58 protein-coding genes and 7 pseudogenes (1 of these 65 only partly in view) are annotated in these 53976 nt (G+C 64.5%); 35 read left to right on the top strand and 30 right to left on the bottom strand.

Annotated elements, in window-relative coordinates; translation table 11 throughout:
* Window positions 1-296: 296 nt before the first annotated feature.
* The 3 genes from ACZYX4_RS15870 (at window position 297) to ACZYX4_RS15880 (ending at window position 2693) form a co-directional block, all read left to right on the top strand.
* Complete coding sequence (locus ACZYX4_RS15870) at window positions 297-653, top strand: DUF6221 family protein (protein WP_463877631.1); 357 nt, start codon at window positions 297-299, stop codon at window positions 651-653.
* Between the two features lie 1185 nt (window positions 654-1838).
* A complete protein-coding gene (locus ACZYX4_RS15875; protein ID WP_463877633.1) occupies window positions 1839-2027 on the top strand; it encodes a hypothetical protein in 189 nt (62 codons plus the stop codon).
* A 177-nt stretch (window positions 2028-2204) separates the two neighbouring features.
* Window positions 2205-2693 (top strand): hypothetical protein, encoded by a 489-nt coding sequence (locus ACZYX4_RS15880; RefSeq protein ID WP_463877635.1) that lies wholly within the window; start codon window positions 2205-2207, stop codon window positions 2691-2693.
* Between the two features lie 198 nt (window positions 2694-2891).
* On the opposite strand, the gene phnE is transcribed toward ACZYX4_RS15880, so the two are convergent.
* The 4 genes from phnE to ACZYX4_RS15900 all read right to left on the bottom strand — a co-directional run bounded on the left by phnE (window position 2892) and on the right by ACZYX4_RS15900 (window position 6619).
* Entirely contained in the window at window positions 2892-3695 is an 804-nt protein-coding gene (gene phnE / locus ACZYX4_RS15885) for a phosphonate ABC transporter, permease protein PhnE (RefSeq protein WP_463877637.1), read from the bottom strand.
* The gene (locus tag ACZYX4_RS15890) at window positions 3692-4447 is read right to left on the bottom strand and encodes a phosphonate ABC transporter ATP-binding protein (RefSeq protein ID WP_463877639.1); all 756 of its coding nucleotides are present in this window, start codon (window positions 4445-4447) and stop codon (window positions 3692-3694) included. Before ACZYX4_RS15890 ends, phnE begins: the two co-directional genes overlap by 4 nt.
* Complete coding sequence (locus ACZYX4_RS15895; protein WP_463877640.1) at window positions 4444-5361, bottom strand: phosphate/phosphite/phosphonate ABC transporter substrate-binding protein; 918 nt, start codon at window positions 5359-5361, stop codon at window positions 4444-4446. Before ACZYX4_RS15895 ends, ACZYX4_RS15890 begins: the two co-directional genes overlap by 4 nt.
* A 64-nt stretch (window positions 5362-5425) precedes the next feature.
* Complete coding sequence (locus tag ACZYX4_RS15900; RefSeq protein WP_463877642.1) at window positions 5426-6619, bottom strand: TIGR03364 family FAD-dependent oxidoreductase; 1194 nt, start codon at window positions 6617-6619, stop codon at window positions 5426-5428.
* A 165-nt stretch (window positions 6620-6784) separates the two neighbouring features.
* Here ACZYX4_RS15900 and ACZYX4_RS15905 point away from each other — a divergent pair.
* From ACZYX4_RS15905 to ACZYX4_RS15915, 3 genes and pseudogenes are all read left to right on the top strand, one after another.
* A pseudogene (locus ACZYX4_RS15905) lies at window positions 6785-6961 on the top strand (GntR family transcriptional regulator); the annotation flags it as partial.
* A gap of 75 nt (window positions 6962-7036) precedes the next feature.
* Window positions 7037-7555: a GntR family transcriptional regulator gene (locus ACZYX4_RS15910; protein WP_463877747.1), complete on the top strand. Its 519-nt coding sequence runs from the start codon at window positions 7037-7039 to the stop codon at window positions 7553-7555.
* Window positions 7552-8256, top strand: coding sequence for a phosphonatase-like hydrolase (locus tag ACZYX4_RS15915; RefSeq protein ID WP_463877644.1), 705 nt, complete (start codon window positions 7552-7554; stop codon window positions 8254-8256). The genes ACZYX4_RS15910 and ACZYX4_RS15915 overlap by 4 nt, the downstream gene beginning before the upstream one ends.
* 213 nt (window positions 8257-8469) lie before the next feature.
* On the opposite strand, the gene ACZYX4_RS15920 is transcribed toward ACZYX4_RS15915, so the two are convergent.
* Both ACZYX4_RS15920 and ACZYX4_RS15925 read right to left on the bottom strand, forming a co-directional pair.
* Window positions 8470-9930 carry a DUF2252 domain-containing protein gene (locus tag ACZYX4_RS15920; RefSeq protein WP_463877646.1) on the bottom strand — a complete coding sequence of 487 codons (1461 nt, stop codon included), beginning with the start codon at window positions 9928-9930 and terminating at the stop codon, window positions 8470-8472.
* Window positions 9931-10247: 317 nt separating this feature from the next.
* Window positions 10248-11073 (bottom strand): IS5 family transposase gene (locus tag ACZYX4_RS15925; RefSeq protein WP_463877749.1). Its coding sequence is split into 2 segments (ribosomal slippage): window positions 10248-10785 and window positions 10784-11073, totalling 828 coding nucleotides; the frame shifts between segments, so codons are not numbered across the junction.
* 139 nt (window positions 11074-11212) lie between these two features.
* Here ACZYX4_RS15925 and ACZYX4_RS15930 point away from each other — a divergent pair.
* Complete coding sequence (locus ACZYX4_RS15930; RefSeq protein WP_463877753.1) at window positions 11213-11407, top strand: hypothetical protein; 195 nt, start codon at window positions 11213-11215, stop codon at window positions 11405-11407.
* A gap of 77 nt (window positions 11408-11484) precedes the next feature.
* Here the strand turns inward: ACZYX4_RS15930 and ACZYX4_RS15935 are convergent.
* Window positions 11485-11656: pseudogene (locus ACZYX4_RS15935) on the bottom strand (GntR family transcriptional regulator); the annotation flags it as partial.
* A 296-nt stretch (window positions 11657-11952) separates the two neighbouring features.
* Here ACZYX4_RS15935 and ACZYX4_RS15940 point away from each other — a divergent pair.
* Window positions 11953-13872 carry a glycerophosphodiester phosphodiesterase gene (locus ACZYX4_RS15940; RefSeq protein ID WP_463877648.1) on the top strand — a complete coding sequence of 640 codons (1920 nt, stop codon included), beginning with the start codon at window positions 11953-11955 and terminating at the stop codon, window positions 13870-13872.
* A gap of 152 nt (window positions 13873-14024) precedes the next feature.
* On the opposite strand, the pseudogene ACZYX4_RS15945 reads toward ACZYX4_RS15940, so the two are convergent.
* A pseudogene (locus tag ACZYX4_RS15945) lies at window positions 14025-14075 on the bottom strand (hypothetical protein); the annotation flags it as partial.
* 211 nt (window positions 14076-14286) lie between these two features.
* Here ACZYX4_RS15945 and ACZYX4_RS15950 point away from each other — a divergent pair.
* On the top strand, window positions 14287-14550 hold the full coding sequence (locus tag ACZYX4_RS15950) for a GNAT family N-acetyltransferase (RefSeq protein WP_463877650.1): 264 nt from the start codon (window positions 14287-14289) through the stop codon (window positions 14548-14550).
* Window positions 14507-14767 (top strand): GNAT family N-acetyltransferase, encoded by a 261-nt coding sequence (locus tag ACZYX4_RS15955; protein WP_463877652.1) that lies wholly within the window; start codon window positions 14507-14509, stop codon window positions 14765-14767. Before ACZYX4_RS15950 ends, ACZYX4_RS15955 begins: the two co-directional genes overlap by 44 nt.
* Window positions 14768-14816: 49 nt before the next feature.
* Here the strand turns inward: ACZYX4_RS15955 and ACZYX4_RS15960 are convergent, their stop codons facing one another.
* The 3 genes from ACZYX4_RS15960 to ACZYX4_RS15970 all read right to left on the bottom strand — a co-directional run bounded on the left by ACZYX4_RS15960 (window position 14817) and on the right by ACZYX4_RS15970 (window position 16535).
* The gene (locus tag ACZYX4_RS15960; RefSeq protein ID WP_463877653.1) at window positions 14817-15122 is read right to left on the bottom strand and encodes a transcriptional regulator; all 306 of its coding nucleotides are present in this window, start codon (window positions 15120-15122) and stop codon (window positions 14817-14819) included.
* Complete coding sequence (locus tag ACZYX4_RS15965) at window positions 15115-15585, bottom strand: hypothetical protein (protein WP_463877655.1); 471 nt, start codon at window positions 15583-15585, stop codon at window positions 15115-15117. The genes ACZYX4_RS15960 and ACZYX4_RS15965 overlap by 8 nt, the downstream gene beginning before the upstream one ends.
* Before the next feature lie 251 nt (window positions 15586-15836).
* Window positions 15837-16535 carry a helix-turn-helix transcriptional regulator gene (locus ACZYX4_RS15970; protein ID WP_463877657.1) on the bottom strand — a complete coding sequence of 233 codons (699 nt, stop codon included), beginning with the start codon at window positions 16533-16535 and terminating at the stop codon, window positions 15837-15839.
* Window positions 16536-16608: 73 nt separating this feature from the next.
* Between ACZYX4_RS15970 and ACZYX4_RS15975 the strand changes: the two genes are divergently transcribed.
* The 3 genes from ACZYX4_RS15975 to ACZYX4_RS15985 all read left to right on the top strand — a co-directional run bounded on the left by ACZYX4_RS15975 (window position 16609) and on the right by ACZYX4_RS15985 (window position 18885).
* Window positions 16609-17349, top strand: a complete 741-nt coding sequence (locus tag ACZYX4_RS15975) for an alpha/beta fold hydrolase (protein WP_463877659.1) — start codon at window positions 16609-16611, stop codon at window positions 17347-17349.
* A 99-nt stretch (window positions 17350-17448) separates the two neighbouring features.
* Window positions 17449-18282, top strand: a complete 834-nt coding sequence (locus tag ACZYX4_RS15980) for a hypothetical protein (protein ID WP_463877661.1) — start codon at window positions 17449-17451, stop codon at window positions 18280-18282.
* Between the two features lie 195 nt (window positions 18283-18477).
* Window positions 18478-18885, top strand: a complete 408-nt coding sequence (locus ACZYX4_RS15985; RefSeq protein WP_463877663.1) for a hypothetical protein — start codon at window positions 18478-18480, stop codon at window positions 18883-18885.
* Window positions 18886-19552: 667 nt separating this feature from the next.
* On the opposite strand, the gene ACZYX4_RS15990 is transcribed toward ACZYX4_RS15985, so the two are convergent.
* A complete protein-coding gene (locus ACZYX4_RS15990; protein ID WP_463877665.1) occupies window positions 19553-20311 on the bottom strand; it encodes a CNNM domain-containing protein in 759 nt (252 codons plus the stop codon).
* A 28-nt stretch (window positions 20312-20339) separates the two neighbouring features.
* Window positions 20340-21410: a hemolysin family protein gene (locus ACZYX4_RS15995; protein WP_463877667.1), complete on the bottom strand. Its 1071-nt coding sequence runs from the start codon at window positions 21408-21410 to the stop codon at window positions 20340-20342.
* Window positions 21411-21550: 140 nt separating this feature from the next.
* Here ACZYX4_RS15995 and ACZYX4_RS16000 point away from each other — a divergent pair.
* Window positions 21551-22107 (top strand): annotated as a pseudogene (locus ACZYX4_RS16000) (Mu transposase domain-containing protein); the annotation flags it as partial.
* Window positions 22108-22197: 90 nt separating this feature from the next.
* Window positions 22198-23009: pseudogene (gene istB / locus ACZYX4_RS16005) on the top strand (IS21-like element helper ATPase IstB).
* 131 nt (window positions 23010-23140) lie between these two features.
* Here the strand turns inward: istB and ACZYX4_RS16010 are convergent.
* From ACZYX4_RS16010 to ACZYX4_RS16035, 6 genes are all read right to left on the bottom strand, one after another.
* Window positions 23141-23647 carry a hypothetical protein gene (locus ACZYX4_RS16010; protein ID WP_463877669.1) on the bottom strand — a complete coding sequence of 169 codons (507 nt, stop codon included), beginning with the start codon at window positions 23645-23647 and terminating at the stop codon, window positions 23141-23143.
* A 589-nt stretch (window positions 23648-24236) separates the two neighbouring features.
* Window positions 24237-24878 carry a hypothetical protein gene (locus ACZYX4_RS16015; RefSeq protein ID WP_463877671.1) on the bottom strand — a complete coding sequence of 214 codons (642 nt, stop codon included), beginning with the start codon at window positions 24876-24878 and terminating at the stop codon, window positions 24237-24239.
* A gap of 55 nt (window positions 24879-24933) precedes the next feature.
* The gene (locus ACZYX4_RS16020) at window positions 24934-25632 is read right to left on the bottom strand and encodes a class F sortase (protein ID WP_463877673.1); all 699 of its coding nucleotides are present in this window, start codon (window positions 25630-25632) and stop codon (window positions 24934-24936) included.
* 24 nt (window positions 25633-25656) lie between these two features.
* On the bottom strand, window positions 25657-26427 hold the full coding sequence (locus ACZYX4_RS16025) for a hypothetical protein (RefSeq protein ID WP_463877675.1): 771 nt from the start codon (window positions 26425-26427) through the stop codon (window positions 25657-25659).
* A gap of 483 nt (window positions 26428-26910) precedes the next feature.
* Window positions 26911-27108 carry a helix-turn-helix domain-containing protein gene (locus ACZYX4_RS16030; RefSeq protein ID WP_463877677.1) on the bottom strand — a complete coding sequence of 66 codons (198 nt, stop codon included), beginning with the start codon at window positions 27106-27108 and terminating at the stop codon, window positions 26911-26913.
* Between the two features lie 76 nt (window positions 27109-27184).
* Complete coding sequence (locus ACZYX4_RS16035) at window positions 27185-27439, bottom strand: hypothetical protein (RefSeq protein ID WP_463877679.1); 255 nt, start codon at window positions 27437-27439, stop codon at window positions 27185-27187.
* A 352-nt stretch (window positions 27440-27791) separates the two neighbouring features.
* On the opposite strand from ACZYX4_RS16035, the pseudogene ACZYX4_RS16040 reads away from it, so the two are divergent.
* Window positions 27792-27971, top strand: a pseudogene (locus tag ACZYX4_RS16040) (IS3 family transposase); the annotation flags it as partial.
* Between the two features lie 155 nt (window positions 27972-28126).
* On the opposite strand, the gene ACZYX4_RS16045 reads toward ACZYX4_RS16040, so the two are convergent.
* Both ACZYX4_RS16045 and ACZYX4_RS16050 read right to left on the bottom strand, forming a co-directional pair.
* The gene (locus ACZYX4_RS16045) at window positions 28127-28453 is read right to left on the bottom strand and encodes a hypothetical protein (protein ID WP_463877681.1); all 327 of its coding nucleotides are present in this window, start codon (window positions 28451-28453) and stop codon (window positions 28127-28129) included.
* Window positions 28454-28547: 94 nt separating this feature from the next.
* Entirely contained in the window at window positions 28548-28781 is a 234-nt protein-coding gene (locus tag ACZYX4_RS16050; RefSeq protein ID WP_463877683.1) for a hypothetical protein, read from the bottom strand.
* Window positions 28782-28884: 103 nt separating this feature from the next.
* Between ACZYX4_RS16050 and ACZYX4_RS16055 the strand changes: the two genes are divergently transcribed.
* The 8 genes and pseudogenes from ACZYX4_RS16055 to ACZYX4_RS16090 all read left to right on the top strand — a co-directional run bounded on the left by ACZYX4_RS16055 (window position 28885) and on the right by ACZYX4_RS16090 (window position 32836).
* Window positions 28885-29088: a cold-shock protein gene (locus ACZYX4_RS16055; RefSeq protein ID WP_463877685.1), complete on the top strand. Its 204-nt coding sequence runs from the start codon at window positions 28885-28887 to the stop codon at window positions 29086-29088.
* A 297-nt stretch (window positions 29089-29385) separates the two neighbouring features.
* Window positions 29386-29700, top strand: a complete 315-nt coding sequence (locus ACZYX4_RS16060) for a tyrosine-type recombinase/integrase (protein ID WP_463877751.1) — start codon at window positions 29386-29388, stop codon at window positions 29698-29700.
* A gap of 570 nt (window positions 29701-30270) precedes the next feature.
* On the top strand, window positions 30271-31089 hold the full coding sequence (locus tag ACZYX4_RS16065) for a DUF1206 domain-containing protein (protein ID WP_463877687.1): 819 nt from the start codon (window positions 30271-30273) through the stop codon (window positions 31087-31089).
* Window positions 31090-31113: 24 nt separating this feature from the next.
* Window positions 31114-31263 (top strand): annotated as a pseudogene (locus ACZYX4_RS16070) (pentapeptide repeat-containing protein); the annotation flags it as partial.
* Window positions 31264-31413: 150 nt separating this feature from the next.
* Entirely contained in the window at window positions 31414-31689 is a 276-nt protein-coding gene (locus ACZYX4_RS16075) for a hypothetical protein (protein WP_463877689.1), read from the top strand.
* Window positions 31690-31745: 56 nt separating this feature from the next.
* Window positions 31746-32222, top strand: a complete 477-nt coding sequence (locus ACZYX4_RS16080) for a hypothetical protein (RefSeq protein WP_463877692.1) — start codon at window positions 31746-31748, stop codon at window positions 32220-32222.
* The gene (locus ACZYX4_RS16085) at window positions 32168-32479 is read left to right on the top strand and encodes a PxKF domain-containing protein (protein ID WP_463877694.1); all 312 of its coding nucleotides are present in this window, start codon (window positions 32168-32170) and stop codon (window positions 32477-32479) included. Before ACZYX4_RS16080 ends, ACZYX4_RS16085 begins: the two co-directional genes overlap by 55 nt.
* 51 nt (window positions 32480-32530) lie before the next feature.
* On the top strand, window positions 32531-32836 hold the full coding sequence (locus ACZYX4_RS16090) for a hypothetical protein (RefSeq protein WP_463877697.1): 306 nt from the start codon (window positions 32531-32533) through the stop codon (window positions 32834-32836).
* Between the two features lie 653 nt (window positions 32837-33489).
* On the opposite strand, the gene ACZYX4_RS16095 is transcribed toward ACZYX4_RS16090, so the two are convergent.
* Window positions 33490-33975: a cupin domain-containing protein gene (locus ACZYX4_RS16095; protein WP_463877699.1), complete on the bottom strand. Its 486-nt coding sequence runs from the start codon at window positions 33973-33975 to the stop codon at window positions 33490-33492.
* Window positions 33976-34631: 656 nt separating this feature from the next.
* Here ACZYX4_RS16095 and ACZYX4_RS16100 point away from each other — a divergent pair.
* From ACZYX4_RS16100 to ACZYX4_RS16125, 6 genes are all read left to right on the top strand, one after another.
* A complete protein-coding gene (locus ACZYX4_RS16100; protein WP_463877701.1) occupies window positions 34632-34778 on the top strand; it encodes a lmo0937 family membrane protein in 147 nt (48 codons plus the stop codon).
* Between the two features lie 833 nt (window positions 34779-35611).
* Window positions 35612-36316, top strand: coding sequence for a GAF domain-containing protein (locus tag ACZYX4_RS16105; RefSeq protein WP_463877704.1), 705 nt, complete (start codon window positions 35612-35614; stop codon window positions 36314-36316).
* Window positions 36317-36325: 9 nt separating this feature from the next.
* Entirely contained in the window at window positions 36326-37060 is a 735-nt protein-coding gene (locus ACZYX4_RS16110) for a GAF and ANTAR domain-containing protein (RefSeq protein WP_463877706.1), read from the top strand.
* Window positions 37061-38245: 1185 nt separating this feature from the next.
* Window positions 38246-38884, top strand: a complete 639-nt coding sequence (locus ACZYX4_RS16115) for an isochorismatase family protein (RefSeq protein WP_463877709.1) — start codon at window positions 38246-38248, stop codon at window positions 38882-38884.
* 1062 nt (window positions 38885-39946) lie between these two features.
* Window positions 39947-40573, top strand: a complete 627-nt coding sequence (locus ACZYX4_RS16120; RefSeq protein WP_463877712.1) for an SRPBCC family protein — start codon at window positions 39947-39949, stop codon at window positions 40571-40573.
* Between the two features lie 277 nt (window positions 40574-40850).
* Window positions 40851-41291, top strand: a complete 441-nt coding sequence (locus tag ACZYX4_RS16125; RefSeq protein WP_463877714.1) for an SRPBCC family protein — start codon at window positions 40851-40853, stop codon at window positions 41289-41291.
* Window positions 41292-41460: 169 nt separating this feature from the next.
* Here ACZYX4_RS16125 and ACZYX4_RS16130 read toward each other — a convergent pair whose 3' ends face one another.
* On the bottom strand, window positions 41461-41691 hold the full coding sequence (locus ACZYX4_RS16130; RefSeq protein WP_463876229.1) for a cold-shock protein: 231 nt from the start codon (window positions 41689-41691) through the stop codon (window positions 41461-41463).
* A gap of 122 nt (window positions 41692-41813) precedes the next feature.
* Here ACZYX4_RS16130 and ACZYX4_RS16135 point away from each other — a divergent pair, with 122 nt between their 5' ends.
* The gene (locus ACZYX4_RS16135) at window positions 41814-42377 is read left to right on the top strand and encodes a hypothetical protein (protein WP_463877716.1); all 564 of its coding nucleotides are present in this window, start codon (window positions 41814-41816) and stop codon (window positions 42375-42377) included.
* Window positions 42378-42557: 180 nt separating this feature from the next.
* On the opposite strand, the gene ACZYX4_RS16140 is transcribed toward ACZYX4_RS16135, so the two are convergent.
* The 5 genes from ACZYX4_RS16140 to ACZYX4_RS16160 all read right to left on the bottom strand — a co-directional run bounded on the left by ACZYX4_RS16140 (window position 42558) and on the right by ACZYX4_RS16160 (window position 46679).
* Window positions 42558-44024, bottom strand: a complete 1467-nt coding sequence (locus ACZYX4_RS16140; protein WP_463877718.1) for a multicopper oxidase family protein — start codon at window positions 44022-44024, stop codon at window positions 42558-42560.
* On the bottom strand, window positions 44024-44287 hold the full coding sequence (locus ACZYX4_RS16145) for an SHOCT domain-containing protein (protein ID WP_463877721.1): 264 nt from the start codon (window positions 44285-44287) through the stop codon (window positions 44024-44026). The genes ACZYX4_RS16140 and ACZYX4_RS16145 overlap by 1 nt, the downstream gene beginning before the upstream one ends.
* Window positions 44288-44441: 154 nt before the next feature.
* The gene (locus tag ACZYX4_RS16150; protein WP_463877724.1) at window positions 44442-45329 is read right to left on the bottom strand and encodes a F510_1955 family glycosylhydrolase; all 888 of its coding nucleotides are present in this window, start codon (window positions 45327-45329) and stop codon (window positions 44442-44444) included.
* An 80-nt stretch (window positions 45330-45409) separates the two neighbouring features.
* Window positions 45410-46069: a DUF305 domain-containing protein gene (locus ACZYX4_RS16155; RefSeq protein WP_463877725.1), complete on the bottom strand. Its 660-nt coding sequence runs from the start codon at window positions 46067-46069 to the stop codon at window positions 45410-45412.
* A gap of 133 nt (window positions 46070-46202) precedes the next feature.
* Window positions 46203-46679 carry a hypothetical protein gene (locus ACZYX4_RS16160; RefSeq protein ID WP_463877727.1) on the bottom strand — a complete coding sequence of 159 codons (477 nt, stop codon included), beginning with the start codon at window positions 46677-46679 and terminating at the stop codon, window positions 46203-46205.
* Window positions 46680-46955: 276 nt separating this feature from the next.
* Here ACZYX4_RS16160 and ACZYX4_RS16165 point away from each other — a divergent pair, with 276 nt between their 5' ends.
* Entirely contained in the window at window positions 46956-47390 is a 435-nt protein-coding gene (locus ACZYX4_RS16165) for a hypothetical protein (protein ID WP_463877729.1), read from the top strand.
* A gap of 43 nt (window positions 47391-47433) precedes the next feature.
* On the opposite strand, the gene ACZYX4_RS16170 is transcribed toward ACZYX4_RS16165, so the two are convergent.
* Window positions 47434-47778: a heavy-metal-associated domain-containing protein gene (locus ACZYX4_RS16170; RefSeq protein ID WP_463877731.1), complete on the bottom strand. Its 345-nt coding sequence runs from the start codon at window positions 47776-47778 to the stop codon at window positions 47434-47436.
* Between the two features lie 610 nt (window positions 47779-48388).
* On the opposite strand from ACZYX4_RS16170, the gene ACZYX4_RS16175 reads away from it, so the two are divergent.
* The 3 genes from ACZYX4_RS16175 (at window position 48389) to ACZYX4_RS16185 (ending at window position 53574) form a co-directional block, all read left to right on the top strand.
* Entirely contained in the window at window positions 48389-50965 is a 2577-nt protein-coding gene (locus ACZYX4_RS16175; protein WP_463877734.1) for a heavy metal translocating P-type ATPase, read from the top strand.
* 12 nt (window positions 50966-50977) lie between these two features.
* The gene (locus tag ACZYX4_RS16180) at window positions 50978-52339 is read left to right on the top strand and encodes a phenylacetate--CoA ligase family protein (RefSeq protein ID WP_463877737.1); all 1362 of its coding nucleotides are present in this window, start codon (window positions 50978-50980) and stop codon (window positions 52337-52339) included.
* An 884-nt stretch (window positions 52340-53223) separates the two neighbouring features.
* Window positions 53224-53574 carry a 3'-5' exonuclease family protein gene (locus tag ACZYX4_RS16185; protein WP_463877740.1) on the top strand — a complete coding sequence of 117 codons (351 nt, stop codon included), beginning with the start codon at window positions 53224-53226 and terminating at the stop codon, window positions 53572-53574.
* Window positions 53575-53785: 211 nt separating this feature from the next.
* Here the strand turns inward: ACZYX4_RS16185 and ACZYX4_RS16190 are convergent, their stop codons facing one another.
* Window positions 53786-53976, bottom strand: the 3' portion of a protein-coding gene (locus tag ACZYX4_RS16190; RefSeq protein ID WP_463877742.1) for a hypothetical protein. Its footprint extends 178 nt past the window's final position; 191 of the gene's 369 nt are visible here — the last part of the coding sequence; the start codon falls outside the window, past its right edge — the gene reads right to left on this strand; its stop codon occupies window positions 53786-53788.

The raw sequence follows: 53976 nt of genomic DNA on the forward strand, positions 1-53976 counted from the left end.
CTGACACGTTTTCCGGCGGGTCCGGCTTGATCTGTCAGGAGTACTTCGGGAACACCCCCCACCCCGGATGGGTCACCCCACAACCGACACCAATCCGTTACACAACCACACCAAGGGAAGCATTCAACGCCCGGGTTCTCCGTCTAGGGCAACGACTACGGAATGTCCCCTCCGCGGATAACGCTGCTGACCTGCGCAAATCACCAAAAAGGTGCACGTGGATGTCGAGCCCAACCCGCTTCTGCCCGGGATTAGGAACCCCACGGGGAATGAACGGCAGATGGAATGATGGGTCCATGGATATTGTCGATTTTCTGGAAGCACGCATCGCCGAGCAGGAATCAGCTATCCACGAGGGCTCTTTCGTCCTGCGGATCTCCGACGATCATGAAAACGGAAGCGAAGACAACTCCTCACTGGGCAAGCGAATGCTGGAAGAGTGCGCCCAGAAGAGAGCCATCATCGCCAGCTGGAAGGAAGCTGCCGACGCCGAAGGGATTAGCGACCCCAGCGAAGCAGAAGGGACAGTTGCCATTGCCCGCCGGGCCATGCTCACCATCCTCGCAGGCTCCCATCGGGAGCACCCGAACTACGAGCAGTGCTGGTCACCCAGTCTGTCAACAGACTTAGCCAGCGAATCTGCGAAAGACTGACGTACCGCCGTGTTGCAGCCGTGTAGGGCTGACGGCATAACTCCGGACGTCGGCGTCTGTAGCTACGGAGGAGGAGAGTCAGCGCCGCGGGACCGGGCGCCACGTGGCAGTGCACGGGCGAGGTCTTGTCGGGGCTTCTTGGGCTCTGCCGTACAGGCAGCACTGGCCAGGCGATCAAGGGGATGTCGTCGATGCCTGCGAGTCCGCGCTCCGTGGCGGACTCGGGTGAGATGCACGTCCACAACACGGCGGTCGCCCTCCCGCGCGGCCGTCCGGGGGTCAACGGTGCATGTCACGCTGCTGTCAGGGCCGCGGGGAACTAGGTCAGCGCGGTGACTGTGAATTCAGGAGCTTGAAAGTAGCCGGGGTAGCTTCCCCAGCATTGTTCAACCACGCCGTGCGCAGACCCGCTTGGGCGGCGCCGCGGATGTCCCAAGGACGGACGGTGACCATCACCCTAGCGGCGGCGTCAGCCCCGCAGTCGACGGCGGCATATTCGTAGGATGCCCGTGCAGGCTTCCAGGCGGCCGCGTCTTCGACAGAGAGCAGCGACTGAAACTCGTCAATCGCATGCGTGAAGGGTCACCTGCCGGCCGTGCCTTAAGCCCAGCCCTAGGTGGGCAGCGTTCGGGCCGCCCTGGTGGGCCCTGTTCAGACTGACGTTTTCAGCCCGCGCTAACGTGCGCGACGGTCCGAATACTCGCCAGCACCGCAGCCGCGCACGTCCTTTAGCTATCTTGTCGATAGCGGACTGGTCAATCCCCGAGTTGGGGTTCCCGGCGGATGTGTCCCGTAGTGGGTACCCCATGCGGACATGTAGTGCCCAGGCACCTTCAACCCATTACCCCTGCCACGAAAGAAGTGGCGGACCGGAACGATAGATCTCTAGCCGGTCAGGGTTCTGCCGAGGCCACGGATGGTTCGAATCCGGGTGGCTGTCCAGCTAGGAACCAGCTCGCGCGATGTCGTCGACGATTGGGCCCGAGGTCCGGCAAACGATCCGCAGGAGTAGGTAAGACCCCAGGCAGGGGCTGGCCGCGTCAGGGCCGGCCCTGCCTTCGTCAAATCCCGGACCGGCGGCCGCTCCGGAGAGCCCCCTTCGCGGACGGGCCACCTAGGCCAGGCGGCGATGCAAGGCCGTGCAGTGGCGGTAAACGCCGACCGGGCGCTCCGTTCGAGGCAATCTTGGTGTGGGCGGCGTGGTTCTTCCCGCTCACGGCCGTCGGAACCTTCCTGACGCTGCTCGCTTACCTGCTCGTGCTCCCCGCGCGCTCGCGCGGCCTTTGGATCACGCAGATCGTGCTGACCTCCCTCGCGGCGATGTTCGCCCTCATCACCGTCCTTCTGATTCTCCAATGGCTGCCACACCTCTAGCACTAGTCGTGCTGGATCGTGTGGTGCGTGCGGGGCTGGGAGCGTTCGACTTGCGGGAAGCCTTGAGACCTTAGGCGCGCAGCTAGCTGTACTGTCGTTTTTGTCAGCGCTGGTCGAAAGTTGAGCCGTTTCGTGGGCTTGGCGTCTAGCGGTCGTTGCAACACACGGGGCATCACCGTGAGCATGATTCCCCCGGGCCGGCTGCGGACCGCGGCGGTAACCATCCTCTGGTCCCTGACCGACTCTGCCCTGACCGACTCTGCCCTGACCGCGTTCTCCCTCTTCGGTGCGTTCATGACGATCTTGGCGGACACGACCTACCGCAGCATCCAAACACCAAACGGTGCCCACCGGCTCCTTGTCCTCGACAGCAGCTGCCTCCTGGTCGGCAGACACCCCATCTACGATCCCGCCTGCGGCCCGCTCCTCGATTTCCGCGCCGCGATCAGCACCAATAACGGCTACGACCCGTTCAAGGACGGGCAATACTCAGTGGAATGGTCCGGGAACTCGGCCACCATCAGCTACGTCGACGACTACATGGAGATGACCGGCGCCCATGAGCCCTTTGATCCGGCTTCCTGGACCTGGAGGCCGTTAATCAGGAGCTCTTTCTGGTCCTGCCCAGGCCACCTGGCCCGACCCTCCAGACCGGGTCGGGGCTGACGTAACGGCCAATATCGTCTCTCCGCGGACGTCGCAGTGATCGATGCTGCCGTCTGCTCTCTGGATCGTTCCGAGTGGTTTCCAACCAAAACCCCGCTGCGCCTCACGGAGAGACTGAACCTCCGCGTCAGAGGTCCGCTCAGACAGAGTGGACGACGACGGGAGGTCCCACCGTCGTCCACGTGTCCTTACCTTCAGTCAGGCGAGCTTGCGTCGGATCATGGCCGACGCCCGGTCAACTGCGACGATCAGGACGAGCACGACGATGATGTGAGTGAGCATTTGATCGAACTGGAATGATTTGATGGCCTGGTTGATGAGCAGGCCCACGCCGCCGGCGCCCACCAGTCCGAGCACCAGGGAGGATCGCACGTTCACGTCGAACCGGTATAGGAGCAGTCCCACGAACTGTGGGACCACCAGTGGGATGCTCGCGTGGAACGTCTGTTGCAGTTTGCTGGCACCGGCTGAGGCAAGTGCCTGGACTGGTCCTTGGTCGCTCTCTTCCATGGCTTCGGCCCAGAGTTTGCCCATCACCCCGGTGTTGTGGCAGATGAGGGCGAGTACGCCTGCGAAGGGTCCAAGACCCACTGCGGTGACGAAGATCAAGGCGAAAACTACGTCAGGAACGGCCCGGAAGAAGGACAGTATGGCGCGCGCTGCCTGGTACACCACGGGATGCGGTGAGGTGGTCTCAGAGGCCAGTGCGGCGAGCAGGAGGGCGGTCGGTATGGAGAGTGTGGTTCCCAGCAGCCCGATCCAGAGCGTCACCAGGGTGGCTTCGAGGCTGGGCTTGAGCACCTTGTCCCAGTTCAGGTCCGGTGGGAACGCCTCGGCGAGGAACCGCCCCATGCCCTGGGCGCCGTCAATCAGCAGTGCCGGTTTGAATTCGGTGCTCTCGAATGCAATCAGGTGCAGAACAACAAAGACCACGGCGGCGGCGGCGATGGTTCCCCTGCGGGTCCCTTGGCGCGGGGCGCGGGGGAGGGCAGGGGCGCTCATGCTGCAACCCTGTCCGGTGCGTACAGCGTCTCCAGGACCTCGTCCGTCAGGCCGGCCAGGCTGCCGTCGAACGCAATCTTTCCCTTGAGGAGTCCTATGGCGCGGTCCGCGTGGCGGATCGCGAGGTCCGGCTGGTGCAGCACCGCTGCTACGGCGAGGTTCTCGGTGTGGGCGAGTTCGGCCAGGAGGGCCATGACTTGTTCAGCTGCGTGGGGGTCCAGGGCGGAGACCGGTTCGTCCGCCAGCACTACCGACGCGCGCTGGCAGAGGGCCCGGGCGATCGCGACGCGCTGCTGCTGGCCGCCGGAGAGTTTTCCCGTCCTTTCCAGCGCAACACCTGCCAGTCCTACGCGGTCCAGGCAGGCCATGGCTTCCTCCTTCAGTCCTTTGGCAAAGAACGCCGGACTGGCCGAGGCAAGGCCGCGGACCCGCAGGAGTCCGCCGGAGCAGACGTTGTCCAGGGCCGTGCGCCGCGGGACCAGATGGATTTTCTGGAAGACCATGGCGGCCTCGCTGCGCGCCTGGATCCGGGCCCGACCCTGAAGCGCACCCAGGTCCTTGCCCTGGACCCGGATGGTGCCGGTGTCCGGGCGGGTCAGCCCGATGACGCACTTGAGGGTGGTGGATTTGCCCGAGCCGTTGGCGCCCAGGAACGCGAGCAGTTCACCTGCCCGGACGGTGAAATCGACGCCGTCCAGTACCTTGGTGCCGGCATAAGCCTTGGTCAGGCCCGCGACTTCGACGGCGGTCACAGGTCCTCCTCAGTGAGTCCCATGGTGGCGGCGAGATCGAACAGCGGCTGGTAGGTGTCTTTTGTGACGGCCAGCAGCGGGCCCGGGGGCGTGACGTCCAGGAAGGCGCCCACCTTTTCGATGGCTTCGGCGGGGAGGTTCACCAGTGCGTCGCGGACGGCTTCCTTGAGGGCGGGATCGGCGTTTCCACGGATGGTGATTGGATCGTTGGGGATGGCGTCCGAGGTCCAGATCTGCCGGAAATCCTCAGCCTTGAACGTGCCGGCGGCGGTTGCCGAGGCGAGGGTCTGGGAGTTGATCTGCGCGGCGTCAACTGTCCCATTGGTCAGGGCAAGGAGGGCTTCGGGGTGCCCGCCTGAGTAGCTGATGTCCAGGTCCGATTCGCTGATGCCGGCCTTCTTGAGTCCGTAGCGCGGGAGGACATCTCCGGAGGTGGAGCCGATGCTTCCGAGTGCCACATCCTTGCCCTTGAGGTCGTTGATGGACTGGATGGCGGAGTCCTTGGCCACCCACATGCCGGCCGTGTACGTGCTGAGTTTGCCGTCGGCCGTCCCGAAGGAGGCGATAGGTTCCGCTCCCGCCTTGGTGCTGGCGAAGACGTAGCCCATGGGTCCGAACTGTCCGATGTCCAGGCGGTTATTGGCCATGGCGAGCACCTCGGCGGAGTAGTCCTCCACTACCTGGACCTCCACTTCGCAGCCGAGCCGGTCCTCCAGTGCGTCCGCGAGGACGCGGTAAGCAGGCTCGAGTTTGGTGGGGTCTTCGAAGGGCTCGATGCCGAATTTAATGGGGCCATCGGCGCAATAGGCGGGCGCGTTCGCTGAAGCGGTCTGCGCTTCCGTGTTGGCACAGGAGGACAGTCCGGCAGCAGCCAAAAGGGCAGCGGGAATCAGGGCAAAGTAACGGGTGTTCATGGGGAATCCTTCAGGGGGTTTAGGCGAACGGGCAGGAAGCTTTGGGGAAAGGAGAGGACGATTTTCAGGGGAGGGCGGAGATGTTGCGCGCTGCCAGCCCAAAGGAAACGGTCATGCCGATTCCCGCGGTGACAGACACGGCAGTGACGCCGGGTGCAACGCCGGCAATCAGCAGCGGACCCACCTCGGACGAGGCGTAAATGCCCTGCCAGCGTTCCGTGATGTCGAGGCTGTCGACACCCAGGACCTCCTGGATGCGGTCCAGCAGGAGTGCTGTGGTGGGCTCCACCAGGAAGGGTTCAACCGTTTTTTGGTAGGCGTGGGAGTCGCCCAGCAACAGGGTGCCGTCAGGGCGCTGGGTGAACATCACGTTGGCTCCGATGTCCAGGAGGGCAGGGTCCTGCGCCTGGACTTCCGCGAGGAGGTCCGGCGCGGATGGCATTTCCACAAAGGCGCCATAGCGGAGCATGGAGGTGGCGGTCAGGACCGCGGGGTCCAGGTCCAATCCGTCGGGGCCCGCCGCGGCTGCCATCTGGAGTGAGCAGCGTTGGATTTTGTGTCCTTCGGCAACCTCGGGGAAGAGCAGGTCCACGTCGTGGCCCACGCACACAAACACATGGTCAGCTTCCACATCGCCCCGGCTTGTCCGGACAAGGGCTGTCCGCCCGGTCCCGGCGGCGAAGCCGAGGGCGGATGTGTTCCACCGCACTGACGCGTCCGTGCGGGAGTCCAGCCACGCGGCGAGGCTCGCCACCGTGGTCCGGGGATCGACGCGGAGGTCATCGCGAAGCCACGCGCCGCCGACGAAGGGGCTTTCCGTTGGGTCCGCAACCCCGACAGTCGGTCGGCCCAGCCGCGCGGACGTTTCCGCGGCGCTGAGCAACACGATCTGGCCGGGTTCGCGGCGTTCCGCCAGCTCCTGGAGGACGCGGAGTTCTGTTTCGGTTCGCGCAACTACTACGGCGCCGGATTCTGTAGCCCAGAAGCCGGCGCGTTCCGAGTAGGCCAGCCAGTGCTTGCGCCCGGTGACGGCCAGTTCATACAAGTCGCCGGTCTGCGCGGTAATGCAGCAGTGCCCGAAGTTCCGGATGGAGGCGCCCACTGCTCGGTGGTCGCGTTCGATGACCAGCACGGAGAGCCCGCGTTCGTTGGCAAGGGCGGCATGGGCCAGTCCCACGATGCCTGCCCCGACCACCACCACGTCCACGGAGGAAGGGACGCTGCTGGCGGCTTGGCTTTGAAGGTTTTCAGTATTCACAAGATCGATAGTGGCTGCTGGGCGCTTCTGCAATCAAGCCAAATTGGCAGTTGTATGTACAAGTTAACGGGTTGTTCATTGAAGCTCCGCGGAGTTGGGGCCTTGTTCATTCAAAGAGGCCGGGATGTCTGGGAAGCCCGCATATGCGACTTGTATGATCAAGTCATGTCCTTATCGCAGCTACAGCCTCTCCACCAGCGCCTGACCGACGAACTTCGTATGCGGATCACGTCTGGGTTATGGGCCGAGGGATCCCAGATTCCCAGCGAGGCGGAGCTTTGCCGGGAATTAGAGGCCTCCCGGGGAACCGTCCGGCAGGCCCTCTCAGCTCTGCGCACGGAGGGTCTCATTTTGGGCGGGCGCGGCAAGCAGCCTGTTGCCGGCCGTGCGGCGTTGTCCCAGCCGTTCACAACGTTCATGTCCTTTACGGAATGGGCGGGATCCATTGGCAAGACCCCCGGCCAGAAGACGCGCGAGATCGCCCGTCGCCCAGCGTCGCCCGAGGTGGCTGCCCAGCTGGGAATCAGGGCCGGCGAGCCTGTTGTGGAAGTCCTGCGGTTGCGCCTTCTCGGGGATGCGCCGGCCATGGTGGAGCGAACAAGCTTCGTCCTCGACGTCGGCCGGCTGCTTTTCGACTTCGATACGGACAGCGGCTCCATTTTCAGCTTCCTAAAAAGCCATGGCGTGGACCTGAGCCGGGGCCGGCACACGATCGACGCCGTGGCAGCTCAGGGGCTGGATGCGGAATTACTCGGCGTCGAACCCGGGGCACCCTTGCTCCGCGAACGGCGCCTGACGTCATCCGCGGCCGGGGAGCCCATTGAATACTCCGATGACAGGTACATCCCCGGCTTGACCAACTTCACCATCGAAAACACAAGCGAGCACCGCGCCAACCTGGTCCGAGTGCCGACATCCCAAGGAGCACCGCAATGATTGAACTTGTCGCCCTCGACATGGCCGGAACCACCATCGACGAACACGGGGATGTCTACCGCGCACTTGAGGAATCCGTCCGGGAGGCGGGCGCGGACGTGACCCCCTCGAACCTCCAGACGTGGATGGGAGCGGACAAGACCGAGGCTATCGCCGCGCTGCTGGAACTTGGCGGCGGTGCCGCCGAGCCCGGGCTCGTTGCGCGGACCTTCGTCCGCTTCCGGGAGATCCTGGCGGCCCTCTACGCTGCGAACGCACCCGTGCCCCTGGACGGCGTGGAGGACGCGCTGCGGACCCTGAAATCCATGGGCGTCAAGGTGGCGCTGACTACGGGCTTCTCTCGGGATGTGGCTGATCCGCTGCTGGCCACCCTGGGCTGGCGCGTGGGGGATGGCGAACTGCTGGACGCCGTCGTCACCTCCGACGAGGTGCCCCGCGGCCGGCCGGCGCCCCACATGATCCACCGCGCCATGGAGCGCACCGGCGTCCTAAACGTTGCCGCCGTGCTGGCCGCCGGCGATACCGTCAATGACCTACAGGCAGCCGCAAACGCTGGCGTTGCCGGCGTCGGTGTCCTCACCGGAAAACTCGGCGCGGAGGAGCTGGGCAGGCACCCGCACCTGCGCATCCTCGCCGGGGTAAAAGACCTCCCCGAACTGGTGGGCTCAATTGCCGCCGGAAGTGCCGCCATCGCCCGCTGAAAGGCATGGCGCCCGGGGAGTGGTCTCAAACGGCACCCAGTGCAGAGGGAACTGGGGCGTCAGGTCGTACTGCTCTCTTTGCCGGGAAGAGGCGGACGTTGCGGTCGGCTGCTGCGCCGTTGGTGGTGCGTGTTCACTTTCTGGAGGGCCGGCCTGTCGGTTGGTCATGTAGGTTGCTGTTCTCTTCTCCATGAGATGTTCGGCACCTGACGGTCAGTGCGCAGCGCGGAGGGCCTCATAGTCGAGCAGCGATTGCCGGGCGTAGCTGAACGACCAGTCGACAACAGCTTCGGTGGCGGCCTCGGATGTGCCCAGGTAGCCGAGGATCTGGCCTGCCGCGGGGCTTTGCGCGTGGGCGCGTGCGAGCAGGAGTGCGCACGTGCGGACGTAGTCGAAGAACGGGACAAAGTCGAGTCCCGCCAGGTCGATCGATCCTTTCATGTCATGGAACTGGCGCACGTAGTAGTCGCGTTCGTCGGTCTGCAGATGCCCTAGGAACGGATCCGACACTGCCTGCAGCACCCGTTGGAACTGGACCACGCGGGACCCCTGACCATGCGCTGCCACATCCTGCGCGCTGGTGCTCGGCTGCGGGATGCCGCCGTAACGTTGCAACACTGACTGCCCGGCCTCCTTCACCTGGAGCAGCAGCGCATCCCCATCGGGGGACTGCAGCAACTGCAGGAAGCAACGGGTCCCGACGCTCCCGACGCCGACCACACGGCGGGCCAGATCGGTGGGGGTGTACTGGGCCAGAACGGTGCGGACGTCGAGACTGACCGTGCGGCGGTATTCGGCGAACAGGCGCGGTACCACGTCGGTGTTCTGCACAGGCGCAGTCGTCATTGCCGGAGGCCGTTCAACGAAACGCAACCGACCGTCGTGGCCTAACTGCGTGGTGCGACGCACGGCCCGCTGGTTGGTGCGCTTACTGGCCGTCCTGATCGCGTGGTGCAGCACCTTCTGGGCGTCCGCGCTCAGGAGGCTGCGGGCGAATTTGATGTTGCTATGCATGTAGTAGCGCTCGTACGGGTTTCGTTCCAGCATCGTCGTCAGTGCGCTGCGGTACGCCCTTACGGTCCCTTGTGCTGCCTTGCGCACCTCGCGTTCCGTGTACTCAGCGTGCATTCCACCGACCACCACGCTCGTGACGAGCCGTTTGAGGTCCCAGTCCCACGGGGCTGCGCCGGCCTCGTCGAAGTCGTTGAGGTCGAAGACGAGTTTGCGTTCCGGGGAGGCATAGAAGCCGAAGTTGCTGATGTGCGCGTCACCGCATGCCGCGACCACAATCCCCGAGTGCGAGTCGCGGGCGAGGTCCATGGCCATCAGCCCGGCCGTCCCTCGGTAGAACGCGAAGGGGTTCTCGAGCATGCGCTCCATCCGCAGGGGAACCAGTTCCTGGTTGCGGTCTTCGTTCTGTTCGCGGATATGAGCGACGGCGTCACGATGTGCCGTGCTCCGCTCGGCCAGTGCACTACGCGGCGTGGTCCGGCGCAGTTGGCGGCCGCGGGCATACGCATCGGAACGGCTCAACTGCAGCTCGTCGCTAACCGGTGCGGAGTAGGTCTCGGCAGGCATGAGGTCATTGTGGACGCTCGCACCCGGTTCCGCAACTACCCGGAGCGAGGTGGCGATCAGCCAGCCCTTGTTGAACGCGTAGGCATCCAGGACCACTCCGTGTGGCCGAACTGTCTGCGGCTGAGCCGCGTCCCCAGCGCCATGGGCTTAGCCTACCGATGCGCAAAAGCTTCCCGCCCGTGCCAAGAGTGCGGGCGTCCGATAGGGGATCCTCCACCGGGCGCTGCTCCCTCGCAGGCCAGCTGTCTTGTATATTTCAGCGCCTTCGTTACCTTGTCCGTGTCCGGTTGGTCGCTACGGGCCCTAACTACACGCACGAGGCGCAGCGCGAAGTAGACGACGGCGGCGACGCTCACCACCGCGAAAATCCACGTGCCATCCATGCTGAGCGCGGGGCCGCTAGGGCGTGTCTCCTAATAGGGTGCTTCAGATGACGACGGCGTGCAGAACGGTCGCTGACCGGAGGTGAGGGCCAGTTTGTCGTAGCGGGTGGCCAGGGATCGCCATTGCTTGAGGGTGTTGAAGCTGCGCTCGACGACGTTGCGCCGTTTGTAGGCGTCCTTGTCGTAGATGACGGGGCGTCCGCCGGAGGAGCCCTTGCGTTTGCGGTTGGCTTTCTGATCGTCCTTCTCCGGGATGACGCATTCAATGCCCCGCCCGCGCAGGTAGGCCCGGATTGCTTTGGATGAGTAGGCCTTATCGGCCATGGCCCGGTCTGGTCGAGTGCGGGGCCTTCCGCGACCTTCCCGCTCGACCTTGAAGGCGTCCATGAAATTTTCACACATGGGCGAGGCCCCGCCCTGGCCGGGGCCAAGGAGCAGTATCAAGGGGCGCATATTGCCGTCAACCAGAGCGTGGATCTTGGTGGTCAACCCACCGCGGGAGCGGCCGATGGCGTGGTCATCAGGCTCATCAAACAGATTCATGTAATTCGAGAGGACCCCCTGTGTGGCGGGGAAGGTTCGTGCCGTGTTGATGGGCGCGGTTGACCGTGGAGTCCACCGACACCTCCCACTTGATCAGCCCTTGCGCATCGGCACGGGTTAACGCAGCCAGAACCTTGTCCCAGGTCCCGCGGGCGCTGTTGCGGCGGTGATGCTTCCACACGGTCTTCCATGAACCGAAATGGGCAGGGAGATCACGCCATGGAATTCCCGTCCGATAGCGATAGATGATGCCCTCGGTCATCAACCGGTGGTCATTGAAGGGCCGCCCCGGCTTCCCCCGGAAATCAGGCATCAACGGGGAAATAGACTCCCACTGGGCATCGGACAACAAAGCGGAACGCGAACTCACCCCTAAATCTTGCCAAATGGCCTACCCGGTGATTAGGAGACACGCCCTAGTGCCCGGGCCTGCCGGCTGGGACGATGGATGTATGAGCGAGAACACACATTCCGGTGCGTACGGGACTTCTCCCGGCGGCGAGGAAGGCCGTGTCCAGGGTTTGGATAAAGAAAACCCGAAGGGGCCGATCACGCAGCCGATGCGCACCGTGGGCCAGCGTCGCCGGGACTCCGAGAAGAAGCTCGAAAACCACCAGCGCGAATCCCGGCCAAAACCGTCAGGTTGATCGGCAGCGGGGCGCTTGTGCGTATGGCGTCCGGCACGGGAGGTGCCGATCATCCGGTTAGGCCGGCGCGATGAGGTCCTTCGGCCAGGTGGGGAAAGGTTTGGCCGCGCGGCAAGGTCGATCTCGTTGTCCAGACGGCTGCCCGGGGAAGGGCCCCGCCGTGGATGGCAGCCTCGATGCCCTGGACCACCTGGTGGAACAGCGGCACCGGGGGGAACGGTCGACGGTGAGATTGAGTTGATGCGCCACTTTTTGACTAGCCACTGTTCAAGCGCCCCCTTGTGCCCCGGGCCAGGGCCCATGCAGGGCTGCCGGTCACGTTCTCAGCGTATATTCTCTTGATAGGACATACTGTCTAAGTATATGGTAAGAGGGCCGTTCGGGCGGATGGAAGAGTGCGCCAAGCTGCTGTGGCGGGCACTGTCGAGCGCAGGCCGGACGGTGACGGCTTCCGTTAGCGGCTGGGCAAGATCGTTGATTCTGATTCACCGCCAGTTCACTGCCGGGACGCTGGGAAACCATGCGCTGAGCCTAGCCTCGGTTGCATGATCACACTTAACCGTCATCTTTCCCTGCCCCTTGCTGTGTCCTTGCTGGCCGCCGTCGCCGTCCTCCCGCTCTCTGCTACCCCATCGCACGCTAACGCTGTTTTCACCGTGAATCTGCCCGGAACCCCCCAGGAGCAGCCTCCGCTGACAGAGCCGCGGCTCGCCTACAGTCAAGACTTCTCCGGCTCCGGCCTGCCCGAAGGGTTCACCGCCGTCGAAGGCGACTGGAACGTGCACGATGGCCGGTTGTTCGGGACCAGCACCGGTAACGGCCAGATCTCCCGCACGACGTTCGGCCCGCACCTCACGAATTACCGTTTTGAGGCGACCGTGCGGTTTGAAAACGTCCTCAACGCGGCTCGCTGGTCCGCGCTCGCCCTGGACATCCAGCCCAGCGGAGCCGTTCCGTTCTGGCTCGCCACGATGCGCTCGGGTAGCAAGGCCACGAACGGTCTGGAATTCGCCGAGCGGACGGCTGCCAGCGGCTGGAACGTCACCGACACGGCGTCGGCGCCAACCGATGCCGGCACGGGAACGGACGTGCGCGTTGCCGTCGAGGTCCACGGCAAGAAGGCCGCCTGGTACTTCAACGGGCAGAAGATGATGGAAACCAACCGGCTGGTCCGCTCCGACACGGGCATCCTGGGGGTGGTGGCCAACGGTTCCACGGTGTCCTACGACGACATCAAGGTCACCGAACTCCCGGACACGGAGTCTCTGCTGGTCAGGCCCGGCGAGCAACCCGCTGTGATTGCCCACCGCGGACTGTCCTCTGTGATCCCGGAGAACACCTTGCAGGCGCTGCTGTCCGGGGGCCGCAGCGGAGCAGACTGGATCGAAATGGATGTTAATACTTCCAAGGACGGCGTACCCGTCGTCATCCACGACAACAAGGTGGATCGGGTGACCGCGGGAACCGGCGACGTCTCCGTCCTGACCGCCGAGTACATTGCCGGGCTGGAAGCCGGTTCGTGGTTTGCCCCGGCCTACAACGGCGCCAAGGTTCCCACCTTGGCCGAGTTCCTGGACCAGACGGACACGGAGGGCTCCGGGCTTCTCCTCGAAGTCAAGGGACCCGAGACAAGAGAGGAAGTGCAACGGACCATCGATATGGTGAAGGACCGCGGCATGTTCAACCAGACCATACTGCAAAGCTTCGATACGAATGTCCTGCAGTATGCCCGCGAATACGCTCCTGCCCTGCGCCTGGGCCTGCTCCGAGGGGCACTCGACGCCGATGTTGTCGCCGCGGCGAAGCAGGTCGGCGCCGTGACCTACAACCCGAGTTGGGCCGCCCTCGCGGCCCGGCCTGCAGCCATCAAGGAACTGCACGACGCCGGCATCGCCGTAATGCCGTATACGGTGGACAGTCCCCAGCAGTGGAAGTCCATGACTGACGCCGGCGTAGACGGCATCATCACCAACCGGGCCGGTGCACTCGTCGGTTTCCAGAGTGCCTTGCCGTCTGCCCCGCCGGCTCCGGCGCCTTCGCTGACGTTCCTCGGAAAGCTCGACGGCGCCACGCTCACCCGGGGCGGGACCGCCGTCCCGGCACTCGCCGACACGAACGCGGACGCCATCGCGATCACGCTGGACGGCACGTCCGTAGCCGAGGGCGAAGCGGTAGACGTCAACACGCTCACCCTGGGCGAGCACACTTTCTCGGCCAAGGCCACCGGGCCTGGCGGCGAGGCCATCGCCAGCGCCACGTTCACTGTCCGGGCCAGCAAAGCCGGGCTCCTCGCCCTCGTGGTGGCTGAAGATGTGGATTCCAAGGTTCGGGGAAAGGTGCTGAAATACATCGACGCCGAGCGCTGGGAGGACGCTGCCCTCGCAGCAGAAGCCGCGGCCGGAAAGGGTATCCCGGCAGAGCGGGCCGCTCTCATTGCCTCGGACGCGCGGGCGCTCGCCGGATAGCGGATGCCGCGGGAGGGGGTCAGCGGGCGCGCGACACACCTCAACAAAGGCGCGGAACGGGGCCAGCCGCTCCTCGGCAGGAGTTCCAGTGCCTCGGGGTGCCACTGTACGGACGCCACCCAGCGCTCCGGGTCATCCAGCGCGTCGACCGTCCCGTCCTCGGCCACTGCAGTCACCACCAGCCCGTCGGCGACCCGGGCCACGGCCTGGTGGTGGCCGGAGGCAATCTCGACCGTGACAGTTTCCGAACTGCCGCCGTTCCCGTTCCTCTAACGGACCGGCTTACGGACGAGGTTCCTAGAGTTTCTGACAAACTGGCCACATGACCACGATCTTCACGCTTAAGCCGACAATCGAGGCCAACGCGTCAAACTACGACCGATTCAGGCTCAGGACGCACCTATAGTGCACCGGATGCTCCAGGACGCCGAAGCTGCAATTCTGACCGGAACAGTGCACTCCAGCAGCCAGACAACACTGCCTTGGACGGTTGATGACCTCCGCGCGACGTACGAACGCTGGAGCTCCGCTGATGACCGTCTCGTCCTCGCCGTGATCGATCAGGCGACGAACGCGATGGTTGGAGAAGCCGTGCTCAACGACTGGAACGAGTTGAATCGCTCCTGCGGCTTCCGTGCTTTCCTTTGCGCCGAAGGCCGCGGACGGGCTTGGCAGTGAGGCGACCGAGCTGATTGTCCGGCACGGCTTCCACGAGCTTGGTCTTCACCGAATAGCTCTTGAGGTTTACGCCTTCAACCCGCGCGCCCGGCATGTCTACGAGAAAGTAGGGTTTCGCTACGAAGGAACGGGCCGGGACGCGCTGTGGTTCGACGAGCAATGGATTGACGTGGACTACATGTCGATCCTTGAAACCGACGTACCACTGAGCCAGTAGAGGATGGCAGGCGGGCAGGAGAGCGCTCCCACGAGTCAGGTGGTTGTGTTCAGTCGGCAGTGCCAGCGATCTCCTTCAGTGCACGCACGTGCGCGTCGAAGGCGTTCTGGCCAGCAGGTGTGAGAGTTACCCACGTCAGACGGCGGGCGTCCGTGCGCGCGGCCGATGCGGCCTTGGTCAGGCTGACGTATCCAGCCTCAACCAGGGTCTTCAGGTGCTTCGAGAGAGTTGCGTCCGAGACGTTGAGCGTGTCGCGCAGCACAGCGAAGTCCATCTGCTCAACCGGCCGCAGCACTCCGCAGATCCGTAACCGTGCCGGCGCGTGGATGAGGTCATCGAACCGGGCCTCAATCACGGCGTAGCTGATCCAGCGCCGAGCGGTAGACGATTCCCGCGAGCCAAGTGACCAGACCGAAGGCGGACACGCTGGTCAGCGCCACTGCCCAGCGGGCGCCGAAGGAAACCAAACCAAGCGAGATTGAGAACAGCGTCAGGCAGACCATGAGAATCGCGATCGAAGCCATTATGGCGCGCGTGCCCATCTTGCGGAATCGGATACCGGTTTCGCGGCGGACCAGGTGAAGGATCACTAGAACTGCTACCAGGCCCAACCATCCGGAAGCCGGGGGTTCGTAGTTCTCCCCAGGGTTGGCCGTCGCGGCTGCTGCCACCCACCAAGCCGCCACGCCCCCGAACGCGGCCAGCAATGTCCTGGGAACATGCACGCCGTCGGCCAGGGTCTGACGGTCCGAAGCGAGGTCGCGGAGGCTGGCGGCGGCATCATCTGCCGATGGGCGGCCCTCAAAGTTTCTTTCCATGCCGGAAAGTCTACAGAATGACTTTCCGAATCGGCAAGTGATGTTGGGGCACCATGCGGCAACGCTCTCATGACCGTCCCAGCCTGACGTAGGGGTCTGCCCTGTCGCGAAGATCGAGAGCGTAAGTCACGTATGCGACGGGCGAGCCGTCCGGACTGTGATCAGCCATCGATGTAATCGCTGCGATGAAACGGAACCCGCAGTGTTCCGCTACACCTGGTTGTACTGACCGGAGAGGTTGATTGAGTGACTCACTCGCGCCGACGGTGCACCGGTCTGGCGTTCGCTGGGGGTTCTCCGACCTCGTGGATGGTATGGCCGCCGCAAGCCGTCTTGGTTACGCTGGCCTGCTCGATGCGCGACACGGTGAACCATCGCATTGCGTTGCGCCGTCGGCACCACCCAACTAGGTACCACTGGCCGTTCGTGGAGGCGAACAGCACTGGCTCAACGTCGCGGGTGGTCGTGGTCTCGTCTGTCGATGTGTAGCGAATGCGGATCACTCGCTGCTCGGCCATCGCCTCCTCCAGTGCCGACTTGATTGCGCGCGAAGAGGAGGGAAGCGCGTTGACCCAGACGCGGTGGGCCAGCTCGTCGGCTCGTGCTCGGGTTTTCGGATCGAGGACGTCCAGGATCTTCTGGATACCTGCTGCTGCCAGATCGGCGTAGGGGGCATCGGGTGCAGCGGACACGGCTGCCATGAGCGCCACGGCCTGCGCGGGGGACAGGCTGACAGGCGGCAGGGACGCGCCTATAGCCAATCCGTACCCACCGCCCGGACCTGGGCGAGACCATATAGGCGCCCCGCTGTTCTCTAACGCATCGAGGTCTCTCTTAATTGTGCGCACAGATACCTCGAACTCACTCGCCAACCGCTCGGCGGAAACCCCTCGGGCGCCGCTGCGGCGCAACATCTCGGATAGAGCATGGAGCCGTTCGACTCGCTTCACAGTTCAGACCCCGACAAATTCATGCCATAAATAGTGACACACCCTTGTCCGTAGTGCCTGCGAGGGTAGTGGCATGCCAACTACTACAAGCAGTCCGACCATCATTCTCATCGCCGGCCACTGGCTGGGCGCGTGGGCGTGGGATGAAGTCCTTGAACACCTGACAACCGACCACTCTCGTGCAATCGCGATGACACTGCCCGGTCTCGACGGAAACGATCCCGAGCGTGCGACGAAGACACTTGACGATCAAGCCGCAGCGGTCCTGGACGTCATCACTCAACTCGGGGTCTCCGAGGATCAGCCCGCGATTCTCGTCGCCCACAGTGGGGCTAACGCTCCCGTCAGCCTCGTCCTTGACCGGCACCCTGAGCTTGTCCACCGGGTGGTGTGGGTCGACTCCGGCCCTGTAGCGCCGGGAAGTTCCTTCGCCCCGGATCTCCCGGAGGAGTTGGAGGAGCTTCCGCTGCCGCCGTTCGATGTGCTCGCGCAGCAGGCGAGCCTCGAAGGCCTGAGCGCAGAGGTCCTCGAGCGTTTTCGGGCCCGGGCCGTCCCTGAGCCCGGCCCCGTGCTTCGTCAGCCCGTCGAGCTCACGAACGATGCCCGCCGCAAGGTCCGTACCACCCTGGTGTGCTGCTCGATCCCGAGCGAACAGGTGATGGAACTGGTCCGAGCAGGCCATCCCATGTTTGCCGAAGTCGCAAACCTCGAACACTCCGACGTCATTGACCTCCCGACGGGGCATTGGCCTATGTGGAGCCGTCCCCTCGACCTCGCCAAGGTCATCCAGTCAGCGGCTTCTCGAACCAACTGAACTGCACGTACAACCTGGAAGGGGTCAGCCGAATCTGAACTGGCCCCCGATAGTTGGACTTGCTTTATGCGAAGGACATCCCTACGTTATTCATCTGCCATGACTGACTATCTCGACCTGACCAAAGCCGGGGCCGCCGCCCTTCAGGAGTTTCTCGATGAACGCGGCCCGGCACTGTCGCGGCTCCGGGAGCGCCTGGTGGTCGACGGCCAGGACCCGGGTGCACTCTTGGATGGTACTCCTGAGAGTTTCGTTCCCCTGTGGCGATGGATGCTGTCCCGCCTTACCAGCATCGACGCCCCCGGCGCGACGGACCCCGCCTCCGTGCCGCGGGAGGCGTGGCCGTCGTGGGAACGGTACACAACCGAGAAGGAACGGACCCATTCCCTGGAGTCCCTCACGCTCCTGGACGGTCTCGTGTCGTACCTCGCGGCAGTGGTGCGGGACCGGGCGCCGCTGGCACGGTGGGAGATAGCGCGCGATCGCCACAAACGCTACGCCTACAACAACCACCCGGTCCTGGTCAGTGGTACGGGCGAGGAGCACAACTTCCTTCCCGGGCTCCCCGTGGTCAGCGCACGCGCGGCCCTCCGCGGGACCCGGGAGTCGCCGGACGACGCGATGGCGGCGTACGCGCGGCGGCTCATAGACCGCCTAAATGAAGGCGACAGCGGTACCGCGAAGGGGATGGAACCAGAACCGCCCTTCGAGATCGAAGACGTCCGCGACGAACCGGGCGGCTACGACTTCGAGATCGGCCTGGGCGATGAGATCGCCCAGGAACGGTCGGCCGACGTCGACCGGCTGGTCCGCCGGATGTCCCGTGAGGACGGCATCAACGAGGTAGCCCGGGAGGACCGGGAACTGATCCTGGTGCGGGCACCATCGTGGAGCATCGACGCGCTCCAGACGTGGATCGCACAGCGCATTTGACGATCGGCGGCTGCACCCGGACCCTTTACCCGGGTCTGTCCGCTACCGCTACAGCAGTGGCAAGCCCACGCCGCCTTCCTGGCCGATGGCCGCCTGAAGTTCGCGAACAACACCCCTGGGGCCGGGCCGTTACACCACGCTAATGGGCACTGCCTAGGAGGAGGGCGGTCCGGGCGCTATCGATATACTCGCTGGATGCGGATCCGCCCAATAGATCTTGTCGACGTGCTGGTCTATCTCGTGGTGCTGGGTGTGTTCATCCAGTTGGTTCCCGACGTCATATCCGAAACATTCCTGTTGGCGCTCTTGACGGCGATCTTGCTGAAGGTCGTCCTTGGGGTCGTGCTGTGGGCGAAGAAGAAGATCGTTGCGCGGATCCGGTCGGCTGATACTCGGCGGGTTCGAATCGTCAGCGCGATCACCCTGTTGCTGGTCCTGCCGGGGAGCAAGTTCATGGTGCTCGGACTGGTTGACCTAATATTCGGCAACGCTGTCCGTCTCGGCGGCTTCTTTCAAGTGACTGCACTGATCATCGTTCTCATGCTCGCGCGAGGCGGCGTGCGATGGGTGTTCAGACGGACCGAGGAGAGCGCATCAGCTTAGTCGGGGCCATCGCGACGTGAACGCGTGGGTCTGCTGTTTTCAGGTGTGTGCTGCCCAGATCGCTTGGCGTGCGCTCTGCACTTCTTGGGGGCGGTACCGCGCGGGTGCTCGCGCTCGTCGGCCAAATGGAACGAACCTGGGCAATCGAACGAGCGGCCCGCGTCCGTACCGTTGCCGCCGGCAAAGGCAAAGAATCGCCCGGCCCTGCGTGATCGATCCGACGAAACTTGCCTATGCCGCACACGTGCGCGCCCAGGGGCTCGAACTCGGAGATCGTGCGGGCACCGGCATCCCCGCTCCAGCCTCCACAGCCACCTCCCGCCCGGCCAGCAGAGACGCTGAGCGCCGGGAACCAGCAGAACGCCTAAGCCTTTGGATACCGTCGGCAACGGGCTCCGGGCAGAAGTTTAAGGGGCTTATCTCGACCGAAAACCACCGCGACCTTGAGGACCTGGTCTCCATGATCGAAGCTGGCAGAGTGAAGCCTGCCATCGACAATGTCTACCCCCACGCGGAAGGCCGGCAACTGTTGCCCGACTGCACGAGGGCCGGGCGCGCGGCAAAGTGGTTGTCAGCATCTGACAGTCCTCGCCCAGCCTCCGGCACATGGCGCGAACGAACACTTGTGGCCCCATGCGCCGGCGTAGCATCCGGTCCTGTCACTGGCTTACTTTGCGGGTGGTGTGTAAGCGGGGAGGACAATCCGCATGACGTCGGAGAGGGTGATGACGCCGATGAAGCGTCCATCCTCCATTACCACCGCGAGCTGTTCACCGGCGCTGCGGATCCGCGCCAGTGCCTCGTTCACAGGCGTGGCGGCGTCGAGCTGGAACGCGGGCCTGGCCAGTTCGCACACGCACCGTTGTGGTGGTTCCAGGAGCGTGTCCCGGACATGCACCACTCCCGGTGCGCCGCCTCTTGCGGCTTCCACCAGGATGCGAAGGTGCTGCGACCGATCCGCGGCAACTTGGAGGTCTGCCATGGTCGCGCTGCCGGGAACGGCAGTCGGCGTGGTGCCGGGGGCGATCAGCGACTTCACCGTGAGTTTCTCCAGCTCCAGTACGCCCGACAACTGGGTCCTGAAGGACGCGTCGAGGGCTCCCGCCGCGGCGGAGTGTTCCACGAGGTGACGGATGGTGTCGGCGTCCTGACCGCCGACAGCCGCCCTCTCGACGGAGGTGACTCCGCTGGCGGCGACCAGGCGGTTCGCCACTTCATTGACCCAGCTCAGCAGGGGTCGGACGCACCAGACGAAGCCTCGAGCGGGAAGTCCGATGAGCTTCGCGGACGTTTCCGGGTGCGCGATTGCCCAGGACTTCGGCGCCATTTCCCCGACCACGAGGTGGAGGAAGGTCACGAACAGCAGTGACAGGGCGAAGGCCGTGCCGCCGGCGTTGCCCTGCGGCACGGCCCAAGAGGTGAACACCGGCCCAGGGTCACGGACAGCGGATCCGTCATCGGGGCTCCTCCTGGCTCGATTCGGTATCCACCGGCACTGCATCATCCGCCGGCGCCTCCGCTTCCGTGTGGTCCGGCTCCACTTCACGCAGCTGCACGAGCAGCTCACTGGGCACGTGCCGTGCCACGTCCAGCACCTCGACCTCGAGTCGCCTCCGTACCGGCTCGTGCAGCACAAGATCTCGAGGCTCGCCGGGAAGCACCACCGTGACCATTTCGCCGACGACGGGCAGCTTCCCACGGGCGGCGATGAGCAGTCCCGAGAGGGTTTCGTAGTCACCCTCGGGCAGCACGTGGCCTATGGCTCGCTCCACCTCGTCGATATGGACGCCGCCGCTCATCCGCCAGATTGCGTCCTGCTCCGCCTCGATGGTCGGAGGCGCCTCGTCATCGTGCTCGTCGGTGAGTTCGCCCACCAACTCCTCCGCCAGGTCCTCGATGGTGATGACACCCGTGAAACCGCCGTACTCGTCGATGACGCAGGCGAGCTGGTTACGTGACCGCATCAACTGCTCCAGGGCGTCGGGCAGGGACATCAGCGTCGGCAGGACGAGCGGGGGGCGCATGACGGTGGTGACCGCCGCGTCATGGGGAACAGTCGCATCCAGCAGATCGGTAAGTTGCACGACGCCGAGCGGCTCCTCGGTGTCCGAGACAACCGGGTACCGAGTGTGGGCCTCGGCCATCAGCGTGCGTACCTGGCCAACGGTCGTGTCCGGAGTGACGGTGCCGACCTGTGACCGCGGAATCATCGCGTGTTCGATGTCGCGCTCAGGGAAGTCGAGGATGCGGTCGATGAGCATCGACAGGTCCTGGGGCAAGTCTCCACTGTCGCGGGAATCGGCAACGATGCGGTCCAGGTCCCCCGCCGTTGCGGTGGTGTCGACGTCGTGAACCGGCTCGACACGCGGTTCCGGATTCGCGATCGCGAGGTTCTTCGGGTAGAGCTCGCCGAAGATCATTTGCACGACGGTCGCGATGACCAGCGCTGCCACCGTGCCGACCGAGATGCTCAGTGCCGCCGGGACTCCGGCTCCGCCGAGCAGCACGCCCAGCGACTCACCCACACCAGGGGTTCGGCGACGTAACCCACCATCAGACCCGTGACGGTGACGCCCAGTTGGGCGCCCGAGAGCATGAAGGATGTCCGGCGGGTCACCTTCAGCGCCCTCTGGGCCGCAACGTCCCCGGCCTCGGCGCGAGCCCGCTGCCCGCAGAGGTCTTCGACCCGGGCCTGGTGTGCTGACACCCAGGGTGGACCGGTCCTCGATGATCACCGTGCGGATGGTGAAGTACTCCGTCCCGGCACGGTTTATCGGACGCAGACTCCGGGTGTCGTTGAGGGCGTCCGAAGTCGTGGTGTTCGACGGCCGTGCCGTAACCGCCAGACGTCAGCGGATCGTTGCCAAAGGTGGGCAATCAGTCCAGCTGGACCATTATCTCGAGGTCCTCAAGACCAAACCCGGCGCGCTGCCCGGTTCCACCGCGCTGGCCAGGGCACGCGAGTCCGGAGAGTTCACCAGCGCCCATGAAGCATTCTGGGCCGCTTCCCGCAGGGTCAACGGCGATGCCGAAGGAACCCGTGAACTCATCGGCGTCCTGCTGCTTCACCGCTCAATGGACGCTTCCGATGTCATTGCAGGAATCACCGCAGCGCTCGGGGTGGGTGCTGTCAGTGCCGACGTCGTCGCGGTCGAAGCCCGCAGACACGTTGCGGGCATGACGGCGGGTGGGTCCGGTTCGGACCGTCATCCCGGTGCTCACGATGACGTGAATGTGCAACGGTGTCTATGACGAGCTGCTGGCCAAACGCACCGAAGACCCCACAGGAACAACGTCGAAGGAGAACATCTCATGAGCCCCACCGCATCGGCCACCACCATTACCCCGACCCTGCGCCGGCGGCGCGGCCTGACCGAACAGGCCGCCGTCGCGGCCGTGGACCAGGCCTGCCGCCGGAGCCTGCCCACGATCCGGGCCGTGCTCGACGAGGCCCTTACCGTCGCGGCGAAGAACAACTCTCCTACCAAGGCTTCCTGGCCGAACTGCTGCTGGCCGAGTGCGACGACCGGGACCGGCGCTCCTCCATCCGCCGCGTCAAAGCAGCAGGATTCCCTCGGGATAAATGGCTCGGGGATTTCGACTTCGACGCGAACCCGAACATCAACCCCGCCACCATCCACACCCTGGCCACCGGAGACTGGATCCGCAAAGGATCACCCTTATGTCTCATTGGGGACTCCTGGACCGGCAAATCCCACCTGCTCATTGGTCTGGGGACCGCGGCCGCGGAAAAGGGCTACCGGGTCAAGTACACGCTCGCAACCCGGCTCGTGAACGAACTCGTGGAAGCCTCAGACGAGAAAGTCCTTGCCAAAACCATCGCCCGCTACGGCCGCGTTGATCTCCTGTGTATTGATGAAATTGGATACATGGAACTGGACCGCCGCGGCGCTGAACTTCTCTTCCAGGTACTAACCGAACGCGAAGAGAAAAACTCCATCGCCATAGCAAGCAACGAATCCTTCTCCGGCTGGAACAAAACCTTCACCGACCCGCGCCTCTGTGCCGCGATCGTGGACCGGCTGACCTTCAACGGCGCCATCATCGAGACCGGCACCGACTCCTACCGCCTTGCCCACAGCCTCGCCAAACAGTCAGCATGAGAGCTGCACCGCCCAGACACGGCTAGCGTTCAGTAACGACTATCCGGGGTCCTAACCGACCCTCCTACCCGAAGCATGAGAATGACCGGCGGCCAGTTGAGTGCTGCCGGTCACTCTATTTCCGGACGTGGCTAGCGGGGGAAGCGGAGCTCTTCGGGAGTCGCCCTGAGAATATCGTCTCGGGCGATTCTAAGAACCGTGGGCTGGATCCCGGCATCCGGCCAAGTAACTGCTAAGGCGACCTCTGCGGGCACGGGATCAGGCACTTTGAACCAGTATGCGATGTCCCATCTACCCATGCCACCGCCACCGGATTCGACGTTGACAGGAACCCGCACAGGCTCATTACCCGGGCTTTTGTCATCCCTAAAGAGGGCCTCCACGACGAACCCTCCGGGAGTAGGGTCCGGACGTGGAACCTTCTGCACACTTCGGCCTTCCAATTCCAGATCAGGAGCGCTGAAGATCTGAAGCGTAAAGAAGAGCGCCCCGGGCAAGGCCTGCAAAGCCCTCAGAGCTATCACCGCATTCGCCCCCTCGGCGAGGGTGACGTCATAGCCCGCCAAGGGCGACGATAGCACCATGCGTGGAAAGGGTGCGGGCGAGTGGCCGGGGACCATCGTGGGGGGATTATTCATGGAAAGCTCCAACCCTGGTCATAGAAACATCTCGAGTCGGGGGAATATCGGCCAACACGGCCGGCCGTCCCAGCAGGCAGGCCGATCCGAGAACTCAAACGCGGGCCAGGACAATAGGGGCCCGGCTGCAACTTCGCACCGACTGGCAGCAGAGGACGTCGGATTCACCCGTTCGCACCATACTCTTTAACCTCTGGCGCAGAAATTCAGCGCCTTGCACTGGGGCACCCGGTATGTCGCTCAGTGGGTACCGTTCGGGCCGTCCTGGTGGGCTCCGTTCAAGTTGACACATTCATCTGGTGGGGAGAAGTGGGAGTGTGGACAGTGTCCACACTCTCGCCTCTGATCTGGTGTTCCGGGTGTGTGGGGCCCCGGATAGACCTATTTGTTTGTGTGGGGGAGCGGCTCTCCACTGCAGTCCGGATACCGCTCTGCGGAGTCCGTTATGGGTGTTCATCCTCGTTCGTCCTTTAGCTGAGTTTTCGCGTTCACCACTACATGGAGGCTAGGGCCGCTGACAACATGACTCGCTGATCATTTTTCAGATTGGCCCAAGTTTGCGGCCGGTTAGGTGAGCGGGAGAAGCATGTCAGTGGTGTTCGACCCAGCAGGCCAGGATGGTGGTGGAGAGCTGGTAGGCCAGGGCGTTCCGGGTGATGCTTTCTTGTCCCAAAGTCGCCGGCAGGTCGGTGGCATCGACTTGGAGAACGAAGCTGTCCTTTTGGAAGACGGCTGACCCGTCAGTGGTTTCGTAGGCCGGGAAGCCCAGGTTCGCCAGACCCTTGATGGGTTTGGCGTCCTTCGCCAGGGCCTGCATGGCATCGAAGTAGGTGCGTGCTGACGCTTGGTCGTTCGCTTCCCTGACGGAGATCTCCAGGGCTCCCTCTGTGAGGTGGTAGGTGCAGGTGAAGGTGCTGTCGGCCCAGTTGTTGACTGTGTGCGGTTTTGCGTTCAAGTTAAGGATCGAGGTGAGTCTGTCCATCGGCTGGTCCCCGCATACCATCAGGGCGGCGTCGCTGGGGCCTTGGGCTTGGGGCGCGGCCGGGGACGGGGTGGATCCGTGGCTGTGCCCGCCGGCGTGGTCTGAGTCGGCGGCAGCTGAGGATGACGAGGAAACGGCCGCGGAGGTGCCCTGCCCGGCGGATCCGGCGGCTGCTGCGCAGCCGGAGAGCAGCAGCGAGCTGATGGCTAGGGCAGCCAGGGCAGCCAGGGGGTGCTTTTGGTTCTTCATGTCCAGTCCATTCGCGCCGTTTTGCCGCTTTCAGTGGGAGTGGGAGTTCCGTGGTTCAGACTTTGAGTTTTGCGTAGATGACGTAGTTGTCATCGAAGAGCCTGGTGGCGGGGTCGTAACCGTCGCACGTGATCAGCCGGAGCTCGGCTCCGGGGGTGTTGCCGTAGACCTCGAGGGTGGGAAAGGCGTCTTTGCTGTACTGGGCGCCGTGGTCAACGGTGAACACCGCTGTGGTGCCGTCGGCCCGGGAGACTTGGATATCGGTGCCCGGTGCGAGTTTGCGGAGGTCTGCGAAAACTCCGGTGGCGCCGCCGAGTGCGTTGACGTGGCCCAGCATCACGGAGGGGCCACGTTCCCCGGGGGTGGGGGAGCCGTTGTACCAGCTGGCCGGCGCGCCGCTGCCGGTGGGAGGCACATCCAGGGAGCCGTTCTCCCGGAGTCCAAGTTTCAGGAGGTCGGTTCGTAAGCCAATGACCGGGATGTCCAGGGTCAACGGCTCGGATCGGGGCAGGACTGCGGGCTCCGCTGCGGCGGACGCGGCAGCCGGACTCGATTGGGGAGGTGCCGGTGCGGCGGAATCGGGTGCGGCGGTGGTGGCCGCCGCGGAGGCCGTGGCGGAAGATGGGGGTGCGGAGCCGGCGTCGGGAACTCCGTTGGTTGCTCCACCGCAGCCGGCCAGGGTCAGCAGGAGCAGAACCCCGGCCGCCATGGCGGCGCGGGGGCCCTCATGGCGGCCGGGATTCTTGGTTCTCACAATAACGATCCGGTCAGCCGGTGCTTAGGCCGATGCGCCGGCGGTCCGCCGGCGGACGACGTAGGCTCCGCCGGCGAGGGCGATCAGGGCGAGGCCGCCGCCGACGGCGAGGGCACCGGTGTCCGTCCCGGCTTCCGGGGTGACGCCGGTGTCAGCGCCGCCGACCGGCATGGTCATCTGGCCCGCCTTCAGGGTCCCGCACAGTGCGGGGGAGGTGGCGGCCAGCGGGAGGGTCGGTACGAGGTCGCTCTTGGCGGCCTGTCCAGCCGCGCTCAAAGTGGCAGGATCAAGACCGTGGACAACGACCACAGCGGTGCCGGCTTCCAGGGCCGCCTTGGTCTCGGCGTTCACTTCGAACGTGCGGTCAACGGTGTACGATGCGCCCTGGCCGCCGACCTTCAGGTCAAGGCCAGCTGCGGGGCTGGTGTCACCGCTCGTGGACAAGGTGGTAACGATTCCGCCGTAGAACGGGGCGCCTTCGGTAGTGGAGATGACCTTGTCACCGTCCTTGTCCGCCGAGGGTGCCGGGCACGTGCCCTGGGCGCCGCCGTGGATGTGCTGAACGTGCGGGTACGGGGCGTCCATGAAGGTCGCGGGCATGCCCGAAACCTTCAGGACAACGTGGGCCTGGTTGCCCGTGACATCCACCGTGATGGTGCCGGCGCCCGTGCTTCCGTTGATCTGGGCCAAGGTGGACTGGTAGGAATGGTCCGCTGCCATCGCGGGAGAACCGGAAACCGCCAGGGCGGCCAAAGCCAAGGTGGGGACCGCCATAAGGCGAAGGGTCTTCTTCATTGAATAAATCTCCTCATACACGCGCGTGTGATGCTCGCACCCCGGAAGGGGCCAGTGGTACTTCGGATCACTACTGGGAACGGATGGGTGACAGCGTGGCCTATCCCACACTTACTTTCGGCAGGCCACCGGCGGGTGAGTTTCAGGCGCTTATCCAAGCCCGGAATTGCGTCCCTGATACCTGTTCATGCAGGAATGTTGGGGGTACGGCATGACATGGCCACTGATCCGGAACTGATGATGAGCTCGCTGAGCCTGGCCAGTCGGTAGGCGGGGCCGGCCTCGAGGAAGAGTGGTAGGCATCGGTGGGCCTTGTTGCCATGGCCCTCCCGCCTGTAACAGGGCCGGCGTTTCTTCACGGCCGCCCGGGGTGGGGCGCCGGGCCGGCGGAAGTGCAGTGTTGCCGTGGCAGGGGACGTTCGGACAGGTGCTGGACCAGCAGCGTCAGCCAGGGCGGGAGTACTCCAGACCGTACGAGGCCCCTTAGGGTTCGGCCGGAACGCTTGTCTTCCTGAGGTAGTCTTCGACGGCCTTTTCAGAGATGCGGTAGGACTTGCCGAAGCGCATCGAGGCCAGTGCGTGTGCCCGGACGAGCCGGTAGACGGTCATCTTAGACACACGCAGGCTCCCGGCCACTTCGGCGATGGTCAGGTACGGGGTGGGAACGTTTGCGAGGGGCATTCGAATCGGGCTCCTTGGGCTGCTGAGAACAATGAGGGGGAAGCGGAACAGTGACAGGCAGGGGCGCGGGATAGGCCTAGTCCGGCCGCGTGAGCTGCCGGTAGTCGTAGTAGAAAATCCGGTCGGCCGTCTGCAGTCCCACGGAGGTGCCTTTCTTGACCGCCACCAGGCCAAGCGTCCGCCCGCTGAACGGGTCGTCGCCGACCACCACGTCGCCGAGCCTGTACGGGACGGAAACCGTGCGTGCCCGGGAGAGGGTTTGGATGAGGAACGCGTACAAACGACTGTCCCGGATTCGGGACGACGGCGGGCCGGAAGAGATTTTCGGCATATGGATCACTCCTTCGCAGTGCGATCAACGGTGATTCACTGGTGGTGCATATCCGGCACTAACGCTTGCAGGGAGTGGTCCCTACGCCGGTTTAGCACCGTGGAACTCACACTAAACTCGAGGCTCATCTGTCCCACGCGTAACGTGTACCTCAATAGTGTTTCGAATACCCGTGAGTAACACTTGGTGAGTACTTGCTTTTGGGCCCACGGGGCTACCGGGTCAGGCCAACATTGCTGGCCTCCAGTGCCCGGGACGGTTTTCTACTCAGTTTCCGTCGGGATCCGCGGGTGCGGTTTGTCCCCCTGGGTGCAGTCGCCGGTGGCAGCACCGCGGTCCGTTCCTGCGAGTGCTGAAGAACAACGGCATCACCGGTCGGCTGGGCCGCGTCGGCGCATGCGGCGACAACGCCGAGATGGACTGATCCTTCGCGCTGCTGCAGAGGAACGTCCTCGATCGGCAGGGGTCGTCAACCCGGGACGAACTGCGCCTCACGGTGGTGATCTGGATCGAGCGAACCTACCACCGCAAGCCTCCCAGGCTAGTTCAACTTGCTAGTCGTAGGGGTCCCACACTGAGCGTCGTTTGCGATGGAGCTCAGGGACGACTGGAATGCACCTGCCGCAGTCGTGGCGCTAAGTCCGCTCATCTTTGCTCGACTTGAGGTCGATCCCGCGGAGATCGACCTCAACCTTCTTCCCGGCGACCTGCAGCTTCGCTCCGTACGCGCAGCTGCTTGATGAGGACATCCACCAGGCCCAGGACCCAGCGATTCTCGTAGATCACCCCTACGGCCACGCTACCGGGCTGCATGGATTCAGATATCTCGTCGACGTCCGAGTCCTCCGGCAGGCCCGACGATGCCCCAGCCCAGGCAGTCAGGTCGACGTCGGCGGGAACCGCGAACTGCCAGACGTCAACCTTCTTGCTCTTGCCGTCGGTGTCCTTGGCGATGAACTCCATGTCCAGAATTTCAACGATGCCCTGGTCGGCAAGAGAAAGCAGCTTCTCCAAGCCCGAGGCGGTGAGCGAGGGGTGCAACGATCAGGCCGAAGAGCGCGTAGCCCTTCCAGGTGATCAGGACATTCATCCGCACGAGCCGGTCGTGTCAGAGCAGTATGGCAAGGGACGCCCACGGCGTGATGAGCGGGCTGGCATTGACTCCGATCAGCAGGGCCGCCATGCGCTGCGGCGTCTGGGCCAGTGGTTCGGCCAGCAGGTAGGCCGGCAAGTTGTTCAGCACATTGGAACCGGCGGCACCAGTCGCGGCAAGCCTGACAGGATCCAGGAAGCCCTGGCCTTGCCCGGCGAGCCGGGCCACCAATATTGCCCGACCGGCCATCTATTGCATGTGACGTGACCATCCACATAGGCTTGACCTTGTGAGTGGCTGGGACGGCAATCCGATGAGCGGAACCGGCCAGCGACCCGTGAAGGAAACAAGCATGGCTACAGGTACTGTCAAGTGGTTCAACGCCGAAAAGGGCTTTGGTTTCATTGCCCCCGACGACGGAAGCGCTGACGTGTTCGCACACTATTCGGCAATCGCCTCCAGCGGTTACAAGTCCCTGGACGAGAACCAGAAGGTTCAGTTCGACATCACCCAGGGACCGAAGGGCCCCCAGGCGGAGAACATTAGCCCGCTCTAAGCAGGTCACGAGAGACCGGTCAGGCCATTCGGTCTCGCCGGTCTCTCGTTGTGTCCGACCCCTGGGTGGAGGCGCCGGTTTGCTGCGCTTCCCGCTTCGCTGACCGCAACGCCTTGGCAGTGGCTTCTGCTCAGCCGCCTTGGCGTTGGTGATGATCCTGGGCGACTTTCTTCTTCGCGTAGGCAGCCTCCGACTTCTGCAGCGACTGGTGGGCTTGATTCAGGATTTACTCCTCGCTGGCGACCAGCCATGCCTCTGTGCCAGTGTTGCCGTTGAAGGCTCCGTAAGACGTATCTGCTGGCCGAACGGCCCGAAACCACAAGCCGTTACCTGTTCATCGTGGCCAAGGGCCCGACCCGAGGCCAGCCACTGACTGCTGCCGGGTTGCGGACCATCTTCCGGTACCACCGTGAGGTATCCGGTGTTCAGGCCGGAAATCCACATGCCCTACGCCATACTTTTGGCACCGCCCTGGCAGAGGCCGGCGTGGAACTTGCCGTGATGCAGGCCCTGCTCGGACACACCCATGTTGATACCACCGCCGGCTGTATTCATCTGGCCCCCACCCATGTGAAAGCCGAATACGATGCTGCCCGCGCCCGTCAACACTAACGCGACTGATCCGCCGGCTGCACTGCTGGCCTCCTGCGCCGCTCACCTTGCCCTGAAAGGGCGGGGAAACACCGCGCACACCACCGCGGCCAAAACGTTTGTGGCCGCTGGCCCCACGTCCAGGACTGGGCGCTGCGGCCATTGCACCTGCAACTGGCAGCGTATAACGCCACGAAACCTTTCGTGACCTTTCCTGGTGGAAATCCCGTCGGCGGACTGATGACCTGCCGCGGGAGCCATGTTGCCTGCACGCCGCGTCTTGTTCATGGTGGCATGCAGTGAACTCCGCGGCGACAATCCCGGGAGAATTCTCTATGACGAGAGTGCGCAGATCATCGACGCAAGCCCACGTTGCACCCTGGACGCCCTGCCGTGTCGTAAAGGTACCGCCTCCGGCATGCCCGCGTCCGATGACCTCGGTCGTTTCCCGGCCGCTGGTCGGTGCCGGCATAGCGGCGTCCCCGTGACTCTTCGCTGGCTCGACCAGGCCTGTCTGTGGGTGTACTCCCGTGACAAAATAGGGGATACGCACCACCATATTTGCGTTTGCGCTTGTGCGAAGGATCGGAAATGAAGAAAGAGCTGACGGACGCCGCGAACGCGGTCGAGGACGCATCGAACTCCAAGGCTCTCGTGATTGCCGCCAGGGCAGGTTTTGCCGTCAGCGGCCTGTTGCACCTGCTGATCGGCTTCGTCGCCATCCAGTTGGCACTAGGAAAGGCCGGACAGGCCGATCAGGCCGGTGCAGTCGCCCAACTTGCCGCCCAGCCGCAGGGTCTAGTGCTGCTGTGGACCGGATTCGCCGCCTGCGTGGCTCTGGCGTTTTGGCAAACCAGCAACGCCGTGTTCGATTACGGTCAGCTGGAGGCAAGGAAGAAGGTCGGAAAGAAACTTTCCGCAGCCGGCAAGGCGGTGGTGTTCGCCGTCATGGCGCTGACGTTCGCTGCCTCCGCCAGCGGGAACAGCAAGAACAGCGGACAGTCCACCAGCGACTTCACCGCCTCAATCATGAAAGCACCCGGGGGTTCGGTCCTGCTGATGGCTATCGGGGCCGCGATCGGCGTCGCCGGCATTGTTTTCACGGTCCTCGGAGTCAAAGGATCGTTCAAGAAGGATCTGCGGCTGCCGCCCACGGGCACCGCACGGTCCGTCGTGACCGGGCTGGGCGTCGTCGGCTACGTGGCCGAGGGCATCGCACTGTTTCTGGTGGGATTGCTGTTCATCATCGCCACCGCCAACGCCCACCCTCAGGAGTCCACGGGCATGGACGGCGGATTGAAGGCGCTGCGAGAGCAGCCGTACGGAGTTTACATGCTGACCGCCGTCGGCGCCGGTCTGATCTGTTACGGGCTCTACCTGATGGTGAAGGCTAAATTCGCGCGGATGTGAGCTGCCCGCCGACGCGGCCAGCTCCTGCTCCACTGGCCTAATAAAGCGGCCGGCTCTACCGCGACGGCAGCCAGCCAAGAGCGCGCCGCCAGGCGAAGGGGCAGGGCGGCGGGAAGGTCAGCAGACCTCACCGGAGCCGATCTGCGCGGTGCGGATGTGAGCCGTGCCGATCTTCCGAAAAGCCTCTGTTCACGCCCGGAGGGACCCCGCCAAACCGGCACCTGTCCTTCACCGGCCAGACGGCGTACCCTGAGCACACTCGTACACCCGTACCGGCCCAGGAGTTGCCTCATTCCTCCGGGCTCTCTCAGGAAGGCATCATCAATGGAGATGAATATCAGGGACCACTGGGACCGGCTCAGCCCCGCAACACAGCGGTGGCTCACCGACAACCCCGGATGCCTGATCCTGCCGCGCACCATGGCCGAAAGAATTTGCCAGGAATCCGGCAACAGCGCGGAGTGTGACCGGCACGGCCAGTCAATGCTCTCCCCGGAAGACCTTGACTTCCTCCACGCCGTGGCGGAAGGTACCCCGGCCCCGCCGGAACACCGGTTCTTTGACGCAATACAGCCCGGGGAAGGCACATCGACCTCCTGAAAAAGAAGGAGTCCTACCACCCGACGGCCTTCGGCCAGGGCCTGATCGCGGCACGTGTGGCTGGCGCACTGAATTCCCGTAATCCCGGGACCTTCTTCCACGTGCTTCCCGGCCAGACCATCTCGACCACGTTCCCGTCCGCCGGCGGCCCGCTGAGCGTCTCGACGCAATGGCCCGGAAGCGATGTCGTGCTCAACCTGACCTCACCATCAGGCAGGGTCTATGACCGCGCCGTCGACGCCCGCGGAGTCCAGCACCAGGTCGGCCCGACGTTCGAGAGCTACCAGCTCGATACGTCCGAACCCGGCACCTGGACGGCGGCCCTGTATGGGGCCCGGGTCGCGCCGGAGGGCGAAGAGACGCGGCTCGATGTCTGGAACACCCCCGCGGCCAACCAGCGCCCGGTCGCCCGGTATACCCAGACTGTGAAAGGACGGACAGTGACCGTGGACGCCAGAACGAGCTCGGACACTGAACGATGGTTACCGGCCGCAAGGCAACGCACACCTACACCGAACCGGGCACGTACCTGACGACCCTGGCTATCCGCGATAACCAGGGCGGCGAGGCCTACGCGGCAGCTGATGCCGCGGTCACTATCACCAAGTACGCGTTTACCGGATTCTTCAACCCGGTCGCACCGGCTCCAGGGGCGACGGGCGCGAAGGCCGGTAGTGCGGTGACGATGAAGTTCAGCCTCGGCGGAGACTTTGGTTTGGATGTCCTCGCGGCCGGATCGCCGTCGTCAGCGCCGGCGGCCTGCGGCCGCCTTCGGGCACTACCGGGATGACGAGGGACGGCCTATCGTGGTCCTGACGCAGCCCGAAGGAAAGGGACGACGATGTTCACCTTGCAGATCAGCTATCCGGTCCGGGACTACGACGCCTTTAAGGAAGTATTCGACATTGATCCCGCAGGCCGTGCCGCCTCCGGCGCCCGGTCTGTCCGCCTTCTCCGGGATATACACGATCAGAACAGCGTGGTTGTGCACCTTGAGTACGAGTCCAAGGACGCTGCGGGCGCCTTTCTGGAACGGCTGCGCAGCCAGGTTTGGGAAAAACCCGAGATGATGGGGGATCTGATGGCAGTATCGCCAACAGCCATGATTCTGGAGGAGATGGCCCGAGAGGGTCAGGGCGCGCTCTGACCGGCTGGGTCCGGTAGGTGTAGAGGACAGGCCGGAGGGTCTTCCAGGTGTCACGGGAGTAGCGTCAGGGGCTTCTTGCCGCTCGCGAAAGTAGTTGAGCATTGAGTCCCTCCAAGGAAATTGGCGGCAAATATCTGCAGTGTAGCGGCTGTATCGCGCATGGTCCTCCGCGATTCCCGGGAGGCAGGGTCTGACAGCTCGCCTGCTGCGTTGTTGACAGGGACGAAGTTCTCGGAGGTCGGATGCTTGGGGGAGCCGGAATCGGATGATCGGCGCCGCCGGCCCAGATTTGGCCTCCGGTTTGCTGTCCCCGAACGGCGGTTCCACCCGCGGCGCACTCCGGACCGATGCAGCCGCTGGGTACTACCTCCCGTGCCGGACGCAGTACGCATAAGCGCCCCACTGCCAATCAGTCTTACGGTTTTGTCAGGGATTCGCGCTGTTGGTTTTCAAGCGTCTTCTCGGATTCCCGACGACGCCGGTCCACGGTGCGCATCGGCTGCGTGATCGGCCTCTTCTGGTTCTCTTTATCCAAACCCTGGACACGGTCTCCCTCGCCGCCGGCAGAAGTCCCCGTCGCACCAATCGGTGGTTAGAACCCAACCCGGACCGACCGGCGGGCCGGCCCCCGTGTCGTTTTCCAGTGGCGTCCACTACCCGTCGTTCGCGTGCTGGTCGGCGTCGGTCACGGACGGCCGTTCGGTCCAGGTTGGCGGGTTGTCGGTGCCAGCAGCCTCATCTCGGGCGGCATCAGCGGCCGTCTCGTGGATATTGCCGGCCGCGTGGTGGACTGGCGCGTAGATCACGTGGAGTCGCATGGGTTTATCGCCGGTGTTGGTGACATTGTGCCAGGTGCCGGCCGGGACGAGGATGCACCACCCGTCCGAAACGTCATGCTCGAAGGTCAGGCTGTCCTTGTCCGGTCCCATCTGGGCCTTGCCGGTGCCGGCGTCGAGGCGGAGAAACTGGTCGGTGTCGGAGTGCATCTCCAGCCCGATGGATTCGCCGACGGGGATCGACATGAGGGTGACCTGTAGGTACTCTCCGGTCCAGGCTACTGTTCGATAGTTGTTGTTCGCGGTGGTGGCGGTCTCCAGATCGAAGGAGTTGGGCTGGGGGCCGATGTCGGTGAGTGTCATGTTGGGGACGGTCCTTTCTGAGCGATGTCGGTTGTTGTTCGGGGCCGGGTGGGGTGCTGCGTATTACCGTTCTACGCCGGACCAAGCCCGTCCGGCAAGCATGGTAGTGCCGAGCTACGCGGCGAAGCGCGCCGATAACACAATGGCCGGGGGGAACTATCTCATCAACGGTCCCGTATCCGGCGAGCAAGCGAAGAGGGTTCTAGGGGACGCAGCCCGGTCATGCGGCTGCCGGCCCATCGGACAATGAAAGCAATGGAGGGAGGTGGGATCGTTATGCAGAGCCTAGAGACTCAGTGCGCCGTGCGGGCGTGCCTGGGGGCCCGCCCCGAGCGCGGGCAGGACCCGGTTGCGGCCGAGGTTGATCTTCCCCGGCAGGATCAAGTCTTTGAGGGCAAAGAAGCGCCTCACCCTGTCAAAGCGGGGTGCGGCTGTCCGGGGGAGGCCTTTGGTGGGGAGAATTGAGGGTGTGGACAGTGTCCACACTTTGGGTCACGGACTGGGCCGTACCGGTGCCGGACTTGGCCGGATTGCGTATGTTTCGGCGGGAGTCTCGTGCCCTACGCCTTATCTTTCTGCTACTTCTACCCACACCGATACTGACATAGGGTGATATGCACCACACGACTAGCGTGCGGGAATTAAAGGAGACTCTCATGCTGCTCTGGATAGCTATCATTATCGCAGTTCTCTGGCTTCTCGGCCTGCTCTCCAACATCGGCGGCGGCATAATTCACATACTTTTGGTTATCGCCGTGGTCGTCTTGGTCATCCACTTCGTCCGCGGCAGGTCCCGCGCTTAACATACAAAACAGTGATCCGCCCCTGCGGGACAGCGAGGTGGGAGTAGCGGCAGCCCTGAGGTGGGCTCTGCTGCCACCTGCGGCAGCGAACGCGGACAGAAGAAAACGGCGTCAGATGCGCGATTCCCTCACTAGGCCAGCGTTTCAGGGTTGGCCGCGGCCGTCGCAGCTGTGGCGGTTGCCTTTGTCGTAGCAATCTTCTTGGGCATTTCCGTCTCAAGGAAGTAGTGCTGAAGAACGGCCACACGATTTATGCCGTGTTCGCCCGCCTTGGCGAACAACTCGGGGACGGTCGTGGTCGGCGTCGAGCCCAAGAAGTGCCGCCGGCGACGACGCCCGGGCTCGGCTTGATCTGCCTAGCGACCGGCATGATTCCCCGCTCCACCGGGGAACACGAGTTTCCGATTCAGAGTATCGGCGTTGCTCCCCTTGGTGACTATGTCAACCTTTGCTGGCCGTGCGCGGAGGAGACCTGCGATCCCGCTATGGACAACCGGCCGCCAACCGGTGACGCCGATAATGTTAAGCCCGCCGCTCCGGTCGTAGTGCGCCGGGTCGCGCCACGGTGGGAACCCGACTCGTCAGCCGCCAGTGCCACTCCGTACGCTCGAGTGTCTGCCGGGACCGATCTGGGGTGGGGAGCCGTTCTGCCCGGACTTCAGCCGGGCCTGCGTGCCGGGCACGACGGGCGTTATTCTTAGCGGTGTGAATCATTTGTTCGGTGTGCCAGGTACCGAACGCTGCCGGACCAGGAGAAATCGGGGATGTGAGGCTCGCCATGGATATTGCACCTGCATCCCAGAGCCCTGCCCGCTTCCCGCGAGGCATGTCCCATGGTTAATCCAGAAGGTTCGCCGGCTACCCCGCCGGTCGACGCTGACCTGTGCACACCCTTCCTGACGCAGTTGCAGGTAACAGGTGCTGCCGTCTCCATGTTTGGCGGGGCCGCACCGGAAACCCTGGTGTGCGCGAGCGACCCGCTGGCCGCCCGCATCGATGAGCTGCAGTTCGATCTTGGGGAAGGACCAAGGTGGGAGGCCCTCCGTACGCGGCTGCCGGTTCTCGTCCCGGACGTGTACGACACAAATCCGTATTCCTGGCCCGTTTTTAGCAAAGCTGTCCTGGACACGGAGGTCGGCGCGTTGTTTGTTTTCCCGCTGACCATCGGCGCCTTGGATCTGGGCGTCGTGGAACTTTATCGCACGAAACCGGGGAGCCTCAGTCATACCGACCATGCAGCCGCCGGGGTGCTCGCCCGTCAAGCTGCATGGGAGCTGCTTCGCCGTGTTCTTTCGGTGAACTCCGCTGACACCGACCCGGCCGTGGATGCTGCCCTGATGTCGAGGCGGGAAATTCACCAGGCAACGGGGATGGTGCTGGCCCAGGCCGGGGTCAGCGCGGCGAATGCCCTGCTGCTACTGCGCGCACATGCCTTCGCCAACTCCATGACCTTGCGGGACACGGCTGATACGGTTCTACTTCGCCGCCTGAGTTTTAGCTCCCGGGATGATCAACGCGACAACGACGGGCTGCAGTAAAGTGGGATCATGGTGACGACAAGCCGCGCTGAGCGCGTGAGCGCCGCCTTCGTGAGGATCACAGACACGCTGGTTGCTGACTACGATGTGCTGGATCTACTCCATGCCCTCGTTGAAGTGTCCATCGATCTGCTGGACGCCGCCGCCGCCGGCCTGCTCCTCGCCGACCCGTACGGCGAACTGCAGGTCTTGGCCTCCACCAGCGAACGAAGCCAGCTCGTTGAGATACTCCAGCTCCGGGCCGGCGCCGGTCCCTGCGTGGAGTGCTACCAGACCGGGAAGCCCATTGAGGTGGAGGATATCCGCTCACTGAATGGCAAATGGCCGGAATTCCAAATGGCCGCGCTCTCCCAGGGTTTCCGTTCCGTTCACACCGTCCCGATGCGCGTTCACGGCAAGATCATCGGTGCCATGGGCCTCTTTGGTGAGAATCCCGGGGCCCTGACCCGGGAGGATTCCGCCATCGGCCAGGCCCTGGCCGACGTCGCGACGATCAGCATCCTCCAGGAACGCACCTCCCGGGAATCGGCTCTGGTCAACGAACAACTACAACGCGCCTTGAACAGCCGGGTCCTCATCGAACAGGCCAAGGGCGTCATCGCACAGACCGCAGCGGTGGACATGGAAGAGGCTTTCCGGCGCTTACGCGACCATGCCCGCACGAACAACCAAAGCCTTCACGACACGGCACGACACATCATCAACCGCACAATCACCCTGTACCCGGCGATTGTCGACCGGTAACCCCTTCCCTTCACCCCCCGTTTCGCCCGCGCCGCCCAGCAGGAACCGATGGCGGCTGCCGCACCACGCGGTTGACTTAGGGCATAAGTCATCCGCCCGGGCATAGCCCAGCCCGTGATCCTGCCAGCACCATAAGCAAGGGCGTTCGCTACAGGGATTCCCCGCCCCGAAGGGACATCAAGTACGGCCGCCATCTCATGCTGTGAAAAGCGCCAGCCGCCGGGACCTTTCCAACCCGCAATTCTTCCCCTACGCTGTGATTGTTGCCCCGGACCCTGGCAGCGCCCCGTTTTTCGGCGCAGTTCTCCAGGGAGGAACCCCACACATCGAAAGTACCCACATTGTCCATGCCATTCGAGATGCCATTCGGGCGGTGGAAGAGGCCGCGGCTAGAAACGCACTCCCGGATTTCGAACATGAACATTCCGCTCCGGAATTACAGAGCGCAGTGGCGTGGGCCGTTAGGCACGGCATGCCCATCCGCGACGTCGCCACCGCAGCCCGCATGACGGCGCTGGAAGTTCTGGACGCAGCCGACTCCCTCAACTATCGAACGGCTAATTCAGGGCCGCCAGAACGCGGCCGGCCCGATTCCGGATGAACAAAACAGTGCGCAGCCCTTGTCGCCGTGCTACTGCACATATTCCCTGCTCCCTCTCCTTTGCGGAGAGACCGGGACTGCCCCCGGATTGAGATCCCGGCCCTGTTGAGCCGGTACTGATCGCGGGGGCTGGCTGGGCATGTCAGGGTCGTTTCTGTAAACTGCATGGTCGGAATCGGCTATTAAAGACCTCAGCAGGCTTTGAAGAAGCGTTGGAGCACCCGCTCCGAAGTTCAAGGCGGAGACGGGGACGCGCTCATCGACGCCGTGGAACATGCCAGGGAAATCACAGGAGCCTGGCAGTCGCAGGGGACGAAGCCGTAGCATTTGATCCCTAGCCGCGAGAAGTGCTTGGCATCGGTACCCATGGGAAGGCACGCGGGTATGGCCACTGCGTGAGGATCCTCTGCTGCCAAGGAATTGATTGTCGCCTCGGGGACGGGTCCCGTGAGCGGGGCTTGGAGCGCCTTTGGCCTGAATCAATCGTGTACGGGCCCTCGTGCCGCTGGTGGCCCCGGTGTCGATTGGGGAAGATGGAAGGGTCGCCGTCAGGCGGCCAGCTAACCATTATCCGGGAGAACATCATGAGCACCCCTCGTCGCGCCCTCATCCTCATCGACGTCCAGCAGCAGTACTTCACTGGACCTCTCGAGATCCAGTATCCGCCGCACCAGGAGTCTTTAGCGATGATCGTGCGGGCTGTCGACGCTGCGGCCGCTGCAGGCGTCCCTATCGCGGCCGTGCAACACAGTGCAGGAGAAGGCGCACCGGTCTTCGCGCCGGGCACACCGGAATTTGAACTTCACCCCGACATCGAACGCCGCAGGACCGATACATGGAAGGGCGTCATCAAGCAGTACGGCTCGGTCTACGCTGACACAGACCTCGCCGGTTGGCTGCGCCAGCATGACATCGATACCGTCACCCTGGTGGGCTACATGACCAACAACTGCATCCTCGCCTCGGCCGTTGAAGCGGAGTTCCTCGGCTTCAATACCGAAGTTCTCTCAGATGCCACCGGGGCCATCAACCTCGCGAACGACGCAGGTTTCGCCGACGCAAAAACAGTGCACACCACGCTGCTCACGCTGTTGAACTCAAACTGGGCCGCCGTCAGCACTACCGATGCCTGGGCCGATGCCCTTGAAGCCCGGCAGGCTCTGGCAAAGAGCGATCTTGGAAGCTCGGCAATAGCCGGGGCCGCACACCTGACCCGGGCATAACCGGCTTTCCCGGCGGGTCATGGGGCGGTCGGCCGATCGGACCAGGAAGGGATGAAGGGAGGTGAATCGTTATGCAGAGCCGGGAACCTCAGTGCGCCGTGCGGGCGTGCCCGGGAGTCCTTAACGAGCGCCGGCAGGAGCAGGTTGCAGCCGCGCCTGAACTTCTCCAGCAGGATAAAGTCTTTCAGGGCAAAGGAGCCCGCGCCCTGTCAACGCGGGGTGCGGCTGTTTGGGGGAGGCCTCTGGTGGGGAGGAATGGGGGTGTGGGCAGTGTCCACACTCTCGCCCCTGATCTGGTGTTCCGGGTGTGCGGGGTCCCGGGTAGACCTATTTGTTTGTGTGGGGGAGCGGCTGCCTACGGCAGTCCGGGTACCGCCCTTCGGGGTCTCTTCTGGGTGTTCATCCTTGTTCGTCCTTCCGTCGGGTTTTCGCGTTCACTCCTTCATGGTGGTTAGGGCCGCGTACGACATGATTTGCTGATTATGCTTTAGATCGACCAAGGGTTGCGGCCGTTCCAGGATGTCCGCTCTGATACCTGTTCATGCAGGAATGCGGGGGAACCGCATGACATAGCCTCCCCGACTGGCCACCAAGCGTTGAAGCCGCCTACGAACCCGAAGGACACTGGGGCGCCTATGTGCGGGCACGCTACATCGAGGCCCGGAAAACGTCTGCGGAGGCTGAGCTAGTGGTGTCGGACGCCCCACATGGCCAGCTGTGACCCGTCGGCGCGGTGAGCACTGTGGATCCGGACGCTTCGGCCGCGGCGATTGGGGACTTCCGCAAGGGCGGTAACGTGGCGGACGCCGTCGCCGCAGCCGCCACCCTTAGCGCGACCGAGCCTTACAGGGCCGGGATCGGCGGAGGGGACTTGCGCGAGTAGCCGCATGCGTGAAAGGCCCCATATTTAGAACGTGGGTCCGCGCGGCAAAGGGTTAGGACGAAAGTCCCGGAAGCGGTGGTAGCGGAAGTGCACCCCGGAGTGGGCCGGCCCCGGGGCTTATGGCCCGTGACAGCGGAATCCGCGGTCTGGAGAATTGCCCGATGACGAAGCCACACAACATGAGACAGGCTTCCAGGCCCGCGGCAGTGTTCGCTGGGCTGGTGGCATCGGGCTTCCTGTTCCGGCGCTTTCAGCTGCGTTGGGGTGCCACCGCCGCTGAAGCCGACGGCGGGCTTCCGGGCGACGGCTTCCTGTCGATTGCCGATCTTCAGTCAACGCGGGCGATCACCATCGAGGCTCCGGCGGATGCAGTGTGGCCCTGGTTGGCGCAGATGGGTCAGGGTCGCGGCGGACTCTACAGCTACGACTTCCTTGAAAACCTCGCCGGCCTGGACATCCACAGTGCTGACCGTATCCACCCGGAGTGGCAGGACATCGAGGCAGGCGATCGCTTTCACCTGGCCCCGGCTGCTTCCGCTGACCTGGAAGTGGGGTTAGTGGACCAGGGCAACGCCGTCGTGCTGCGCGTTCCTCCCGGTTCCCCGCCCGGGCCGTTCGATTTTTCCTGGGCATTTGTCCTGCAGCCACGGTCCGACGGCACCACCCGGCTGCTGGTGCGGGAGCGGTATGCTTACCGGCGGTGGTGGGTCCGGTTCTTGGTCGAGGCGGTGGAGGTTGCCAGTTTCATCATGTCCCGGCGGATGCTCCGCGGGATCAGGAGCCGCGCAGAGGGCAACGATCAATAGCGTTCCTTGAACCTCTGGGCGAAGGCCGTCACTTGTAGTCCGGGCGGGCCCCGCTAAGCAAATTATTGAGCAAAGCGGCGAGGAGGTCGGCCCGCTCATGCATGAGTGCGAGAAATGTTTCGTTGTGTTTCGTGGGGTGGTGGGTCCTCACGGGTGCCCGGACAGGAACCCAGGCTTCTCTTGGGACCCCTCCAGAAGGCCCGCGATAGTGTCAGAGGCATGACGCGCCCTGTAGGGGGTCTTGCGCCGCCAGGGTGCCTCGGTTCTACAATCGCGGATGGAGAATCTTCGATTCAGCGTCGATGTCGACGCTCCCGCGCAGCACGTCTGGAACGTCATGCTCGACCTCGACACTTACCGGGAATGGACGGGCGCCTTCCACGAGGGATCGACGTACGAGGGCGGCTGGAACGAGGGCGAGGAGATCCGCTTCCTCGGCCCGAACGACGACGGCACGGCGAGCGGTCTCTTCGGCACCATCGTCGAGAATCGGCCCCACGAGTTCGTGTCGATCCGCTATCTCGGCGATATCGAGAACGACGTCGAGAACCGCGAAGGGCCCGCCGTCGGGCTGCACGAGAGCTACTCGTTCAGCGAGGCCGACGGGGTCACGACGCTCGTCGTCGAGCTCGAGGTGCCCGACGAGTGGGCCGACGACATGCGCGGCATGTGGTCGGAGGCGATCGTCACGATCAAACGGCTGGCAGAGCGGGCCTAGGTCGACGAAATCCTGACCCGGTCAGGAATGGCGACAGCCCCGACAGTCTTGTGACGGCAGCTTTCCAATGGGCTGCTCATTTCTTGCCACTTCCGGTCACCCTCGCCAGCCAGCCACTTTTTTCGCCCGGTCAGGGATCCCCTGCCGGACCGTGCCGCCGAAGCTTCGGCTACGAACGCTCCACGCGGTCGGCAACGATGGAGAATTCATCCTGCTGCGCCTCGTGCCAGGTGAGCCTTACGTCTTCGCCTGGGACAAGCTCAAGAAACTCACTCGCCCTCTGGACGATGCAAGAAAAATGGGCGAAACATTCTGCGGCCACACCTTCAACTTGGATGGATCCCCACCCCTCTTCGCAGTGCCAGGTCTTCACGGTTCCCTTGCTCCAGGGTTCATACATGTCCCCGATGATAGCCACCTCGTGCCATTGGCTACTTTGTGCCGACTAGAAGGGACGGTCAGCAAGTTTCCGCCCCGTCAGGGTTCGTTGAACGGGCGGCCACGACGGTTGATTCCCTGGCTGTGGGGCTCTCCGGCCGCAGTGATTTCACTTCCGAGTCCGTCATTCTTCTGATCCTCTGCGGCGCCACTGCAGCGGCCATGCTGGCCCTGTACATCCACCTGATCCGCCTGGTTCAGGTCCTTTTCTCAGTTCGATTCCCTCCCGAATTCCTTCGTTTGCAAGAACGACGACGCGCCGTTGCGGCAGCGAAGCGAGTAGTGCAACTCTGCCTGTCCTTACCGCATCACGCAGCCGGGCGGGACAATACATTCATGAGACTAGAACTGCTCCATATTGATGAGTGTCCCAATTCGGTCAGAGCTTACGAGCGACTTGAAGCAGCTCTGACCGCCCTGGGTCGTACCGATGTCGAAGTTCACATGCGCCTTCTAGAGTCCGTGACAGATATTGAGGGCACCGGATTTGCGGGTTCACCGACGATCACTGTCAACGGATCTGATGTTTTCCCGGATGGAGCATCCGCCAGCGATTTGGCCTGCCGTATCTACAGGACGCCCAATGGCTATGCCGGCCTGCCCACGATTGACCAGCTAACGGAGGCTCTCAGGAAGAGTGGACTCTAACTCCGCCACCTGCTCGTGCTGCGGGAGAGTGATGCAGCGTTGGAAATTGCATGTCCTTGGGTCTTGGCCTTCCTATCGCTGCCAGGGGTGTGGCCGGGGGTGCCATCCGGCTCCGACCGGATAGCCCCGGACGACACTGAATACGGCGCTGCATGTGCCTGGGTCGTCACTCCACGCTTCTTACCGGACTTCGATAGCGCCCATCATGCCGAGGTCTTCGTGGTCCAGGATGTGGCAGTGGTAGGCCGAGCGGCCGCGGAAGTCCTTGAAAGCCACCCTGACTTTCACACGCCCGTTGGCGGGTACGTTCACTACGTCCATCCAAATGGCCTTGTTCGTCCCTTGGCCGTTTTCCTCGATGATTTGCATCGGCCAGACGTGCAGGTGAAAGGGGTGGTCCATGGGACTGGTGTTGGTCAACGTCCATTCCTCCACATTCCCGGCCGCGACCGTTGTATCTGTCCTGGCCTCGTTGAACTCCCTGCCGTTGATAGTGAAACGCATCATGCCCATGCCCATGCCCATGCCCATGCCGGCGCCCAGGACGATCTGCCGGCGGGCCGCGACGGCCGCGGACCGCAGGTCTCCCAGCCCCGTCTGGGCCGGCACGGCCGCCAGGGCTGCGACCGAATCGCCGGCCACGCGAAGGGTGGCCAGTGCGGCGCCGTCCGGCTGATCTGGAGGGTTGCGTGCGCCCGATCCCGGTCCCATCATTCCTGGCATGCTTCCCCGGTTCTGGTAGAGCGCGCGCAGCACGGAGTCTCCGGTTGTTGTGGTTACGAGAAGGTCCGCCCGGTTTCCGGGCGTCAGGAGAAGTTCATCCACACTCTCGGGCGTCGGGAAGCGGCCGGAGTCCATGCCGAGGAGCTGCAACTGCTGTCCGTCGAGCCGTAGACGGAGGTAGCGGGACACGCACGTGTTGATGATGCGCCACCGTTCGCGTTGTCCTGGGCGGGCACTGAATTGCGGGTTGCTTTGACCGTTGACCAGGATCAGTTCACCCTCCCGGCCCATTATCCGTTCCATCTGAGGGACTTCCGGGATGTTCCCCAGGCCGTCCAGGGTGGTGTCCGAAATGACCAGTACCCGTTCCGCACTTGCCTCGATGGGTTCAGGGTCCTCGACGATGATTGCCCCGAAGAGCCCGGCGAATATCTGATCGGCGACCATGCCGTGGTGGTGGGGGTGATACCAGTACACGCCGGGCGGATGGTCCGCGGGAAGTTTGTATTCGTAGTCGAACGTGCCGCCGGGGTCCACCGAGACGAAGACGTTGTCCCCGTTGCCCTCGGGGGAAACGTGGAGGCCGTGCACGTGCAGGTTGGTGGTCTGGGCCAGCTTGTTGACGAGCCCGATCTTCAGGACATCGCCGGCGCGTACGCGAAGCGTGGGGCCGGGGATGCCGCCGTTGTAGCCAAGGGCCGCGGCCTGACGGCCTGCCAGCAGAATCTGTCCGGGCGCGGCTTCGAGCCGCACTTGCAGCTGGCCGTTGGTGCTCCGTTCCTCCGGAGGCTGGGTCAGTTCGCCTCCCGCAACGGGAGACTTCCGCGACGACAGGGTCCAGATCAGCCCGGCACCGCCAGCCGCAGTCCCCGCAATGCCGAGCCCGCCCAGCAACACCGCCTGTCGGCGACTGATGGGCTGCACTACGGGCCCTCACCGAGCGCTTTGAGTTGCTCGCGGTACTGGTCCGCGGTGAGCTCTCCTCTCGCAAAGCGCTCATCGAGGATCTGGCGGGCCCTGCTCCCTCCGACAGGCGGCGGCCCGCCTGGCCCCGGAGGTCCGTATCCATTACGGACGCCGCCGCCAAAGACTCTCACCGCCAGCAACACCAGCAGCGCGATCCCAATGAGCAGCAGAAGAGCCCAGAGCCACATCCATCCCATGCCTTGTCCGTAACCCCACATCATGATTTATGCCTTTCGTTTCCAAAGTTACTTCCGACTCTTCGCGCGGCCTCGGCTGACAGGTAGAGTCCGAGGTCCCGGTCCACTCGGGCCGGTTTTCTGCGCACCCCAACGGTCGGCAGCAGGCCTCGGCGCAGATCCTGCAGTGCTCGTGTGGTCAGGCGGCGTCGGCGGGCCGGAACGTGACTCCGCCGTCGGTGGAGACGACGAGCCCGCTGGCCGTGGCGGCCCAGATGGTTGGGTTTGCCTCCGCGCCCGTGACTGCCGCCACAGCCTGTACTGTGTCCTGGATTTTGCCTTTTTGGGTCCAGGTCGCGCCGGCGTCTGCCGAGACGTGGACGGTCCCGTTGGGTTCAACTCCGACCGCCTCGGCGGGGCTGGCGAAAGCGGCGTGCTGGACTACGGGTGCGGAGTCCACGGTGTTCCAGGTCTTACCGCCGTCCGTTGAGCGGCGGATCCCTTGTGGGGTGGTTGCCAGGACAGTGTCGCTGGTGGGGTTTCCGGCGAGGGCGGCCGGGACGAAGTCAGCGGCGGCCGTGGTCCAGGTTTTCCCGTCTGGGCTGGTGCGCAGGGCGCCGTCGAAGCCGACGATTCCGGATTTGGTCGCGGTGAGTGCGTGGAAGTCGGATTCGCCCTGGCGGGAGAGCTTTTCCCAGGTTTTACCGGCGTCGGTGGATCTGATCAGCCCGAGCGGGTTGGCCAGGTCGGAGCCCTCTCCGGGGTGTCCGGAAGCGTAGAGGACGCCGTGGTCGGTGCCGCCGGTGAAACCCATCAGGTCATTGGTGGGGCCGATTTTGGCAGCGGGTTGTGTCGTGATGTCGAACAGGCCATCGTGGGTGGCCAGGAGCACCTGGCCGGTTGTGCTGCTGACGCTCAGCCCGTGAACGTGGGCGTCCGGCAGGGGGCTGGCGGTGCTGCCTGCGGGGGAGCGGCCCGCCGGGACGGAGGGCGGGCTGCATGCGGACAGGGCAAGGATGAGGCCGGCGCCGGCTGCCAGAACAGCTGTGGCGCGGACGCGGACGCGGGGGCGGGAGGGATTGGGCATGGGGGCTCCAGGGATTCAGGGGGGTATGCAGGGCGGGGTTGGGCGCCGGCCCGGGAGGGGCCGGCGCATCGGGGCACCGGTCAGAGGGTGGCCAGAAGGGCCTGCATTTCCTTGATTTCGGCGTCCTGGGCGGTCACGATGTCTTTGCTGAGTTGGATCGCGTCGGCGTTCTGGCCCTGGGAGGTTTCGGTCTGGGCCATCCTGACGGCGCCTTGGTGGTGTGCGATCATCTGCGTCAGGAAGAGTTTGGCTGCTTCGGTGCCTTGGGCGGCCTCGAGCGCCTTCATGTCGTCCGCGCCCATCATGCCGTCCTTGTTGTGGCCGGCGCCCATGGTCGGGGATTCGTTCCAGGTCTTGAGCCAATTGGTCATCGTTTCGATTTCCGGTGCCTGGGCTGCTTTGATCCGTGTGGCCAGGTCGGTGACCGATGAGGGGATGTCATTCTTCTGGAGTATCGTCTCGCTCATCTCCACGGCCTGTTCGTGGTGCGGGATCATTCTCTGGGCGAAGATGGTGTCGGCTGCGTTGTGTTCGGCAGTGGCGGCCGGTGCACTGCTGGACATCATCCCGGGGCCCTGGCCCATTCCCGGCATCGAGCTGGCGGAGGATGCCGGACTGCTGGAGGAAGTGGGGCTGCTGGAGGTGGGCGACGGTGCGGAGGGGCCGGTTGAGCAGCCGGCGAGGGCGAGTGCCGCAGCGATGGCGGTCGCGGAAAGGGTCAGAATCTTCGTGTTGTTCATGGCGGTTTAGGTCCTTCAAGACATTGGGGGGCGCGTGGGTGCCAGGGGGTGTGTGCATCAGTGATGCGCCCGGCTCAGAGGATGAGAGCCAGGCAGGGACGGGCGCCGGTCAGGTCACAGCGCGGGCCCTGTTTTACGTTCGGCTGATGCAGAGCTCGTCTGGTGATGGGCTGCCGGGAAGATAGGACCACAGCGTGCTACTAGCGCGCTGGGTCCCTGCGTTGGTGTTCCGGGCGATGATTCCGGTGCCTGGCAGCGGTGCGGCCAGAGAGCCTTTCTTCGGCGCCGGGGTGCAGGGCGCAGTCATGGACTGCGTGCTGGTGCAGTGGGTCGAGTCCGTGCACTGCACGGTCCGGGCACCCGCTTGGTCCTGTGCTGCGGGCATCTCCGGGGCAGAGAATGGTCCGGGAGGATGTTCTCCCGCGTGGCCGGCCGGGGATGAGCCGTGCTGGGCGCTGATGGTTGCTGCCGCTGTGGCGGGGGAGTGCATGGCATGGGTGGCGGTCATGACGTGCATGCCGAAGATCCCGGCGATGAGGGCCAGGACAGCGGTAAACAGGCCCGCACGGCGAAGGAACGCAATCGCGGGGGCGTGTGCCGGTGCGGTCATGACGGTCCTCCTTTCCTGTGGCGGGCTTCCTGTTTCAAGGCTACCGGCCCTGCGGCAGGGCCGGTAGCCGGTATAACGATCACGTAAGGGACTTTGTTTCTGTCGCCGGCTGATGCGCGTGGTCTGGACGTTCGATCTTGCGGGTAAAACCCTGGGGGACCACACTAAGGGCAGCATTGCGGACTTGGCGGAGGGCGGCGCTCATGGGCGGCAACGGTGCACTCAGTATCGTGGCCGGCGTGGACGGTTCGTCTCCGTCCGGCGAAAGCAGCGGCCGTGACCGGTGACCACTCCTCCGACTTGCATCCGGTGGCCGACCCCGGCGGCGGTACGGCTCCGGGGCGGACCGTCCGGGGCAGACTCCACGCGCTGTGGCACACGGTGGTCGGGGCGGTGGGCCTATTCATGGGCCTACTTCCACACGTCCTGCACCACATCGGACTGCTCGCCGGAACCGCACTGGTGGCCGGATCCGGCGGCACCGCACTGTTCGGCGCACTCGGAATTCTGGCATCCATTCCCATGCTGGTCCGCCTCAACCGTCGGTTCGGAAGCTGGATCGCGCCGGCGCTGGGACTGTTGGTTTTCGCCGTAATGTTCTCCGTGTCAGCGTTTGTCATCGGCCCGGCAATCAGCGGCACCGGAGGCGACGTGACTCCGGGCCCGGTGCCCACCACGGTCCACACCGGCGAGCACACCGGAGGCCACTGAACACCCGGGAGTTATGGCCTTTCGCCGGAGCCGCGCGGAAACGCTACCTCGCGCCGGTCAGGACGTAGCCGCAGGAGCGCACGGCCTCAGTCAGCGCCTCCTGGTTTGCGGTGCCGGTGACACTGAGGCCCGACGTGCCGCCCGGGACCAGGTCTACGGCCGCTGACTGGACCCCGGATACCCGGGACACGGCCTTTTCGACGGTTTGGACGCAGTGCCCGCAGGTCAGCCCGTCCAAGGCGTATTGCCCGCCGGACGCCTGAGCCTCCGACGTTCCGGGGGCCGGAGCCGCAGCCTGCGTTTCGGCCGCGGGGGCGCAGCAGCTGCAGCCGTGCTCCGCAGTGGAGACCAGAGGGAGTTGGGCTCGTGTTTCGGTTGTTCCGCACATGTCAGTTTTCCTTCAAAGCGAGGGTCAAAAGGGGCTGTTGTGGTTGAACGGCTGTAGCGGCCTGGGGCCGGACAAACCACGTCACTGACAACAATCGTATGATACCCCCCAGGGGTATAAGTCGCAAGAGTCAATGGTGCCATCCTGATATCCCTATCCTCGGAGGGGCAAGGGGGCCAAAGACTCTGATGCGGCAGGCCGGGCGGATGGATAGTGAACCAACCGCAAGGGCACTCGTGCGCCTGGGCGCCGTCAGGAGGCAGTACGGGAGGCAGTAACGCGTTTGGGGTTAAATCCAGATAGGGCGCCAGGGGCACCGAACGTCTTCCGCCGCCATGTCAGGCGGAGGTGTTGACGCATACCCCTTGGGGGTATATGTTCGGCTTAACCGAAAAACGACGTCCCGGGCGAAAGCCTTTACGCAATGAAGGTCCAGCTACGGGTGGACAGAGCCCGCCGCTCTCCCCGGATTACCTCATTTTCCAAAGGACGCACTTTGCCTTCCAACCCCAATCCCGTACCCGATCACCAACCGGCACCGGCCAACAATCGCAGCCTGCCTGGTGATCCGGCCGTCCTGCCGGGCAGCACCGGCGTAGAAGGAGGAGCGGTGACCACGCTTCTGAAACGCACCGTTGTGGAAGTCCGCGGCCTGCAATGGGCCACCTCAAAAGCTGTCGTGGAACACGTCCTGCTGCAGCGGCCCGGAGTCGCCGCCGTTGACGCGAACCCGGTCGCCCAGACCGCGACCGTGAGCTTTGACCCGTCCGTGACCTCCGTGCAGCAGATCTCCGGGTGGATCCGGGACTGCGGATACCACTGCCGGGGGGAAGCGGTCCCCGACCACGTCTGCTATCCGATGGAAGAAACGGGGCGCACCTCGGCGGCGGGGCATGGCGCCGCCGGCAAGGCCGGCGCCGGCCAGCCGTCCGGGCACGTCCACCCCGCCGGGACCGCGCTACCGACGGAGCCTGTGCACCGGCCGGAGCCTGATCACCAGACCATGTACCCCGGTCATGCGCCGGAAACGGCGGAACCCCACCCCGGGCATGCCCAGCCTGCAACGGACAGCCATGCCGGCCACGGCCCGGGCCCGCACAGTGCGCTGCCCCGGACCCCGCAGGACATGATGGGCCACGGCGGACACCACGGCGGAATGTCGATGGATGACATGGTCAAGGACATGCGCAACCGGTTCCTGGTCGCAGCCATCCTGTCAGTAGGCGTGACGCTCTGGTCCCCGATGGGCCGGGACATGTTCGGCTTCACCGCGCCGACCCCGTTCGGGCTTCGGGATGACGTCATGGCCCTGATCCTGTCCCTTCCGGTCATTTTCTACTCGGCCTGGATCTTCTTCGACGGCGCCTACCGGGCCCTCAAAGCCCGCACCTTGGACATGATGGTCCTGGTCGCGATCGCCGTGGGCACCGGATGGCTTTACAGCGTCTGGGTCACTTTCACCGGCGGCGGTGAAGTGTTCTACGAAGCCGCCACCGTCCTGACCTCCTTCGTGCTGCTGGGCCATTGGTTCGAGATGCGCGCACGCGGCGGGGCAAACGAGGCCATCCGCACCCTGCTCGAGCTTGCCCCGCCGGTCGCGGTTGTCATTCGCGACGGCGAGGCGGCCGAGATTCCCACCTCCGAGGTACAGGCCGGGGACCTGCTGCTGATCCGGCCGGGATCGAAAATCCCGGTTGACGGGGAGGTCGAGGACGGCCAGTCGGAGGTCGATGAGTCCATGGTCACGGGCGAGAGCCTTCCGGTGACCAAGACCATCGGCTCGGACGTCATCGGCGCATCCATCAACACCACCGGCACGATGCGGGTCCGGGCCACCAAAGTCGGCGCCGACACGGCCCTCGCGCAGATAGTGGCCCTCGTCCAGGAAGCCCAGAACTCCAAGGCACCCGGCCAGCGGCTGGCCGACAGGGCCGCGTTCTGGCTGGTCCTGGTCGCCCTGATCGGTGGAACCCTGACGTTCGCGGCCTGGCTCGCCCTCGGCGCCGGAGTCCAGACGGCCCTGCTGTTCGCGATCACCGTTGTCGTGATCACCTGCCCCGACGCACTGGGACTCGCCACGCCGACGGCCATCATGGTCGGCACCGGCCTCGGCGCCAAACGCGGCGTCCTGTTCAAGAACGCCACCGCCCTGGAAGTCTCCGCCCGGATCGACACCGTCGTGATGGACAAAACCGGCACCCTGACTAAGGGCGAACCGGAAGTCACCGACGTCGTGGTGGAAGGAATCGGCGAAAACGAACTCCTGGCCCTGGTCGCCGCGGTGGAGCGGGAATCCGAACACCCGCTCGCTGCGGCTGTGGTCCGGCACGCTCGCGAACACGGCGCACCCGTCCTGGCTGCCTCGGATTTCCTCAACGTTCCCGGTCACGGGGCCGGCGCTACCGTGGACGGGCGCCGGGTGCTGGTCGGCAACCGCAGACTTATGGCCAACGAAGGCATCGACCTGGGCCCGCTGGCCGCGGTTCGCGATGAACTCGCCGACACCGGACGGACCGCCGTCCTCGTCGCCGTCGACGGCAAGGCCGCCGCGGTGATTGCGTTGGCCGACGCCGCGAGGGAAACCGCGGCCGCGGCAGTCGCGGCCCTGCACGAGGCCGGGATCGAGGTCGTCATGCTCACCGGAGACAACGAAGCGACCGCCCGGAGGATCGCCGGCCAGCTGGGCATCGACACCGTCATCGCCGAGGTGCTGCCAGGAGACAAATCGGCGAAGGTGGCCCAGCTTCAACAGGCGGGGAAGAAAGTCGCCATGGTCGGCGACGGCGTCAACGACGCCCCGGCCCTGGCCCAGGCCGACCTCGGCATCGCGATCGGCGCCGGCACCGATGTGGCCATCGAAACGGCCGACGTCGTCCTGATGCGCTCGGACCCGCTGGATGTTCCCATCGCCCTGCGGATCGGCAAAGGCACCCTGCGCAAGATGCGCCAGAACCTGGGCTGGGCCGTGGGGTACAACGCGATAGCGCTGCCCATCGCAGCAGGGGTCTTCGCCTTCGCCGGCTTTGTCCTCAGCCCCGAGATCGCGGCCCTCTCGATGTCCGGGTCCAGCTTCCTGGTTGCCGTCAACGCCCTGCTGCTCAAGAGACTCCGGCTGCCCCGGCCGGAAACACCCGGGGCCACCACCGCCCATGCTGACCGGCCCCTGGCCCCGGCCGGTAACCGCTAGACCACCAGCGCCGTGGACCTCCGCCTCATCTTCCGTGTGCTGTTCCTGCGGGCCGCATGGCGGAGGCGGGACCACTGGGACGCAGCCCAAATCACAGCCCACCAGGACCAAGCCCTGCGGGAGCTGCGCCGCGCAACCTACGCCGGCTCCGAGTTCTACCGGCGCCATCACGCCGGCCTGTACGATGCCCCTCTGGACCAGCTGCCTCCCGTGACGAAAGCGGACCTGATGGACCACTTCGACGAGGCCGTCACCACGCCGGACCTTAGGCTGGCGGATCTGGAGAACCATCTGCGGTCCCTGACGCAGAGCGGGGGAGACCCCGGGCGGCCGTGGAAGGGCCGGTGGTGGGCTGCGGCGACGGCCGGCACCACCGGCCGGCGCGGGACCTTCATCTGGAACCGCTCCGAATGGGGCACGATCCTGGCCTCCTACGCCCGCGCCAACGACTGGGCCGGGATCTCCGCCGGCCTGACCCGTCCCCTGAAAATGGCATTGGTGAGCTCCCTCGTCCCCACACACCAGTCCGCCGTCGTCGGTGCATCGCTGCGCTCCGGATTCGTCCCCACCCTCCGCCTGGACGTCTCGGCGCCCATGGACGAGACGGTCGCCGCGCTCAACCGGTTCCAGCCCCGAATCCTCATCGGCTACGCCTCAGCACTGAAACCACTGGCGGCAGAGCAACGGGCCGGCCGGCTGCACATCGCCCCGCAGGGCGTGATGTCCGCCTCCGAAGTGCTCAGCCCACACACCGCATCGGAACTGGAGACGGCATGGGAAAGCGCTCCCTTCGATGTTTACGCCGCCACCGAAACGGCCGGGATAGCCTCACCCTGCACCTACCGGAACCGCCATGTCTACGAGGACCTGCTGATCATCGAACCCGTGGACCAGGCCGACCACCCCGTACCCCCGGGGACGACCGGGGCAAAGCTCCTCGTCACGGTCCTGTTCTCCCGCACGCTGCCGCTGATCCGCTACGAAATGTCCGACACCGTGAGACTGGACGGACGGGGATGCCCCTGCGGGCGTTGCTTCACCACTCTGGAGGACATCGAAGGGCGCATCGAAGACGTCCTGCAATTGCCAGGGAAGGCAGGGAAGGTAAATGTCCACCCGATTGTGTTCCACCACATTCTCGACCAAGCCGCCGCTGCGGGGTGGCAGATCATCCACGAGACCTACGGGCTGCGGGTCCTCATGGTGGGCCTCGCTCCCGGAGCCTCCACGGAAGGAGTCCGCGCCGCAGTAGCCGGCGCGCTCACCACAGCCGGGGTCACTCCCGTCCGGGTCGATGTGCAGCTGGTTGAACATGTTGAACGGACAGCCCTGGGGAAAGCCCCGTTCGTGCGCAGACCAGAGGGCGGCCGCTGACGCGATTACTCTCCCTGCAGAACCAGGGTGCGCCCGCGGGCTTGCCGGCTCATGCCGACGAAGCCTCGCCTGAGCTGTCCGGCCCTCCAAGGCGTACATTACGGCCGTTGTTTCGTTTGGCTCTGTTAGTCCGCGGTCAGCGTCTGCAGGGTTGCAGCCGGGTCATGCAGCGGTCGGCCGGTCGGATCATGAATGGTTTGAAGGGTGGTGACGTCGTGATGGAGAGTCTAGAGGCTGAGCATGCCGTGCGGCGTGCCCGGGACTGCGCACCGGGCGCTGGCAGGACCCGGTCGAAGCTGCGGTTGATCTTTTCCTGCAGGATCGAGTTTGCAGGTTAAAGAAGCGCCGCACCCTGTCGATGCGGGGTGCGGCTGTTTGGGGGAGGCCTCTGGTGGGGAGAGCTGGGGGTGTGGACAGTGTCCACACTTTGGGTCCCGGACCGGGTCGTACCGGTGCCGGACTGGCCCATATTCGGCACGTTTCCGGGGGAGCCCAGTGTTTGCAAGGGCTGGAACCCGGTTCGAGTCCCACCTCGGGCGCAGTGTTTTCACTGTTCAGGAGCCTTTTTTGGTGTTTCTTCGTGTGGACAGTGTGCACACTCTCGCCTCTGATCTGGTGTTCCGGGTGTGTGGGGTCCCGGAAGGCCTTTTCGGTTGTGTAGGGCAGCGGCTGTCTACGGCGGACTGGGTACCGCTCTGTGGGCTCTCTTCTGGGTGTTCATCCTCGTTCGTCCTTACCGTTGGGTTTTTCGCGTTCACCACTTCATGGTGGCCAGGGCCGCGTACGACATGACTTGCTGATAATTCTTTGGATCGACCCAGGGTTGCGGCCGTTCCAGGATTTCCGCGCTGATACCTGTTCATGCAGGGTTGCGGGGGAACGGCATGACATGGCAGCTGATCCGGAGCGGATCATGCGGGCCTGTGGTCCACGGACCGGGCTTCGTCGCGATCGACTTCGGGAGTGCCTACTTTCAGCATTCCTTCGGCTGCCAGATGGGCCTGGTCCCGGTCCGCGACGGGATTCTGGGGAAGACGCATGCGCATTGCGTCTTCCCCCCTCCCGGTCGGCAGAACTTCGGCCACCACAACTTCGCCATCCACGGCATCACCGGCCGGATGGTCGACAACGCCGACGGCTCGGGGCTCGTGCTGCCCGTCTGGCCGCCTTCACCGGGGACCTTCCCTGGTGGCCCGCACTGTTGTCGCCGAACGGTCCATGATCCGGACCTTTGAGGCGACCGGTGCCGTCCCGCCGCCCTCCACGTCCTACTGCAGGCGGCGCGCCGCCCGGTTGCACCTGCCCCGGCCGAGGACCGGGAACACTTGCGCCAGCTCCTCAAGCGCGCCGCGTCAGAGGAACGGCACCGCGGGCACCTTGCTGCCGGTCTGATTTGGTCAAGTGCTGACGGTTACTGGGGTCTGAGGGGGAACCCGGTCGCCGGCGTCACGGAGGGCCTGGACGCCGCGGACGGCGCCGCCACGGACTACTGGACCCTGTGACGGCAATCGGCCCATCGTTGCCGAGAGTCCGGATGATGACGGCTGCCAGAACCAGGATGATGCCGAGAACAATGAGAATCCAGGTAGGAACTGCCGCCGCGGCGATGGACTGGTTGCAGGCGGCTTCGGCGCCGG

The organism is Pseudarthrobacter leeuwenhoeki (assembly GCF_055412885.1).

What these genes read in the sequence shown, in the direction of transcription:
- ACZYX4_RS16150 (WP_463877724.1), bottom strand. Translation starts at nt 45,329, where the DNA reads ATGCCCAATCCCTCCCGCCCCCGCGTCCGCGTCCGCGCCACAGCTGTT.
- ACZYX4_RS16050 (WP_463877683.1), bottom strand. Translation starts at nt 28,781, where the DNA reads ATGGCCGGTCGGGCAATATTGGTGGCCCGGCTCGCCGGGCAAGGCCAG.
- ACZYX4_RS16095 (WP_463877699.1), bottom strand. Translation starts at nt 33,975, where the DNA reads ATGACACTCACCGACATCGGCCCCCAGCCCAACTCCTTCGATCTGGAG.
- ACZYX4_RS15895 (WP_463877640.1), bottom strand. Translation starts at nt 5,361, where the DNA reads ATGAACACCCGTTACTTTGCCCTGATTCCCGCTGCCCTTTTGGCTGCT.
- ACZYX4_RS15870 (WP_463877631.1), top strand. Translation starts at nt 297, where the DNA reads ATGGATATTGTCGATTTTCTGGAAGCACGCATCGCCGAGCAGGAATCA.
- ACZYX4_RS16090 (WP_463877697.1), top strand. Translation starts at nt 32,531, where the DNA reads ATGTTCACCTTGCAGATCAGCTATCCGGTCCGGGACTACGACGCCTTT.
- ACZYX4_RS16110 (WP_463877706.1), top strand. Translation starts at nt 36,326, where the DNA reads ATGGTGACGACAAGCCGCGCTGAGCGCGTGAGCGCCGCCTTCGTGAGG.
- ACZYX4_RS16025 (WP_463877675.1), bottom strand. Translation starts at nt 26,427, where the DNA reads ATGAAGAAGACCCTTCGCCTTATGGCGGTCCCCACCTTGGCTTTGGCC.
- ACZYX4_RS16125 (WP_463877714.1), top strand. Translation starts at nt 40,851, where the DNA reads ATGGAGAATCTTCGATTCAGCGTCGATGTCGACGCTCCCGCGCAGCAC.
- ACZYX4_RS16010 (WP_463877669.1), bottom strand. Translation starts at nt 23,647, where the DNA reads ATGAATAATCCCCCCACGATGGTCCCCGGCCACTCGCCCGCACCCTTT.
- ACZYX4_RS15980 (WP_463877661.1), top strand. Translation starts at nt 17,449, where the DNA reads ATGACTGACTATCTCGACCTGACCAAAGCCGGGGCCGCCGCCCTTCAG.
- ACZYX4_RS15910 (WP_463877747.1), top strand. Translation starts at nt 7,037, where the DNA reads ATGTCCTTTACGGAATGGGCGGGATCCATTGGCAAGACCCCCGGCCAG.
- ACZYX4_RS16035 (WP_463877679.1), bottom strand. Translation starts at nt 27,439, where the DNA reads ATGCCGAAAATCTCTTCCGGCCCGCCGTCGTCCCGAATCCGGGACAGT.
- ACZYX4_RS16120 (WP_463877712.1), top strand. Translation starts at nt 39,947, where the DNA reads ATGAGACAGGCTTCCAGGCCCGCGGCAGTGTTCGCTGGGCTGGTGGCA.
- phnE (WP_463877637.1), bottom strand. Translation starts at nt 3,695, where the DNA reads ATGAGCGCCCCTGCCCTCCCCCGCGCCCCGCGCCAAGGGACCCGCAGG.
- ACZYX4_RS16030 (WP_463877677.1), bottom strand. Translation starts at nt 27,108, where the DNA reads ATGCCCCTCGCAAACGTTCCCACCCCGTACCTGACCATCGCCGAAGTG.
- ACZYX4_RS16185 (WP_463877740.1), top strand. Translation starts at nt 53,224, where the DNA reads ATGACATGGCAGCTGATCCGGAGCGGATCATGCGGGCCTGTGGTCCAC.
- ACZYX4_RS15930 (WP_463877753.1), top strand. Translation starts at nt 11,213, where the DNA reads ATGAGCGAGAACACACATTCCGGTGCGTACGGGACTTCTCCCGGCGGC.
- ACZYX4_RS16145 (WP_463877721.1), bottom strand. Translation starts at nt 44,287, where the DNA reads ATGATGTGGGGTTACGGACAAGGCATGGGATGGATGTGGCTCTGGGCT.
- ACZYX4_RS16055 (WP_463877685.1), top strand. Translation starts at nt 28,885, where the DNA reads ATGGCTACAGGTACTGTCAAGTGGTTCAACGCCGAAAAGGGCTTTGGT.
- ACZYX4_RS16160 (WP_463877727.1), bottom strand. Translation starts at nt 46,679, where the DNA reads ATGACCGCACCGGCACACGCCCCCGCGATTGCGTTCCTTCGCCGTGCG.
- ACZYX4_RS15975 (WP_463877659.1), top strand. Translation starts at nt 16,609, where the DNA reads ATGCCAACTACTACAAGCAGTCCGACCATCATTCTCATCGCCGGCCAC.
- ACZYX4_RS16075 (WP_463877689.1), top strand. Translation starts at nt 31,414, where the DNA reads ATGGAGATGAATATCAGGGACCACTGGGACCGGCTCAGCCCCGCAACA.
- ACZYX4_RS16085 (WP_463877694.1), top strand. Translation starts at nt 32,168, where the DNA reads ATGGTTACCGGCCGCAAGGCAACGCACACCTACACCGAACCGGGCACG.
- ACZYX4_RS16115 (WP_463877709.1), top strand. Translation starts at nt 38,246, where the DNA reads ATGAGCACCCCTCGTCGCGCCCTCATCCTCATCGACGTCCAGCAGCAG.
- ACZYX4_RS16155 (WP_463877725.1), bottom strand. Translation starts at nt 46,069, where the DNA reads ATGAACAACACGAAGATTCTGACCCTTTCCGCGACCGCCATCGCTGCG.
- ACZYX4_RS16100 (WP_463877701.1), top strand. Translation starts at nt 34,632, where the DNA reads ATGCTGCTCTGGATAGCTATCATTATCGCAGTTCTCTGGCTTCTCGGC.
- ACZYX4_RS16065 (WP_463877687.1), top strand. Translation starts at nt 30,271, where the DNA reads ATGAAGAAAGAGCTGACGGACGCCGCGAACGCGGTCGAGGACGCATCG.
- ACZYX4_RS16105 (WP_463877704.1), top strand. Translation starts at nt 35,612, where the DNA reads ATGGTTAATCCAGAAGGTTCGCCGGCTACCCCGCCGGTCGACGCTGAC.
- ACZYX4_RS15965 (WP_463877655.1), bottom strand. Translation starts at nt 15,585, where the DNA reads ATGGAAAGAAACTTTGAGGGCCGCCCATCGGCAGATGATGCCGCCGCC.
- ACZYX4_RS15915 (WP_463877644.1), top strand. Translation starts at nt 7,552, where the DNA reads ATGATTGAACTTGTCGCCCTCGACATGGCCGGAACCACCATCGACGAA.
- ACZYX4_RS16130 (WP_463876229.1), bottom strand. Translation starts at nt 41,691, where the DNA reads ATGTATGAACCCTGGAGCAAGGGAACCGTGAAGACCTGGCACTGCGAA.
- ACZYX4_RS15940 (WP_463877648.1), top strand. Translation starts at nt 11,953, where the DNA reads ATGATCACACTTAACCGTCATCTTTCCCTGCCCCTTGCTGTGTCCTTG.
- ACZYX4_RS16015 (WP_463877671.1), bottom strand. Translation starts at nt 24,878, where the DNA reads ATGAAGAACCAAAAGCACCCCCTGGCTGCCCTGGCTGCCCTAGCCATC.
- ACZYX4_RS15985 (WP_463877663.1), top strand. Translation starts at nt 18,478, where the DNA reads ATGCGGATCCGCCCAATAGATCTTGTCGACGTGCTGGTCTATCTCGTG.
- ACZYX4_RS15950 (WP_463877650.1), top strand. Translation starts at nt 14,287, where the DNA reads ATGCTCCAGGACGCCGAAGCTGCAATTCTGACCGGAACAGTGCACTCC.
- ACZYX4_RS16170 (WP_463877731.1), bottom strand. Translation starts at nt 47,778, where the DNA reads ATGTGCGGAACAACCGAAACACGAGCCCAACTCCCTCTGGTCTCCACT.